The organism is Flavobacterium sp. GW823-FHT04A11, from assembly GCF_058796535.1.
This window is the reverse complement of the sequence record NZ_CM179503.1, coordinates 2479871-2537541: the sequence shown is the minus strand read 5'-3', so window position 1 is coordinate 2537541 and position 57671 is coordinate 2479871. Positions and strand designations below refer to the sequence as shown.

Annotated in this window: 51 protein-coding genes and 2 pseudogenes (2 of these 53 running past the window's edge); 38 read left to right on the top strand and 15 right to left on the bottom strand. The window is 32.5% G+C overall.

Annotated elements, in window-relative coordinates; all coding sequences use genetic code 11:
• The 10 genes from AC3QL1_RS10840 to uvrB form a co-directional block, all read left to right on the top strand.
• A protein-coding gene (locus AC3QL1_RS10840; protein ID WP_492497501.1) for an NADP-dependent isocitrate dehydrogenase crosses the window boundary here: on the top strand, nucleotides 1-196 show its end. Its footprint begins 2027 nt before the window's first position; 196 of the gene's 2223 nt are visible here — the last part of the coding sequence; its start codon lies beyond the left edge, outside the window; the stop codon is at nucleotides 194-196.
• Between the two features lie 134 nt (nucleotides 197-330).
• Nucleotides 331-2712, top strand: a complete 2382-nt coding sequence (locus tag AC3QL1_RS10835) for a TonB-dependent receptor (protein WP_492497499.1) — start codon at nucleotides 331-333, stop codon at nucleotides 2710-2712.
• A gap of 37 nt (nucleotides 2713-2749) precedes the next feature.
• On the top strand, nucleotides 2750-3571 hold the full coding sequence (locus AC3QL1_RS10830) for a DUF4249 domain-containing protein (RefSeq protein WP_492497498.1): 822 nt from the start codon (nucleotides 2750-2752) through the stop codon (nucleotides 3569-3571).
• 10 nt (nucleotides 3572-3581) lie between these two features.
• Nucleotides 3582-4061: a GyrI-like domain-containing protein gene (locus tag AC3QL1_RS10825; protein ID WP_492497496.1), complete on the top strand. Its 480-nt coding sequence runs from the start codon at nucleotides 3582-3584 to the stop codon at nucleotides 4059-4061.
• 9 nt (nucleotides 4062-4070) lie between these two features.
• The gene (locus AC3QL1_RS10820) at nucleotides 4071-4511 is read left to right on the top strand and encodes a DinB family protein (protein ID WP_492497494.1); all 441 of its coding nucleotides are present in this window, start codon (nucleotides 4071-4073) and stop codon (nucleotides 4509-4511) included.
• Nucleotides 4512-4636: 125 nt separating this feature from the next.
• The gene (locus AC3QL1_RS10815; RefSeq protein ID WP_492497492.1) at nucleotides 4637-5299 is read left to right on the top strand and encodes a thiamine diphosphokinase; all 663 of its coding nucleotides are present in this window, start codon (nucleotides 4637-4639) and stop codon (nucleotides 5297-5299) included.
• Nucleotides 5300-5429: 130 nt separating this feature from the next.
• Nucleotides 5430-6383, top strand: coding sequence for a 23S rRNA (adenine(1618)-N(6))-methyltransferase RlmF (rlmF, locus tag AC3QL1_RS10810; protein WP_492497491.1), 954 nt, complete (start codon nucleotides 5430-5432; stop codon nucleotides 6381-6383).
• A gap of 214 nt (nucleotides 6384-6597) precedes the next feature.
• Nucleotides 6598-6831 (top strand): hypothetical protein, encoded by a 234-nt coding sequence (locus tag AC3QL1_RS10805; RefSeq protein WP_492497489.1) that lies wholly within the window; start codon nucleotides 6598-6600, stop codon nucleotides 6829-6831.
• A gap of 89 nt (nucleotides 6832-6920) precedes the next feature.
• Nucleotides 6921-7859 carry an alpha/beta fold hydrolase gene (locus AC3QL1_RS10800; protein WP_492497488.1) on the top strand — a complete coding sequence of 313 codons (939 nt, stop codon included), beginning with the start codon at nucleotides 6921-6923 and terminating at the stop codon, nucleotides 7857-7859.
• A 127-nt stretch (nucleotides 7860-7986) separates the two neighbouring features.
• On the top strand, nucleotides 7987-9978 hold the full coding sequence (uvrB, locus tag AC3QL1_RS10795) for an excinuclease ABC subunit UvrB (protein WP_492497487.1): 1992 nt from the start codon (nucleotides 7987-7989) through the stop codon (nucleotides 9976-9978).
• Here uvrB and AC3QL1_RS10790 read toward each other — a convergent pair.
• Nucleotides 9975-10376 carry an excinuclease ABC subunit B gene (locus tag AC3QL1_RS10790; RefSeq protein ID WP_492497486.1) on the bottom strand — a complete coding sequence of 134 codons (402 nt, stop codon included), beginning with the start codon at nucleotides 10374-10376 and terminating at the stop codon, nucleotides 9975-9977. The two genes, uvrB and AC3QL1_RS10790, sit on opposite strands and share 4 nt — an antisense overlap.
• 56 nt (nucleotides 10377-10432) lie before the next feature.
• Here AC3QL1_RS10790 and AC3QL1_RS10785 point away from each other — a divergent pair, with 56 nt between their 5' ends.
• Genes AC3QL1_RS10785 through AC3QL1_RS10775 form a run of 3 tightly spaced genes read left to right on the top strand, consistent with a single transcriptional unit; the run spans nucleotide 10433 to nucleotide 12760 of the window.
• Entirely contained in the window at nucleotides 10433-11233 is an 801-nt protein-coding gene (locus AC3QL1_RS10785; protein WP_492497484.1) for an alpha/beta hydrolase, read from the top strand.
• A gap of 16 nt (nucleotides 11234-11249) precedes the next feature.
• Entirely contained in the window at nucleotides 11250-12260 is a 1011-nt protein-coding gene (locus AC3QL1_RS10780; protein ID WP_492497483.1) for a dipeptide epimerase, read from the top strand.
• A gap of 41 nt (nucleotides 12261-12301) precedes the next feature.
• Nucleotides 12302-12760 carry a DUF1456 family protein gene (locus tag AC3QL1_RS10775; protein WP_492497481.1) on the top strand — a complete coding sequence of 153 codons (459 nt, stop codon included), beginning with the start codon at nucleotides 12302-12304 and terminating at the stop codon, nucleotides 12758-12760.
• A 255-nt stretch (nucleotides 12761-13015) separates the two neighbouring features.
• On the opposite strand, the gene sucC is transcribed toward AC3QL1_RS10775, so the two are convergent.
• On the bottom strand, nucleotides 13016-14209 hold the full coding sequence (sucC, locus tag AC3QL1_RS10770; RefSeq protein ID WP_042566560.1) for an ADP-forming succinate--CoA ligase subunit beta: 1194 nt from the start codon (nucleotides 14207-14209) through the stop codon (nucleotides 13016-13018).
• A gap of 416 nt (nucleotides 14210-14625) precedes the next feature.
• On the opposite strand from sucC, the gene gltB reads away from it, so the two are divergent.
• The 18 genes from gltB to AC3QL1_RS10680 all read left to right on the top strand — a co-directional run bounded on the left by gltB (nucleotide 14626) and on the right by AC3QL1_RS10680 (nucleotide 34954).
• A complete protein-coding gene (gltB, locus tag AC3QL1_RS10765; RefSeq protein ID WP_492497479.1) occupies nucleotides 14626-19143 on the top strand; it encodes a glutamate synthase large subunit in 4518 nt (1505 codons plus the stop codon).
• A gap of 120 nt (nucleotides 19144-19263) precedes the next feature.
• Nucleotides 19264-20718 (top strand): glutamate synthase subunit beta, encoded by a 1455-nt coding sequence (locus AC3QL1_RS10760; protein ID WP_492497477.1) that lies wholly within the window; start codon nucleotides 19264-19266, stop codon nucleotides 20716-20718.
• Nucleotides 20719-21316: 598 nt separating this feature from the next.
• Nucleotides 21317-22540, top strand: coding sequence for a diaminopimelate decarboxylase (lysA, locus tag AC3QL1_RS10755; protein WP_492497475.1), 1224 nt, complete (start codon nucleotides 21317-21319; stop codon nucleotides 22538-22540).
• Between the two features lie 194 nt (nucleotides 22541-22734).
• Entirely contained in the window at nucleotides 22735-23211 is a 477-nt protein-coding gene (locus AC3QL1_RS10750) for a DUF6934 family protein (RefSeq protein WP_492497474.1), read from the top strand.
• A 542-nt stretch (nucleotides 23212-23753) separates the two neighbouring features.
• The gene (locus AC3QL1_RS10745; protein WP_492497472.1) at nucleotides 23754-24143 is read left to right on the top strand and encodes a helix-turn-helix domain-containing protein; all 390 of its coding nucleotides are present in this window, start codon (nucleotides 23754-23756) and stop codon (nucleotides 24141-24143) included.
• Nucleotides 24144-24300: 157 nt separating this feature from the next.
• Nucleotides 24301-24762 carry a hypothetical protein gene (locus AC3QL1_RS10740; protein WP_492497471.1) on the top strand — a complete coding sequence of 154 codons (462 nt, stop codon included), beginning with the start codon at nucleotides 24301-24303 and terminating at the stop codon, nucleotides 24760-24762.
• Between the two features lie 99 nt (nucleotides 24763-24861).
• Nucleotides 24862-26022: an acetyltransferase domain-containing protein gene (locus tag AC3QL1_RS10735; protein WP_492497470.1), complete on the top strand. Its 1161-nt coding sequence runs from the start codon at nucleotides 24862-24864 to the stop codon at nucleotides 26020-26022.
• A gap of 58 nt (nucleotides 26023-26080) precedes the next feature.
• Nucleotides 26081-26443 (top strand): hypothetical protein, encoded by a 363-nt coding sequence (locus tag AC3QL1_RS10730; RefSeq protein WP_492497468.1) that lies wholly within the window; start codon nucleotides 26081-26083, stop codon nucleotides 26441-26443.
• Between the two features lie 23 nt (nucleotides 26444-26466).
• Nucleotides 26467-27183 carry a M949_RS01915 family surface polysaccharide biosynthesis protein gene (locus tag AC3QL1_RS10725; RefSeq protein ID WP_492497467.1) on the top strand — a complete coding sequence of 239 codons (717 nt, stop codon included), beginning with the start codon at nucleotides 26467-26469 and terminating at the stop codon, nucleotides 27181-27183.
• A 53-nt stretch (nucleotides 27184-27236) separates the two neighbouring features.
• The gene (locus AC3QL1_RS10720; RefSeq protein WP_492497465.1) at nucleotides 27237-27626 is read left to right on the top strand and encodes a VOC family protein; all 390 of its coding nucleotides are present in this window, start codon (nucleotides 27237-27239) and stop codon (nucleotides 27624-27626) included.
• 253 nt (nucleotides 27627-27879) lie between these two features.
• On the top strand, nucleotides 27880-29067 hold the full coding sequence (locus AC3QL1_RS10715; protein ID WP_492497463.1) for a hypothetical protein: 1188 nt from the start codon (nucleotides 27880-27882) through the stop codon (nucleotides 29065-29067).
• 40 nt (nucleotides 29068-29107) lie between these two features.
• Nucleotides 29108-30208 (top strand): S41 family peptidase, encoded by a 1101-nt coding sequence (locus AC3QL1_RS10710; protein WP_492497462.1) that lies wholly within the window; start codon nucleotides 29108-29110, stop codon nucleotides 30206-30208.
• Nucleotides 30205-30642 (top strand): hypothetical protein, encoded by a 438-nt coding sequence (locus AC3QL1_RS10705; RefSeq protein ID WP_492497460.1) that lies wholly within the window; start codon nucleotides 30205-30207, stop codon nucleotides 30640-30642. The genes AC3QL1_RS10710 and AC3QL1_RS10705 overlap by 4 nt, the downstream gene beginning before the upstream one ends.
• Before the next feature lie 9 nt (nucleotides 30643-30651).
• A complete protein-coding gene (locus tag AC3QL1_RS10700; RefSeq protein ID WP_492497458.1) occupies nucleotides 30652-31170 on the top strand; it encodes a hypothetical protein in 519 nt (172 codons plus the stop codon).
• Between the two features lie 8 nt (nucleotides 31171-31178).
• The gene (locus tag AC3QL1_RS10695) at nucleotides 31179-31859 is read left to right on the top strand and encodes a GNAT family N-acetyltransferase (RefSeq protein WP_492497456.1); all 681 of its coding nucleotides are present in this window, start codon (nucleotides 31179-31181) and stop codon (nucleotides 31857-31859) included.
• Nucleotides 31860-31918: 59 nt separating this feature from the next.
• Entirely contained in the window at nucleotides 31919-32773 is an 855-nt protein-coding gene (locus AC3QL1_RS10690) for an alpha/beta hydrolase (RefSeq protein ID WP_492497454.1), read from the top strand.
• Between the two features lie 165 nt (nucleotides 32774-32938).
• Complete coding sequence (gene abc-f / locus AC3QL1_RS10685) at nucleotides 32939-34531, top strand: ribosomal protection-like ABC-F family protein (protein ID WP_492497452.1); 1593 nt, start codon at nucleotides 32939-32941, stop codon at nucleotides 34529-34531.
• Nucleotides 34532-34585: 54 nt separating this feature from the next.
• Nucleotides 34586-34954 (top strand): nuclear transport factor 2 family protein, encoded by a 369-nt coding sequence (locus AC3QL1_RS10680; protein WP_492497450.1) that lies wholly within the window; start codon nucleotides 34586-34588, stop codon nucleotides 34952-34954.
• Between the two features lie 188 nt (nucleotides 34955-35142).
• On the opposite strand, the pseudogene AC3QL1_RS10675 reads toward AC3QL1_RS10680, so the two are convergent.
• A pseudogene (locus AC3QL1_RS10675) lies at nucleotides 35143-35256 on the bottom strand (magnesium chelatase subunit ChlI family protein); the annotation flags it as partial.
• A 54-nt stretch (nucleotides 35257-35310) separates the two neighbouring features.
• Between AC3QL1_RS10675 and AC3QL1_RS10670 the strand changes: the two are divergent.
• On the top strand, nucleotides 35311-36813 hold the full coding sequence (locus AC3QL1_RS10670; RefSeq protein ID WP_492497448.1) for a recombinase family protein: 1503 nt from the start codon (nucleotides 35311-35313) through the stop codon (nucleotides 36811-36813).
• Nucleotides 36814-36911: 98 nt separating this feature from the next.
• On the opposite strand, the gene AC3QL1_RS10665 is transcribed toward AC3QL1_RS10670, so the two are convergent.
• The gene (locus AC3QL1_RS10665) at nucleotides 36912-37322 is read right to left on the bottom strand and encodes a hypothetical protein (protein WP_492497447.1); all 411 of its coding nucleotides are present in this window, start codon (nucleotides 37320-37322) and stop codon (nucleotides 36912-36914) included.
• 149 nt (nucleotides 37323-37471) lie between these two features.
• On the opposite strand from AC3QL1_RS10665, the gene AC3QL1_RS10660 reads away from it, so the two are divergent.
• On the top strand, nucleotides 37472-37708 hold the full coding sequence (locus AC3QL1_RS10660) for a helix-turn-helix domain-containing protein (protein ID WP_492497446.1): 237 nt from the start codon (nucleotides 37472-37474) through the stop codon (nucleotides 37706-37708).
• Between the two features lie 140 nt (nucleotides 37709-37848).
• Here AC3QL1_RS10660 and AC3QL1_RS10655 read toward each other — a convergent pair whose 3' ends face one another.
• Nucleotides 37849-38901: a PIN domain-containing protein gene (locus AC3QL1_RS10655; protein WP_492497444.1), complete on the bottom strand. Its 1053-nt coding sequence runs from the start codon at nucleotides 38899-38901 to the stop codon at nucleotides 37849-37851.
• Nucleotides 38902-39171: 270 nt separating this feature from the next.
• Between AC3QL1_RS10655 and AC3QL1_RS10650 the strand changes: the two genes are divergently transcribed.
• From AC3QL1_RS10650 to AC3QL1_RS10635, 4 genes are all read left to right on the top strand, one after another.
• Nucleotides 39172-40122 (top strand): SMEK domain-containing protein, encoded by a 951-nt coding sequence (locus AC3QL1_RS10650; protein ID WP_492497442.1) that lies wholly within the window; start codon nucleotides 39172-39174, stop codon nucleotides 40120-40122.
• Entirely contained in the window at nucleotides 40122-40352 is a 231-nt protein-coding gene (locus AC3QL1_RS10645; protein ID WP_492497440.1) for an ABC-three component system middle component 6, read from the top strand. Before AC3QL1_RS10650 ends, AC3QL1_RS10645 begins: the two co-directional genes overlap by 1 nt.
• Nucleotides 40349-42079 carry a DUF2326 domain-containing protein gene (locus AC3QL1_RS10640; protein ID WP_492497438.1) on the top strand — a complete coding sequence of 577 codons (1731 nt, stop codon included), beginning with the start codon at nucleotides 40349-40351 and terminating at the stop codon, nucleotides 42077-42079. The genes AC3QL1_RS10645 and AC3QL1_RS10640 overlap by 4 nt, the downstream gene beginning before the upstream one ends.
• Before the next feature lie 100 nt (nucleotides 42080-42179).
• The gene (locus AC3QL1_RS10635) at nucleotides 42180-42656 is read left to right on the top strand and encodes a hypothetical protein (protein WP_492497437.1); all 477 of its coding nucleotides are present in this window, start codon (nucleotides 42180-42182) and stop codon (nucleotides 42654-42656) included.
• Between the two features lie 315 nt (nucleotides 42657-42971).
• On the opposite strand, the gene AC3QL1_RS10630 is transcribed toward AC3QL1_RS10635, so the two are convergent.
• From AC3QL1_RS10630 to AC3QL1_RS10600, 7 genes and pseudogenes are all read right to left on the bottom strand, one after another.
• Nucleotides 42972-43769: a hypothetical protein gene (locus tag AC3QL1_RS10630; protein WP_492497435.1), complete on the bottom strand. Its 798-nt coding sequence runs from the start codon at nucleotides 43767-43769 to the stop codon at nucleotides 42972-42974.
• Between the two features lie 231 nt (nucleotides 43770-44000).
• Nucleotides 44001-45005, bottom strand: coding sequence for a hypothetical protein (locus tag AC3QL1_RS10625; RefSeq protein ID WP_492497433.1), 1005 nt, complete (start codon nucleotides 45003-45005; stop codon nucleotides 44001-44003).
• On the bottom strand, nucleotides 44986-46320 hold the full coding sequence (locus AC3QL1_RS10620; protein WP_492497431.1) for an ATP-binding protein: 1335 nt from the start codon (nucleotides 46318-46320) through the stop codon (nucleotides 44986-44988). The genes AC3QL1_RS10625 and AC3QL1_RS10620 overlap by 20 nt, the downstream gene beginning before the upstream one ends.
• 137 nt (nucleotides 46321-46457) lie before the next feature.
• Complete coding sequence (locus AC3QL1_RS10615) at nucleotides 46458-47777, bottom strand: hypothetical protein (protein WP_492497429.1); 1320 nt, start codon at nucleotides 47775-47777, stop codon at nucleotides 46458-46460.
• Between the two features lie 210 nt (nucleotides 47778-47987).
• The gene (locus tag AC3QL1_RS10610) at nucleotides 47988-48602 is read right to left on the bottom strand and encodes a recombinase family protein (RefSeq protein ID WP_492497427.1); all 615 of its coding nucleotides are present in this window, start codon (nucleotides 48600-48602) and stop codon (nucleotides 47988-47990) included.
• A 48-nt stretch (nucleotides 48603-48650) separates the two neighbouring features.
• Nucleotides 48651-50081 (bottom strand): annotated as a pseudogene (locus AC3QL1_RS10605) (YifB family Mg chelatase-like AAA ATPase); the annotation flags it as partial.
• 77 nt (nucleotides 50082-50158) lie between these two features.
• The gene (locus tag AC3QL1_RS10600) at nucleotides 50159-51130 is read right to left on the bottom strand and encodes a Gfo/Idh/MocA family protein (protein WP_492497425.1); all 972 of its coding nucleotides are present in this window, start codon (nucleotides 51128-51130) and stop codon (nucleotides 50159-50161) included.
• A gap of 315 nt (nucleotides 51131-51445) precedes the next feature.
• On the opposite strand from AC3QL1_RS10600, the gene AC3QL1_RS10595 reads away from it, so the two are divergent.
• Nucleotides 51446-52771, top strand: coding sequence for an ammonium transporter (locus AC3QL1_RS10595; RefSeq protein ID WP_492497423.1), 1326 nt, complete (start codon nucleotides 51446-51448; stop codon nucleotides 52769-52771).
• Nucleotides 52772-53038: 267 nt separating this feature from the next.
• On the opposite strand, the gene AC3QL1_RS10590 is transcribed toward AC3QL1_RS10595, so the two are convergent.
• The 3 genes from AC3QL1_RS10590 to AC3QL1_RS10580 form a co-directional block, all read right to left on the bottom strand.
• On the bottom strand, nucleotides 53039-55123 hold the full coding sequence (locus tag AC3QL1_RS10590) for a protein-disulfide reductase DsbD family protein (RefSeq protein ID WP_492497421.1): 2085 nt from the start codon (nucleotides 55121-55123) through the stop codon (nucleotides 53039-53041).
• Nucleotides 55124-56434 (bottom strand): tRNA lysidine(34) synthetase TilS, encoded by a 1311-nt coding sequence (tilS, locus tag AC3QL1_RS10585; protein WP_492497419.1) that lies wholly within the window; start codon nucleotides 56432-56434, stop codon nucleotides 55124-55126.
• A gap of 224 nt (nucleotides 56435-56658) precedes the next feature.
• Nucleotides 56659-57671: the 3' portion of an anthranilate synthase component I family protein gene (locus tag AC3QL1_RS10580; protein ID WP_492497417.1), read on the bottom strand. 274 nt of this gene lie beyond the right edge of the window; 1013 of the gene's 1287 nt are visible here — the last part of the coding sequence; its start codon lies beyond the right edge, outside the window — the gene reads right to left on this strand; it ends in the stop codon at nucleotides 56659-56661.

Genomic DNA, 57671 nt, shown 5'->3' with positions numbered 1-57671 from the left:
TGCTGAATTAAAAGCTATTTTCACTCCAATTGCTGCTCAATTTGAAGCTAATGAAGCTAAAATTGATGCTGAATTAATTGGTGCGCAAGGAAAACCTCAAACTCTTGGCGGTTACTACCAGCCAACTCCGGAGTTAGTAAGCAAAGCAATGCGCCCAAGTGCGACATTCAATGCCATTCTTGCTGAAATAAAATAATTTAAACAATTGTTTATACCTATTAAAAAAGACAACCCGAAACGGTTGTCTTTTTTTTCTTAACTAATGTTTAACAATAGTTCTGTAATAATATTTAGTAAGAATTGCTAACTATGTAAATCAAAATCAAGACAATGATTACAAAAAAAATTCTTTTATTTCTTATTATCATTTTATCTTCATTAACATCCTTTTCCCAAGAAAAATTTACTTTAAGCGGTACCATAACCGACTTTAAAAATAATGAAACCCTGATTGGTGTCAATATTTATATTCCCGCTTTAAAAATAGGAACTACAACAAATGAATATGGTTTTTATTCTCTTACCATTCCGAAAGGAGAGCATGAAATCGAAATCAGTTATGTTGGATATCAGACCATTCAACAAACCATTATCTTAAATCAAAATACCAAAAATAATTTTGCCATTAACGAAAGTGGCGAAGAACTTCAGGAAGTTGTCATTACGGATAATAAAAGCAAAAGCAACATCAAATCTCCGGAAATGAGTGCCAATAAACTTTCTATTGCTACCATAAAAAAAATGCCGGTCGTTTTAGGCGAAGTCGATGTTTTGAAATCAATTCTATTGCTTCCCGGAGTTACAAATGCCGGCGAAGGCGCATCAGGATTTAATGTTCGCGGCGGCGGCGCAGATCAGAATTTAATTCTTTTAGACGAAGCTACGATATTTAATTCCTCACACGTATTTGGTTTTTTCTCTGTTTTTAATCCCGATGCTATCAAAGATTTGAAATTATATAAAGGAGGAATTCCGGCACGTTATGGCGGCAGGGCTTCTTCTGTTTTGGATATTTATCAAAAAGACGGCAGCAGTAAAGATTTCCATGTAAATGGTGGAATCGGATTAATTTCAAGCCGCATTCTTGCAGAAGGTCCAATTGTAAAAGACAGAGGTTCGTTTTTAATTGGCGGCAGGGCTTCATACGCACATCTCTTTTTAAAACTATCCGAAAAAAACAAAGATAACTCCGCTTATTTTTATGATTTAAACACCAAATTGAGTTATAAATTAAACGATAATAACAGCTTGTATTTATCCGGTTATTTTGGTCGTGACGTTTTTAGTTTAAACAAAAACTTTTCAAATACCTATGGAAATTCGACTTTAAACCTTCGTTGGAATCATTTATTTAGTGATAAGCTGTTTTCTAATTTATCACTGATTTATAGTGATTATTATTATGGTCTGGATCTTGATTTTATTGGCTTTAAATGGGATTCAGGAATTAAAAATTATAACATCAAATATGATTTTAAAAATTACATTTCGGATAAGTTCAAATTGAATTATGGTTTAAACGGAATTTATTATGAATTTAATCCCGGAACGATCAAACCAAGTAATGATAAGTCAGGAATAAATCCGGATCAATTAGATAAAAAATATGCCTTTGAACCCGCCATTTATATTGATGCAGAAAATCAGCTTTCGAAAAAAATTACTGTTGCTTACGGATTACGTTATAGTTTATTTTACCGTTTAGGATCTTCAACTATTAATTTATATGAAAATAATAATCCTGTCATTTTCAATACTGATCTTCAGATTTACGAAAAAGCAACTCCAATTGGCACAGAATATTACGGCAAAAACAAATCCATAAAAAACTATAATAATATAGAACCGAGATTTTCGATTTCTTATCAGTTAAATGATGATCAGGCCATAAAAGCGAGTTATAACCGAATGGCACAATATCTTCAATTGATCTCAAATACCTCATCTCCTACTCCGCTGGATGTCTGGATGCCAAGCGATAATTATATCAAACCACAAATTGCAGATCAGGTCGCTGTGGGTTATTTCAGAAACATCAACAATGGAGCATATTCTATAGAAGTAGAAAGTTATTATAAAAAAATTCAAAACCGCCTGGATTATATTGATGGCGCGGATTTAATTGCCAACGATGCAATTGAACAGGTAATTTTAAACGGACGAATGAGATCTTATGGTTTAGAAATTTTATTTAAAAAGAACGAAGGCAAATTTAACGGATGGATTTCTTATACCTTATCAAAATCAGAACAACAAACCCCGGGAAGAACACCTGAAGAAATTGGTATTAACAACGGACAATGGTATAGTTCTGCTTACGATAAAACGCACAATTTAGCTGTTACATCGGCTTATAATTTAAACGAAAAATGGTCATTTGGAGCCAATTTCGCCTTACAATCCGGGCAGCCGGTTACGTATCCAAACGGACAATATGAATATCTGGGCATTACGGTTCCAAGTTATGGATTAAGGAATGAGAATCGTTTGCCTGCTTATCATCATTTGGATGTTTCAGCAACTTTAACACCTCGAAGCAACAAAGGCAGAAACTGGAAAGGCGAATGGGTTTTTAGCATTTACAACTTATACAATCGTCAAAATGCAGCTTCGATAAACTTTCGTCAAAATGTAGATACGGGTGAGAATGAAGCCGTAAAAACATCTATTTTCGGAATTGTGCCGGCTGTTAGTTATAATTTTAAATTTTAAAATCACTTTCTGTCAAAAGAAATTAAAAATACAGATCATGAAAAAAATAACTTTATTAATCTTGTTTTTTATATCGATTTTCTTCACAAGCTGCGAAGAAGTTGTGGATGTTGATTTAGATACAGCTCCGCCAAAATTAGTAATAGAAGCTTCTATCAATTGGGAAAAAGGAACCGCCGGAACAAAGCAAATTATAAGACTGAGTACGACAACGGGCTATTTTGAAAATGTAATTCCGAAAGTTTCCGGAGCAACCATCTTTATAAAAAATAGCGCAAATCAGCAATTTAATTTTATTGAAGTGCCAAAAACCGGACAGTATGTTTGTAATAATTTCAAACCGGTTATTAACGAACAATATACCTTAACCGTAATTTGCAACGGAAATACGTATACTGCTAGTGAAACCATGAAATCTGTAGCTCCGATAACCCGTGTAGAACAAAATAATGAAGGCGGAATTGCCGGAGATGAAGTCGAAGTAAGAGCTTATTATAATGATCCTGCAAATGAAGACAACTTTTATTTATTTAAATATGTGTATTCGAATAAAGTCACCTCAAACTACTATGTAAGTGAAGATAAATTTTATCAGGGCAATGAATTTTTTAGTGATTCTGATGATGAAGATTTAAAAGTTGGAGATGAAATCGAATTAACACATTACGGAATTTCAAAAGAATATTTCAATTATATGAGTATTTTAGTGAGTATCGCCGGAAGTAATGTTGGCGGTCCGTTTCAATCACCACCTGCAACCGTAAAAGGAAATATTATTAACACGACAGATAAAAACAATTATCCGTTAGGTTATTTTGCTTTAAGCGAAATCGAAACTCAAAAATATACTATTCAATAATTCCCTAAAAATGGTAAACAGAATTGAAACTTTAAAAGAGAAAAAGTTAATTGGACAATACATTAAGATGAATTTTATCGAAAATAAAACCTTTCAATTATGGAGCGGTTTTATGCCCCGAAAAAAGGAAATCAAAAACTCAATTAATTCTGATTTATATTCACTGGAAATATTTCCGGTTGGACATTTTGATAATTTTGATCCTAACAATTCCTTTCAGAAATGGGCGGCAATAGAAGTTTCAAACTTTGACGAAGTACCATCTGAAATGGAAACTTTAATTATTCCGAGTGGTTTATATGCTGTTTTTACACATAAAGGTCTTCAAAGTGAAGCGCACAAAACGTATCATTCCATTTTTGTAGAATGGCTTCCAAATTCAGAATACACTGTTGACGAAAGACCGCATTTTGCCGTTATGTCTGAAAAATATAAAAAAGAAGATCCAGATTCTGAAGAAGATATTTGGATTCCGATAAAAAATAAATAATAAAAAATCATGTTGATAGAAACCTTAAAATCATTATTTAACCGAGATCTGAACAAACTAAAAATCGAAATTGAGTCGTATCAAAACGAAAGTCAGATTTGGGCAATTGATAAAAATATTTCCAATTCGGCAGGAAATCTTTGCCTTCATTTAATTGGAAATATCAATACTTATATTGGTGCAGAACTTGGAAAAACGGGTTATATTCGCGACAGGCCTTTAGAATTTTCCTTAAAAAATATTCCAAGAGCAGAATTAATTACCAAAATTGAAGATACAATTATTGTTGTAAACAATACTCTGGATTCGTTAAATGAAGCTGATTTAGAAGCTATTTATCCGCAAATTGTATTCGAAAAAGAAATGACAACCGGATTTTTCCTGGTTCATCTTTCAACACATTTAGGATATCATCTGGGACAAATTAATTATCACAGAAGACTTATTTAATTTTAGATTTTAGAATTCAGATTTTAGATTTTAGATTGAAAATCACACACTCAAAAAAAATCTAAAATCTAAAATCCGAAATCTAAAATACTACCCGTACCTTTGCCACACATAAAAAATTCAGCATGTCATCACACCATATAGTTCGCGACGATCAGGAACCCGCTTTAATTATTGCCAACGGCGCCGCTTGTAATCCGGAATTATTAGGGCAATTGCTTGAATGGTCGCCGCTTGTTGTTGTGCTTGATTCTGCAATGGAAAGAGTTATCGAATTAGATATCAAAGTCGATGTACTTTTAGGAGATTTTGATCGTGGTTTTGATCCTGAAATTTATAAAACTTCACAATATCCTATCGAAATTGTATACGCACCGGATCAAAATAAAACCGATTTAGAAAAAGCTTTTGATTATTTGATCGAAAGAAAAATTCATGCCGTAAACGTCGTTTGGGCAACCGGAAGACGTGCCGATCATACCATTACAAATCTTACCAATATTGTTCGTTATCGCGATTTACTTAAAATTGTAATTCTGGACGATCACTCTAAAATATTTTTACTGCCTAATAAATTCGAAAAATGGTATACGGCTAAAACGCCAATTTCCCTGATTCCTATTGGTGTTGTAAATGGGATTAATTCTGTCAATTTAGAATATCCCCTGCAAAATGATACGCTAACGATTGGCTACAGAACCGGAAGCAGTAATGCCGTTGCACAAGACGGATTGGTTAGTATTACGTATATAGATGGCGATTTATTGTTAATGGAATGTATGGATTGATTTTCATACTAAACAACATTCTCTAAAAATCTCTTAATTAAGGCTGGATTTCTGAATTTAAAACAATTGGAATTTACAGAAGTCCTTTCCTCCAAAAGGAATGACTATCTTTGCACCCAAATTCAGAAAAATGAAAGCAACAGACAATTCCGAAAAAAGCAGTTTACATCCTCGAAATCTTCATCGTTCCCGATATGATTTTGAACTTCTTATTTCGAATTGTCCGGAACTGAAACAACATGTTGCAAAAAACATCCACGGAATTGAAACTATAGATTTTAGTAATCCTGTTTCGGTAAAAATTCTAAACAAGGCTTTATTACAAACCTATTACGATATTCAAAACTGGGATATTCCTAAAAATTATCTTTGCCCGCCAATTCCCGGAAGAGCAGATTATATTCATTATTTAGCCGATTTATTGGCTGAAACAAACAACGGAATTATTCCGGAAGGATCATCTGTTTTAGGTTTAGACATAGGTACAGGAGCGAATTGTATTTATCCAATTTTAGGAAATGCAATTTACGACTGGAGTTTTGTTGGAACTGACATTGATGAAAAAGCCATTGAAAATTGCAGTAAAATCATCGAAGCAAACCCAAAATTAATCGACGCGATTAGTTTACAGCAACAAACTGAATCCCGTTTTATTTTTAAAAATATAATTACACCCGAAGATCGTTTTACCTTCACTATTTGCAATCCGCCCTTTCATTCTTCTGCCGAAGATGCCAATCAAAGTACAGTTCGAAAAGTATCTAATTTAAATCCAAAGGAAAAGAAAAATACAAATCCTGTTTTAAACTTCGGCGGTCAAAATGCCGAATTATGGTGCACTGGCGGAGAAATTGGTTTTGTAACACAAATGATTTACGAAAGTGCTAAATATCCAATGCAATGTTTGTGGTTCACGACTTTAGTGTCAAAAAGAGATAATCTTTCAAGCCTTTATAAAACATTAAACAAAGTAAATGCAGCTTCAATAAAAACAATTGATATGGCGCAAGGTCAAAAAACAAGCCGCATTGTTGCCTGGACTTTTTTAAGTGAAGCCCAGCAGAAAGCATGGAAAATAGAATAAAATTCATACAAATTTAGTTCCTTAACTTTTATTCACTATTTTTGCATAAATAAATAGGTAATACCTGATTCAACGTGGCGGTGAAACATCTACCATAAATGTATTGTTAATACATCGTTTTCAGGGTCTATTTTTAAAAATTCCAAAGGGCTTTTTCAAGCCCTTTTTTTTATACCTTTTTTAATCTTGTTATTTCTTAATAAATTATAACGTTATGAATATTCCTGAACTTAAAAATATTTTGATTTCTGAAATAGCAAAAATTGATGATGAATCATTTTTATCAACATTAAAAACTATTCTGGATAGCCGAAAATCTACTCCAAAAAATTATGCTGAGCAATATAATAAAGAACTCAAAATCGCTGAACAGGAAATCCAAAATGGAAATTTTTATTCTCACAGCGAGGGTAAGGATAAAATTGCGACATACAAACATAGATTCTAAAACATTATAATTATGATATTTTAAATAAAAATTCTGATACATTAAAAACGTACTCAAATAGTACCTTTAGTGTACCTAATTTGATTATCATGCCAAAATTATACCTTAGAATAGCGGTAATACTTCTATTAACTAGTTGTGCTTCTACAAAAAAAGCAAAATACGACGACTATGTTTTCCATAATAAAAGCGAACAAAATGCTTATATAAAAGCTTACGACAAAGCCCTAAAACTTTGGGATGTTCCTTATACCGAAGAAAACATAAAAACCACTTTCGGAAAAGTTCACGTTATATTGGCCGGTCCAAAAAACGGTAAAGACTTAGTTTTACTACACGGAATGGACGCCAGCTCAACCATGTGGTATCCAAATATAAAAGCTTTAGCAAAAAATCATCGTATTTATGCGATCGATTTTATGATGGAACCGAGTAAATCAACCTTAACTGCAAGTCCTTTATCCAAAGAAGACATGGTAACTTGTTATAACGAAATTTTCAATTACTATAAATTAAAGAATTTTGATGTTGTAGCTGCTTCTCGTGGAGGCTGGATTGCCACATTATTAGCCACACAAAAGTCAAATTCGATAGATAAAATTGTTTTACTGAGTCCGGCGCAAACCTTTAAATTTATAGATAAAATGGGCAAAACAACATCTGCCTTAATGCTGAAACTTTTTCCAAGTGAAAAGAAATTCGGAAAAACATTGACCACCTTTTCAACGCATCCAGAAAAAATTAGTCCGGTTTATAAAAGACAGTTTTATTTGGCCAATAAATATGCAAAATCAAATTCGAGTATGCTTAAAATGACACCTTTTTCCAATGATGAACTAAGATCCATTTCAAATCCGATTTTAGTTTTAATTGGCGATCATGACGTTATAAACGGTGATGACAGTGTCGAACGTGCAAAGGAATACTTGCCACACAGCAAAACAAAAACAATAAAAGATGCGGGACATTTTTTAAGCATCGATCAATCGAAAATTGTAAATGATGCGATGGTTGATTTTTTAAATTAACGTTTATTTGCCACGAATTCACGAATATTTAATTAATAATATTCGTGAATTCGTGGCGACTTATTTATCTTTTTTATAGATTTCAAACTTCGTATCTTTACAAAACCAAATTTTTCATACGCCAAAAATGAAGTTTCAAGTTACCTCAGAATATAGTCCGAAAGGCGATCAGCCACAAGCCATACAAAAACTGGCACAAGGTATTGTCGATGGCGATAAATATCAAACTTTATTGGGAGTTACGGGTTCCGGTAAAACTTTTACCGTTGCCAATGTGATTCAGGAAGTGCAAAGACCGACTTTAGTTTTGGCTCATAACAAAACTCTCGCCGCACAATTATATTCGGAATTCAAACAGTTTTTCCCTAATAATGCCGTTGAGTATTTCGTTTCTTACTACGACTATTATCAGCCTGAAGCTTTTATGCCGGTAACCGGAGTTTTTATTGAGAAAGATTTATCTATCAACGAAGAGCTTGAAAAAATGCGTTTGAGCACCACTTCTTCCCTACTTTCAGGGCGTCGTGATATTTTGGTCGTTGCTTCGGTTTCTTGTTTGTACGGTATTGGAAATCCGGTTGAATTCAAGAAAAACGTGATTGAAATTTTTAGAGATCAGGTTATTTCAAGAACTAAATTGCTGCATAGTTTAGTACAAAGTTTATACGCCAGAACCGAGGCCGATTTTAATCCTGGAACTTTTAGAATTAAAGGAGATACTGTAGAAGTGTATCCAAGTTATGCGGATGACGCTTTTAGAATTCATTTTTTTGGAGATGAAATTGAAGAAATAGAATCCTTTGATGCCAAGACTTCACAAGTCATTGAAAAATTCAAAAGATTAACCATTTATCCTGCCAATATGTTTGTGACTTCTCCGGAAGTATTGCAGGGCGCTATTTGGGAAATTCAGCAGGATTTGGTCAAACAAGTTGATTATTTTAAAGAAATAGGAAAACATCTGGAAGCAAAACGTCTTGAAGAGCGAACTAATTTCGACTTAGAAATGATTCGGGAATTAGGTTATTGCTCCGGAATTGAAAATTATTCCCGTTATCTTGACGGACGACAAGCCGGAACAAGACCTTTCTGTTTACTGGATTATTTTCCAAACGATTATTTGATGGTTGTAGATGAAAGTCACGTAACCGTTTCACAGGTTCATGCTATGTATGGAGGAGATCGAAGCCGTAAGGAAAATTTGGTCGAATACGGTTTTCGTTTACCAGCCGCAATGGACAATCGACCTTTGAAATTTGAAGAGTTTGAAGCCTTGCAAAATCAGGTGATTTACGTTTCTGCAACGCCGGCTGATTATGAATTGCAAAAATCAGATGGAATTTATGTCGAACAAATTATTCGTCCAACAGGATTATTGGATCCGGTTATCGAAGTTCGACCAAGTTTGAATCAGATTGATGATTTAATTGAAGAAATTCAGGTTCGTTGTGAGTTAGACGAAAGAGTTTTGGTAACCACTTTAACCAAAAGAATGGCTGAGGAATTAGCAAAATATCTAACCAAAGTAAACATTCGCTGCCGTTATATACATTCGGAAGTTGATACTTTGGAGCGTATAGAAATTATGCAGGACTTGCGTAAAGGTATTTTTGATGTTTTAATTGGAGTTAACTTACTTCGTGAAGGTTTAGATTTACCCGAAGTTTCGCTTGTTGCTATTTTAGATGCTGATAAGGAAGGTTTCCTTCGTAATCACAAATCTTTGACGCAAACTATTGGTCGTGCAGCAAGAAATTTAAATGGAAAAGCGATTATGTATGCTGATAAAATTACAGGAAGTATGCAGAAAACAATCGACGAAACCAATTATCGCAGAACAAAACAGATCAATTTCAACGTTGAAAATAATCTTGTTCCACAAGCTTTAAACAAGAAAATTGATAGTGCGTTTACTAAAAATCCTTTGGTAGAATACGAATTAGGACACACTCTTTCTGTTGCCGCAGAACCGGAAACGGCTTATATGTCAAAAGCGGATTTGGAGAAAATGATTCGCGAAAAACGAAAATCAATGGAAAAAGCAGCGAAAGAACTCGACTTTTTACAAGCTGCAAAATTGCGTGATGATATTAAAAAATTACAGGAACAATTGCCTTAATTGTGTTGTTCCTGAAAAACTTTCAATAACTTTTTAGGATCAATCATTGCGTTTGGCGCTTTTTTCATTAAATCCAAAACACGTTTTGTAGCTCCCGGATTCAATCCCATTTTAATGGCAATTTGCTGTATGGCTGTAGCTTCTTTTTCATGTAAAACACCATCGCAATGCATAATCAAAGCCAGTCTGTAAAATTGCTGAATGCGCTGAAACTCTGATTTTATAATCTGTGGCAGGCATTCCTGATGAAACAAATCCTGAAAAAGTTTTTTATCAATATTTAATTCCTGCGCCACAAGCCATAAAAATTCCAACTCGCGTTTATGCAATTGGCCGTCGACTGTCGAAAAAGCAATCATTTCTAAAAGTAAACTTCTCTTTTCTTCTTCGGTATTCATCAATTTATTATTTTTAGCTAAAATATTGTTTTTAAATCTAAATAGCAAAAGAACTTATGTTGAGAGGATTTCTGTTTTTTATACTTTTATGGATAACCTCTAGCGGAAAGGCACAAGAAAGTACGGCTTCAAAAAATGTTTCGACTTTTTCTATCGAAGCACCTCAACTCAAAACCACCAAAAAAATCTGGATTTATTTACCTGAAAATTATTCGGCTACAGCCAAAAAATACAGCGTAATTTATATGCAGGATGCCCAAAACTTATTTGATGCCAAAACTTCTTTTGTTGGCGAATGGAATGTCGATGAAAAACTGGACAGCTTAAAAGCGCCCGTAATTGTTGTTGGAATCGAGCATGGAAATGACAAACGAATCGACGAATTAACGCCTTATAAAAATGAAAAATACGGCGGCGGAAATGCCGATAATTATGTTGATTTTATTGTAAATACATTAAAACCTTACATCGATAAAAATTACAGAACCAAAACAAAAGCAAAGAATACCATTATTATGGGAAGTTCTCTTGGAGGATTGGTTTCTTATTATGCCGCTATAAAATATCCTGACGTTTTTGGTAAAGCCGGAGTTTTTTCGCCTTCGTTTTGGTTTTCGAGTGAGATTTATACTTTCACAGAAAAATCTCCAAAAATCAAAACAAAAATTTACTTTCTCTGTGGCGATAAAGAAAGCGATGATATGGTAAACGATCTAACCAAAATGGAACGTTTATTAGATACAAAACGCTATTATTGCCTGCATCTTACCAAAACTAAAATTGTGAAAAACGGAGAACACAATGAGAAATTATGGCGTGATGGTTTTGCAAAGGCTGTATTATGGCTGGGTTATTAGTTAAAAACTTTCTTCTATGGAATTGATATTAAGAGCTTACGACCTGAAATTAAAACATACTTTTAGGATTTCAAGAAAGTCAATAGATTTTCAGCCTTCGCTTATTGTTGAGTTGAGAGATGGTGATTTTTCCGGTTTTGGAGAAGCAACTTCAAATCCGTATTATAATATTACGATTGATATTCTGCAAAATGATATTGAACAAATTCGGAGTCTTGTTGAAGATACAAACAACGAAACTCCCGATGAATTTTGGAACAAAATAAGTCCGTTTTTAAGCAATAATCCATTTGCTTTATGCGCCTTAGACAACGCCTATCATGATTTATATGCCCGTAAAAAAGGTAAAAAACTATATGAATTATGGAATTATGATATTTCACATAATCCATTAACGAACTATACAATTGGCATTGGAACTATTGAAAATATGATTGCAAAAATGGAAGAACTTCCGTGGCCAATTTATAAAATAAAACTCGGAACGCCTGAAGACATTGCAATTGTAACCGAATTACGAAAACATAGCGACGCCGTTTTCAGGGTTGATGCTAATTGTGCCTGGACAGTGGATGAAACATTGGAGAATGCAGAAATTCTAAAAAACTTAAATGTTGAATTTATTGAACAGCCTCTAAAAGCAAACGATTGGGAAGGTCAGCGTGAAGTTTTTAAAAACTCGGTTTTGCCGGTTATAGCCGATGAAAGTTGCATTACCGAAAGTGATGTTACTAAATGTCATAATCATTTTCACGGTGTGAATATCAAATTAATGAAATGTGGCGGAATTACACCCGGAAAAAGAATGATTGCTGAAGCCAAAAAACTAGGTTTAAAAACAATGGTAGGATGCATGACAGAATCTACTGTTGGAATTTCTGCAATTGCGCACTTACTGCCGGTTTTAGATTATGTAGATATGGACGGCGCTTTATTACTATCAGAAGATATCGTGAGCGGCGTTACCATCAAAAATGGAAAAACATTTTATCCTGAAAGAACAGGAACAGGCGTAATTTTGTTCTGACATATCTTTCTAAATAATGTACCTTTGTAAAAAATTAAACGATGACAAACAACGATATCCTAAAAAAACTTCGCGTGGCTTTGATGCTCCGTGATGACCAAATAGTTGAAATTTTAGAATTAGTAGATTTTAGAATTTCAAAATCAGAGTTGGGCGCTTTTTTCAGAGCTGAAGATCATGAGAATTACATGGAATGTGGTGATCAGGTTTTACGCAATTTCCTAAACGGATTGGTAATTCATTTAAGAGGTACAAAAGAAAATCCTAAAAACCCAAATGATGTTTTAGCAAAACACAGAGCCGAAATTCCGAAGAAAGAAACTTCTAAGGAAAGACCTGAATTTAAAGCAAGCGCTAAAGATGCTGAAAAAGGAAGAGGCGATAAAGCTCCTTCTAAAACTGGTCCTGCGGCTAAAAAACCTTTCAAGAAAAAACCTGCTGCACCTAAAATTCAGGTTGTAGAAAAGGTGGTTTATAAAAACGGTAAGAATAAGAAATAATTTAACCGCAAAGAGCGCTAAGATTTACGCAAAGCTCGCAAAGGTTTTTTAACCACAGAGAACTCCAAGATTTATATTTACATGACGGTTATAAACACAAAGTTCGCAAAGCTATATTGATAAAGCTTTGCGAACTTTTGCGTTTATATAAAATCCTATTATTAAAAACCTTGCGTACTTTGCGGTAAAAATAAATTCCAAAAAAAATCCCTCCGAATAATCGAAGGGATTTTATATAATTGATTTCTTAATTAATTAAGATAATGCAGCTTTAACTTGGTCTGCAGCTTCTTGAAACTGAACAGCAGATAAAATTGGCATACCTGAATTGTCAATTAATTCTTTTGCAATTTCAGCATTTGTTCCTTGCAAACGAACGATAATTGGCACTTTAATAGCATCACCCATATTTTTGTAAGCGTCAACAACTCCTTGCGCCACACGGTCACAACGAACGATTCCACCAAAAATATTGATTAAAATTGCTTTTACGTTTGGATCTTTTAAGATGATACGGAAAGCAGTTTCAACACGTTTTGCATCAGCAGTTCCACCAACGTCAAGGAAGTTAGCAGGCTCAAAACCAGCATATTTAATTAAATCCATAGTCGCCATTGCAAGACCTGCTCCGTTTACCATACATCCTACAGTACCGTCAAGATCTACATAGTTCAATCCTACTTCTTTAGCTTCAACTTCGATTGGATTCTCCTCACGGATATCGCGCATTTCAGCATATTTTGGTTGTCTGTATAAAGCATTATCATCGATATTTACTTTAGCATCTACAGCCATAATTTTGTTATCAGATGTTTTCAAAACCGGGTTGATTTCAAACATAGAAGCATCAGAACCAATGTAAGCATTGTATAATGCATCGATGAATTTCACCATTTCTTTGAAAGCATTTCCAGAAAGACCTAGGTTAAAAGCAATTCTTCTTGCCTGAAAACCTTGTAATCCAACAGATGGATCAACTTCTTCCGTAAAAATTAAGTGTGGCGTGTGCTCAGCAACTTCTTCAATATCCATTCCACCTTCTGTAGAATACATGATCATGTTACGACCTGTAGCTCTATTCAATAAAACAGAAACATAAAATTCTGAAGTTTCACTTTCACCAGGATAGTAAACATCTTCTGCTACTAAAACTTTGTTTACTTTTTTACCTTCTGCAGAAGTCTGAGGTGTAATCAATTGCATTCCGATGATTTGTCCTGCGATTTCTTCAACTTGTTGCAAGTTTTTAGCTAACTTAACTCCACCACCTTTTCCACGACCACCTGCGTGAATTTGTGCTTTTATTACATGCCATCCTGTTCCGGTTTCGGCAGTTAATTGTTTTGCAGCAGCTACAGCTTCAACTGCATTGTTAGCCACAATTCCGCGTTGAATGCGTACTCCGTAACTTGCTAAAATCTCTTTTCCTTGATATTCGTGTATGTTCATAATATAGAATTTGTCTGGTTCTGAATTTATTTCAGAATAAAAGTGCGACAAAAATAGCAAAATTCAACTTAATAGTAAAATGTTTTTCAATTAAAAAAAGCAGTCTTATATATATTATCCCGTTATTCTTTTTTAAAGAAAACAAACAGTTAAACAATTGTATGCAAATTGTTAACTAAAAAACACTATTTCGTTTGAAATTTAACAAAAACATCAGTGATTTCAATAGCTCGCAAAGGATTTTTACAGAAATAATTCAAAACATATTGTGATTTTATCATTTAGCAATGGTTTCTATAATATTATTATCATTTAAGAACTCTTTTTCTACTATTACAACAAAAATGTAAGTGAAAATAGATTTTTGATACATTATGTTTAACGAAATCTTTATTTTTGTAGAAAAAATATCAAGAATGAGAGTTAAAGAACAAGGGCTTTATTTGCCTGAATTTGAACACGACAATTGTGGTGCAGGATTTATTTGTAATTTGAATGGTATTAAATCTAATGACATCATTCACAAAGCATTGGACATCTTAATAAAATTGGAACATCGTGGTGCAGTTAGTTCTGATGGAAGAACTGGAGATGGAGCCGGAATTTTATTTGATATCCCACACGCTTTCTTTAAAAAAGTATGTGACTTTGAAATCCCTGAAACACGTGAGTATGCAGTAGGAATGGTTTTTTTACCAAAAAGCAAAAACCAGGTATCTTTTTGCATGAACACTTTCGAATCAACAGTTAAAGATCAGAATTTAAAGATCTTAGGCTGGAGAGATGTACCTGTTGAAGTAGAAAATTTAGGACAGATTGCCGCAGAAAAAGAACCAACAGTTAAACAGGTTTTTGTTAGCAAAAACGGTCAGGATTTAACTGAACAAGAATTTAATGCAAAACTTTTTGCAGCTAGAAAAATTGCCGAACATGCCATAAGAGGATCAAAAACCTCTGAAAGCCACATGTTTTATTTCTCTAGTTTATCGACAACTACCATAATATATAAAGGTCTATTGATGCCGGAAGACATCAGCCGTTATTATGTTGACTTAAAAGATCCCGATTTAGTGACTCGTCTGGCGCTTGTACACCAGCGTTTCTCTACAAATACTTTCCCTTCATGGGATTTAGCACAGCCATTTAGATACATGTGTCATAATGGTGAAATTAATACGCTTCGCGGAAACGTGAGCCGTATGCGTGCTCGTGAAGAATTAATGCAAAGCAAAGTTTTTGGTGATGATATCAAAAAACTATTCCCAATTATCCTAGAAGGAAAATCAGATTCTGCTTCTATGGATATGGTGGTGGAGCTTTTATTGATGACAGGCCGTTCATTGCCGGAAGCCATGATGATGGTTGTTCCTGAAGCGTGGGAAAAACACCAGACTATGTCTCCTGAAAAGAGAGCATTCTACGAGTTTAACGCTTGTATTATGGAACCTTGGGATGGTCCTGCTTCTATTCCGTTTACAGATGGTAACGTAATTGGTGCGTTATTAGACAGAAACGGATTGCGTCCTTCTCGTTATACTTTGACAAAAAGCGGTTTCGTAATTATGTCGTCAGAAATTGGTGTACTTGACATCGATCCTGAAGATGTAATTCAGCACGGTCGTTTAGAGCCTGGGAAAATGTTTCTGGTTGATATGAACGAAGGCCGTATTATCGAGGATGAGGAAGTTAAAAAAGCGATAGTTACAAAACGTCCGTACAAAGAATGGTTAGATGCTAATTTATTGCCTTTGGCTAAAGTTCCTTATACCAATAATCCAACTCCGGTTGAGAAACTTGATTTCTTAACCAGACAAAAATTATTTGGTTACACGATTGAAGATTTAAAAACAATCATCAACCCAATGGGAGGTCAGGGCGCTGAAGCCATCAGTTCTATGGGTAATGATACGCCTTTGGCCGTTTTATCAGACCAGCCTCAATTGTTGTACAACTATTTCAAACAATTATTTGCTCAGGTTACCAATCCGCCTTTGGATGGTATTCGTGAAGAAATTATTACCGATATCAGTTTAGCGGTTGGTGGAGATTTCAATATTTTTGAAATTGAATCTAAACAATGTAAAAAACTAAAAATCCAAAATCCGGTTATTTCTAATGAGGATTTAGATAAAATAAGAAACATTGATCACGCAGATTTTAAATCGGCTACTATTTCTACTTTATATAAAATAGAAAAAGGAGTTAACGGTTTAGAGCGTGCGCTTGAAAAATGTGTTCAGGCAACTTACAAAGCAGTTTCTGAGGGATGTAATATTATTATTCTTTCAGACAGAGGCGTTAGTGAACAATTAGCTCCAATCCCTATGTTATTGGCTTGTTCTTACATTCACCACTCTTTGAATATTTTACAGGTTCGTTCAAAATTCGGAATCATAATCGAATCTGCAGAACCTCGTGAGCCGCATCATTTTGCCTTATTGTTTGGATACGGCGCAAGTGCGATCAATCCATACATGGTAAATGAAATTATTCACGATCAGGTAGAACAAGGATTTATTACTGGTGTAAAAGCTGATTATGCTGTTGTAAACTACAATAAAGCGATTGCAAAAGGAATCGTTAAAATCATGAACAAAATTGGTATCTCTACTTTACATTCGTACAGAGCTGCTCAAATTTTCGAGATTTTAGGTTTAAACAAAACATTTACTTCTAAATATTTCCCTTACACACCTTCAAGAATCGAAGGAATTGGTTTGATGGAAGTGGAAAAAGAAGTGAAAAAACGTTTCCAGAAAGCATTTCCAAATTCTAAAATCGCCAACTTATTGCCTTTAGAAATTGGAGGTATTTACAGATGGAGACGCGGTGGAGAAAAACACATGTTTAATCCAACCACTATTGCAAAATTACAACAGGCCGTTCGTTTAAACAGTCCTGAAAGTTATAAAGAATACTCTAATATGGTTAATGAGCAAAGCGCTAACTTAATGACTATTAGAGGTATGTTTGAATTTAATAATTTAGATCCAATTTCTATTGATGAAGTAGAACCATGGACCGAAATTGTAAAAAAATTCAAAACGGGTGCCATGTCTTACGGATCTATCAGTAGAGAAGCACACGAGAATTTAGCCATTGCAATGAACAGAATTGGCGGAAAAAGTAACTCTGGAGAAGGTGGAGAAGATCCAAAACGTTTCCAGAAAGAAATTAACGGAGATTCTAGAAACTCTGCAATTAAACAGGTTGCGTCAGGACGTTTTGGTGTTTCGATCAACTATTTGACAAATGCTAAAGAAATTCAGATCAAAATGGCTCAGGGAGCAAAACCTGGTGAAGGTGGACAACTTCCGGGAGAAAAAGTAGTGCCATGGATTGCTGAAACGAGAAATTCTACGCCTTATGTAGGTTTGATTTCGCCTCCTCCACACCACGATATTTATTCTATTGAGGATTTATCTCAGTTGATTTTCGACTTAAAAAATGCCAATCGTGAAGCGCGTGTCAACGTAAAATTAGTTTCAGAAGTTGGAGTTGGTACCATCGCTGCCGGTGTTGCAAAAGCAAAAGCGGACGTTATCCTAATTTCTGGTTATGATGGAGGAACTGGTGCTGCACCATTAACCTCTTTACAACACACAGGTATTCCGTGGGAACTTGGTTTAGCCGAAGCGCAACAAACTTTGATCTTAAACGATTTAAGAAGCCGTGTAGTTCTAGAATGCGACGGACAATTAAAAACAGGTCGTGACGTAGCGATCGCTGCATTATTAGGAGCCGAAGAATTTGGTTTTGCAACTGCACCTCTTGTAGCTTCTGGTTGTATCATGATGAGAGCTTGTCACTTAAATACTTGTCCGGTTGGTATTGCAACTCAGGATCCAGAATTGAGAAAAAATTTCAAAGGAACTCCGGAACACGTCATCAACTTCATGTATTTTATTGCTGAAGAACTTAGAGAAATCATGGCGCAATTAGGTTTCAGAACCTTAAAGGAAATGGTGGGCCAGTCACAAAAATTAAATGTAAACAAAGCCATCAAACATTATAAAGCAAATGGTTTAGACTTGTCTACCATTCTATACAAACCGGAAAAAGCGAAAACAGAGCCAAATCACAATACAACTACACAAGATCACCAACTTGAAAATGTATTGGATTTTGACATCATCAAAGAAGCAATTCCGTCAATCTATAGAAAAGAAAAAACAAGAGTAACCTTTAAAATTAAAAATACAGACCGTTCTGTAGGTGCGATTTTGAGTAACGAAATCTCAAAAATATATGGCGCACAAGGTTTACCTGAAGACACTATTTTAGTTGATTTTGAAGGTTCTGCCGGACAAAGTTTTGGTGCTTTTGCAACAAACGGATTGTCGTTTAAAATTCACGGAAACTGTAATGATTATTTAGGAAAAGGTCTTTCGGGAGGAAAACTAATTGTAAAAGTACCTCCTACTGCAACTTTCAAACCTGAAGACAATATCATTATTGGTAACGTTGCCCTTTACGGAGCTATTACCGGAGAGGCTTATATTAATGGAATGGCCGGTGAGCGTTTTTGTGTGAGAAATTCCGGAGCAACAGCCGTTGTTGAAGGAATTGGAGATCACGGATGCGAGTACATGACCGGTGGTACAGTGGTTGTTTTAGGAAAAACAGGAAGAAACTTCGCAGCTGGTATGAGCGGTGGTGTGGCTTATGTTTATGATCCAAATCAAAAATTTGATTCAACAGTATGTAACATGGAAATGGTTGCATTTGATCCAATGGAAGAAGAGGACGTTATCAAACTAAGACGATTGATCAAAAATCATTCATTGTACACCAGCAGTCCATTAGCAAAAAGAATTTTAGCAGACTGGGAAAATGAGCAGAAACATTTCGTAAAAGTAATGCCAACTGATTACAAAAAAGCATTACAGCGAATTGCAGAAGAGAAAAAAATAGAAGAATTAATTGCGGGTTAAATGATTTTAGATTTTAGAGTTCAGATTTAGATTTAATTCACTTTACCTTTAAAAGGGTTGGAATTTGGAATTTAAAAATTGGAATTTAGAATTTATCATTTAAGTTTTAATCAAAATGTCATGGGTAAAATAGGCGGATTTAAAGAATATAGCAGAGCCGACGAAAGTAATTTAGCAGTAGCAGAACGTGTTTCTAACTACAACGAATTTACTATTCCGTTAACTGAAGAAAAGAAAAAAGAACAAGGATCAAGATGTATGGATTGTGGTATTCCTTTTTGCCACAGTGCTTGTCCGTTAGGGAATTTAATCCCTGACTTCAACGATATGGTACATCAGGAAGAATGGCAGAGTGCATTAAATATTTTGCAATCTACTAACAACTTTCCGGAATTTACAGGTCGCTTATGCCCTGCTCCATGTGAGAAATCATGTGTATTAGGAATCATTAAGGAACCTGTTGCAATCGAAAACATCGAGAAAAATATCATCGAAAGAGGTTTTGATGAAGGCTGGATCAAACCACAGCCACCATTAACCAGAACCGGAAAAACGGTTGCCGTTATTGGTTCAGGTCCTGCGGGTCTGGCAGCAGCACAACAATTAAACAGAGCAGGTCACACTGTAACTGTTTTTGAAAGAGACAATGCAATTGGAGGTTTATTACGTTACGGAATTCCGAATTTCAAATTGGAAAAAGGAATCATCGACAGACGTGTTTTAATCCTTGAAGCAGAAGGAATCACTTTTAAAACGAATGTAAATGTTGGTGTAAACTTTAGCATAGACGAATTAAATTCTTTCGATTCTATCGTATTATGCGGTGGAGCAACTGAAAGAAGAAGTTTGCCGACTAAAGGAATCGAAAGCAAAGGCGTTGTTCAGGCAATGGATTTCTTAACTCAACAAACTAAAGTTTTATACGGAGAATCAATTCCGGATCAGATTAAAGCAACCGGAAAAGACGTAATTGTAATTGGTGGTGGAGATACAGGATCGGATTGTATTGGAACTTCAAACAGACACGGAGCAAAATCGGTAACCAACTTTGAGATTTTACCAAAACCTCCGGTTGGAAGAAGCGAGTCAACTCCTTGGCCTTTCTGGCCTTTGCAGTTAAAAACTTCCTCTTCTCACGAAGAAGGCTGTGACAGAAACTGGTTAATCAACACTAAAGAATTCATATCTAATGATAAAGGCGAATTAACAGGATTAAAAACTGTTGAAGTGCAATGGAAAATGACTCCTGGACAAAGACCTGAATTAATCGAAAAAGAAGGTTCAGAGAAAATCTGGCCTTGCGACTTGGCTTTATTGGCTTTAGGATTTACAGGTCCGGAGAAAACTTTAAGCGAGCAATTAGGCCTTGAAGTGGATATGAGAAGCAACTATAAAGCAAAAAATTATCAAACGAATGTTCCTCATATTTTCACTGCCGGTGATATGCGAAGAGGACAATCATTGATCGTTTGGGCTATTTCAGAAGGTCGCGAAGCAGCAAGAGAAGTAGATTTATTTTTAATGGGATCTACAAACTTGCCAACCAAAGGAAACGGAGACTTACCGAGTTTGTAGACTAAGTTTCTAAGATACTAAGCCTCTATCCCGAGGTTTCGTGACTGAGTTTTCTTAGTATTTTAAGAACATCAAAAAACAAAGTCTTTATTCCGATAAACAACACTACTAATACAAGTCCCTGAAAATATTTCAGGGACTTTTTTTTGCCACAGATTTAAGATTCATTTTTTATTATAGCCCGAGGTTTCAACCTTGGGAACGCAATCTATGATCTCGCTTCGTTTCCCAAGGTTAAAACCTCGGGCTATTTGCCGTCTAAGATTATTTTTTTTGTTTGTCAAGATTAATACGATAGCGAGCAGGCGAGGCAATATGAATTTTACGAAATCCTCTGAGTTTATTTAATTTGTGAAAATTTGCGAAATTTGCGGTTAAAAACATGAAGCATTCATTTTATATAGCAAAATCTTAGTAACTTAGTATCTCAGCAACTTAGCACCTTTCTTTTTTACTAGGCACGCATTGTAGTTTTATAAAAATCCAATTTAAGCTGATTTTTGTTTAAAATTAAACAATTTGTTATAATTTGTTATTTTTCTACAAAAAATTTGCTGTTACTCAAAAGTGTAATAACTTTGCTCAAAATAGTTTAAAAATGCAAGCAAAAGATTTACTGCAGTTAGCAGACCAATTTGGAAGTCCATTATATGTTTATGATGCCGAAAAAATCCAATCTCAGTACAACAGATTAACTAAAGCTTTCTCTAAGGTAGAAAACTTAAGAGTTAATTACGCCATGAAGGCATTGTCAAATGTTGCGATTCTTCAGTTGTTAAAGAACATGGGGTCTGGTTTAGATACTGTATCAATTCAGGAAGTTTTATTGGGACTTCATGCTGGCTATGATCCTGACAAAATTTTCTTTACACCAAACGGCGTTTCTCTTGAAGAAATCGAAGAAGTTGCTGCAATGGGTGTACAAATCAATATTGACAACTTATCTATTCTGGAGCAATTCGGAACAAAATATCCACAAATTCCCGTATGTATTCGTATCAATCCGCACGTAATGGCGGGTGGAAATGCTAATATTTCTGTAGGACATATCGATAGTAAATTCGGAATCTCTGTTCACCAGATACCGCATATATTGCGAATTGTAGAGAATACAAAAATGAGCATCGTCGGAATTCACATGCACACAGGATCTGACATTTTGGATATCGAAGTTTTCTTGTATGCGGCTGAAATCTTGTTCGATACAGCAAAACATTTCAAAGATTTAGAATTCTTAGATTTCGGAAGCGGATTCAAAGTGCCTTACAAAAAAGACGATATCGAAACCGACATCGAAGAATTAGGTAAAAAATTATCAAAAAGATTCAATTCTTTCTGTGCAGAATATGGCAGAGATTTAACGTTGATTTTCGAACCGGGAAAATTTTTGGTGAGCGAAGCAGGTTTCTTCTTAGCAAAAGTAAACGTAGTAAAACAAACAACATCAACAGTTTTCGCCGGAGTCGATAGTGGTTTCAACCACTTAATCCGTCCAATGTTTTACGGTTCACAACATTATATCGAAAACATCTCTAACCCAAAAGGAAAAGAGCGTTTTTACTCAGTTGTAGGATACATTTGCGAAACAGATACTTTTGCCAACAACCGCCGAATTTCAGAAATTACCGAAGGCGATATTCTAGCTTTCAGAAACGCCGGAGCATATTGTTTCTCCATGTCTTCGAACTACAACTCAAGATACAAACCAGCCGAAGTTCTATGGAAAGACGGAAAAGGAATCCTGATTCGTCAACACGAAACTTTCGAAGATTTGCTTAAAAATCAAATTCCGTTGCCACAAGAAGTTGCTGCAACAGTTTAAAATAAAAAAAAAGAGAATATCTATTTAATCCCGTTTCTTAATTGAGGCGGGATTTTTTTATTGTATATTTTAGAATTCTGATTTTAGATTCTACGCGAATGTCAGGCTGAGCGGAGTCGAAGCTTTACCTAATTTTTATAATAATAAAATTAGTAAACTTTAAAATATTATATTTGTAAGAAATTATTTATTTAATGAATTATAATAAATATGACATTACAAAAGATGAATCATCTGCAATATTTAATTTTGTAAGCGTCGGAAATAAAGGCCGTTTTAGAAAAGCTGTTGCTTATACGCCCACTAAAAACCCTTCGATTTATAATCTGGGCTTCGGAGATTTAAAGTACGATCTTTTAACTAAAAAATATATTATAGATGATCAGATTACAAATGATAATGGAGATATGAGAATTGTTTTAGCTACTGTAGCCAAAACTATATATGAATTTACAAATGCGAATCCTAATATAGCGGTATTTTTGAGAGGTAGTGATAGTCGAAGGACAAATACATACAAGCGAGCCATAATGTTAAATCTAAAGGAATTATCAGAAACTTTTGATATATTTGGAACAAGAATAATTGATAATGAAATTGTAGATGAAATATTCAATTATAAAAAAGACTTTGATGGATTTCTAATTAAAAGAAAAAAATATGAAAAGTGAAAAAAAAATAGTGAAAGCTACCAGAGTTATTAATAAAGACTCAAAAGTCGTTGTAGACCCCTCACTTAATGAACTTAAAGACATTAAGCTTAAATCAGGTAAATTAGACGAAATAAATAAGATGAATTTTAGACTAAGTCTCTAAGTCAAAAAAATATATTGTATATCCCGTTCCAAAGGTGAACGGGATTTTTTTTGCTTTTTTATACAGTCGAATTTAATTCCAAAGTAACTACAATATTATCTTTTCGAGGAACGAAGAATCTCCGCAAATAGCCCTATAAAATTAAAATTTAAAATTTAATAATTTGGGCGTCTCCCTCCGGGTCGGGCTTTCGGCTATATCTTTTGCTCCGTTTCACTTCACAAAAGGATACCGCCTCTATCCCTGACGCAATCTGGTTTTCATGAGACAATTATCAGAACTATCAGAAAAATCATATATTTGTTTTCTACAACAACACCTAAATAGTATCTTATCAAAAAAACTATGTTTTTTACCAACATCTATTTTATAAAAGAATTTTAAATACCTTTGAATCATGAGCACAGAAGTAAAACCAAAACACATTGGCAGAAACATAAGTCGAATCAGAGAACTTCGAGGTATGAAACAAGAAGCACTTGCACAGGCAATTGGCACAAATCAACAAGCCATTTCCGGAATTGAAGGAAGTGAGGAAATTGATGATAAAAAACTTGTGGAAATTGCAAAAGCGCTTGGCGTGACTACAGAAGCAATTAAAAGTTTTTCTGAAGAAAATGTGTTTAACTATTTCAACACTTTTAATGAATCTGTTACAGGAAGCTTTATAACCAATAATTCTTGTAATTTCAATCCGCTTGATAAAGTCGTTGAACTTTACGAACGTTTGGTTCAGGCTGAAAAAGACAAAAATGAATATTTAGAAAAATTACTAAAAGGAAAATAATTCCTTAAAAATATAAATTTTACAAAAGCACAAATATCTCTTATTTGTGCTTTTTTTGATTCAAAATAAAATCTTTGTGCCAATTAAAAATCCACTTATTTTAATTCGTATTTTCGTCTGGTAAATATTTGCTACCAAAAACTTAAACCCAAAACCCATGAAAATTACGATTCCCCTATCGGCATTATTCCTGTTACTTACTACTATTTCATTCAGTCAGACGATTGCTGATTTAAAACTAAAACCAAAAGAAATTCCGAAAAGCTATACATTGAGCGATGGTAATATTTGTATTTCTCCTCAGGCTTGCAATTTTTATAATGATGTTGCCACTTACGCCAGTTTTGTTGGGGTTGTAAAAAGCAAAGCAATTCAAAGTTTTAAAAGTAAAGGAGATAGCGGTTCTATCATGTATTTTGAATTTGAACACAGATTTAAAGGCGATAGTTTTCTGCAAGGATTGTTGTGGGGGAAAATCAACGAACCAACAAAAGAACATCCTGAAGAATATCTTGCAACAGGAAAATTTCTAATCATCTGGAGTTTTCATCCGGACAGCCCGATCAAAGAAAAATCAGAAGCAAAAATTGATGCACTTTTACAAGAAGCAAAAATTTAAAAGCCATTAACTGAAATTAAGAGATAATTTCAGTTAATATTCCGTTGCAGAAAGAATATAATATCAAAACTATTCTAATCCATTTTTAAACTTCAAAAAATGAAAAGAGAAAATTCAATTGATATAGTCCGCGGAATCGTCATGATTATCATGGCATTAGACCACGTTCGTGACTTAATGCATATAGATTCTATCACGCAAAGTCCCACCGATTTAAGTACAACAACTCCTTTCTTGTTTTTTACGCGTTGGATTACACATTTGTGTGCACCAACATTTGTTTTTCTCGCAGGAACTTCTGTTTATCTTTCATTGAAAAGAAAAAACAATTTTACCGAAACAAGACAACATTTAATCAAAAGAGGATTTTGGTTGTTATTGCTCGAATTTACGGTGGTCAATTTTGGATTATTTTTTGATATTGGGTTTCACACGCTTTTATTTCAGGTGATAGCTGCAATAGGTTTCGGGTTTATCGTTTTAGGTTTATTCCTAAAAATCCCGGCAAAGCGATTAGGAATTATTGGTTTAATCATAATTTTTGGTCATAATCTTTTGGTTCTTATTCCGTTTGCGGAAGGCTCAATTGTAAAAGCCATTTTATCGCCTTTTTTTAGTCCTTTAGTAATTCCGTTTGGCGATCGCGCCTTTATTATGGGCTATCCTCCTATTCCGTGGCTCGGTATTATGTTAACGGGATTTGGTTTTGCGCGTTATTTTGAAATAGCTTATGAACAACGAAAAAAACTCTTTATAAAACTTGGTTTGCGTTCATTAGCATTATTTGGCATTCTTCGTTTTATAAATATTTACGGCGACCCCGTGCAGTGGACGGTTCAAAAAGATGCCACATTTACCTTTATTTCCTTTATGAATGTGACTAAATATCCGCCTTCGCTTTTGTATTGTTTGCCTACATTGGGCATTATGCTTTTGCTGCTTGCTTTTGCAGAACAGTTTAATAACGGTTTTAAAAAAGTGACTTCAGTTTACGGAAAAGTACCTTTGTTTTACTTTGTTCTTCATTTTTACCTGATTCATATTCTAACGCTTGCGATGCTGTTTTTACAAGGATTTAACTGGTCACAATTAGAATTTGCAACCGGATCTTTTGGAAGACCAAAAGGCGTAGAAAGCGGTTTGCCTCTTTGGACAATTTATATAATCTGGATCGCCGTAGTTGTTTCACTTTATAAACCCTGCATTTGGTTTGGAGCATATAAAGCGAAAAATAAACATTGGTGGCTGCGATATATTTAAAAGTCAATTAATCAAAAAACTATTTTCTTTTTAAATAACTTTACAGAAAAATATAAAAATGAAACCACAAGTTCGAATCCTGATTTACTCCATCTTATTCTTTTTATACCTTTCTTCAACTTCATTATTACTTTCGCTGGGCGAAATATTAAAGACAGATCCGTATATAACTTTAGGTTGTGGTTTTGCCGTTTTAAATCTTATATATGCTTTCTTCGCCTTAAAATGGACGGTTTTACTAAATATAATTTCTTCTGTTATAATTGCGTCTTTAGCGCTGTTTTTGGCGGTACAGCTTGCAAACACACATCTATTTGTTAAGTACGATCCGTATTTGGTTAAAACAGCCATATTTACAAATGCGGTTTTCTCTATTATTTTTTGGGAAATTGTTTATCAGGTGAAAAATAGAAAAGTATAGAAGTAAAAGCCAAAATATCCTCTATGAAAAACATTACAATTTTGTTATTATTCATTCTTTTTCTTTCCAGTTGTAAAGAAGACAAAAAAGAAGAAATAAAAGAATCTAAAAACACCGAATTAAATAAAACCAAAACCGAAAATTTTACTTTAACGGTAAACAAAATCGATTCTACACAATTTCCCAGTGCTATAAAATATGAAGGTTTTGTAAAAAATGCTGTTTGGTGGAAAGACAAATCAGGAGACAATATTGTAATCACAACTGAAACAGGATATCATATTAATAAAAAATTCAAACATGAATCTGATGATAGTTCTGATGCTGAATTGTTTGCGTATCATTACATCATTTCAGGAAATGAAGTAAAACAAACCTGGAAAGTGTATGATTTTATTTCAGATTGTCCGGTCGATATTGTCGCTTCCTTTGTTAAAAACACTTTCAACATCACCGATTTAAACAACAACGGAATTGCCGAAACGTGGTTAATGTACAAAACGGTTTGCCACGGCGATGTGAGTCCGTCTGAAATGAAAATTATCATGTACGAAGGAAACCAGAAATACGCCATGCGAGGAGAAAACAAAGTGCAGGTTGGAACGTATGATAATGGCGAAAAACAATTCTTAGGCGGTGAATTTAAATTTGATGAGAGTTTCAAAAAAGCGCCCAAAGTTTTTAAAGATTATGCCCAGAATTTGTGGGATAAAAACCTGATGGAAACCTGGGAAAATTAGGATTGTCTTCATAAAAATTCATAAATTTATAGGACACTTTTAAAATGAATCTTATGAATACTAAAAGAATATGGGCCAATTTAGGTGTCGAAGATCTGCAGAGAACAACCAAATTCTATAGCGAATTAGGCTTTAAACCAAACGGAACAAATACAGAATTGACTAGTTTTATGTTTGGAGATAACGATTTTATCATCCATTTTTTTGTCAAAGAAAGATTTAAATGGGCTGTAAATGATGAAGTTGCCGACTTAAAACAAGGAAACGAAATTATTTTTTCACTCTCTGCCGAAAGTACAGACGAAGTGCATCAATGGCTGCTGGCGGTTAAAAATGCCGGAGGAAGAATTTTCGCTGAACCGCAAAGTTTTGAAAAAGGATATTTCTTTGGATTTTCTGATCCGGATGGACATAAGTTTAATGTTTTGTATTGGCCGAAGTAAAAATGTCTTCTAAAAAATAAATTTCTCGCTTAGCCCCGATAGAGCCGGTATCCTCGTAATGCAATGGAGAGATAAAGGCAAAAGCGGGACGAATGGCTGTTGTGAAAACTGAAATTTCTGCTCCTGAAAAAATTAAATTCCAATCTCGAAGCCTCGGGATAAAATTCTAAATTCCCACTAAATGGAGAAAAAATAATCTGAAACAAATTCAAAAACAAATATATTTACAGCTTGAAATCAATTGATCTTTAGCATGAAAAAAATTACTTTACTCTTTTCAGTTTTATTTTTAGCACTTTCTGCTTGCGGCGTAAAAACGACGCAATCGTTGCTGAGCGATGGAAATTATGACGCCGCAATTGACCGCGCGGTCGACGCTTTGAAGACCAAAAAAGACTCGAAAGGAAAACAGGATTATGTGTATTTGCTTGAAGAGGCGTTTGCAAAGGCAAAAGATCGTGATTTACGCAATCTTGAAATGATGACAAAAGAGGCTAATCCTGCAAATGCTGAGAAAATCTATACTACTTATTTACAGTTGAATAACCGTCAGGAAAAAATCAGGCCTTTACTTCCATTGCCATTATTAAAACTAGGAAAAAATGCCAATTTTCCGTTTGATAATTATTCGGATCAGATTGTAAATAGCCGAAATGTGCTTTCTAAATATTTATATGACAATGCTTCGGCGCTTTTAAAATCAAAAAACAAAATGGATTTTAGACAGGCGTATGACAATTTATTCTATCTGGAAAGCATTAATCCGGGATATAAAAATGTCAAAAAACTGATGGATGACGCGCAGTTTAAAGGAACTGATTTTGTGGATATTTATGCTAAAAACGAAACAAATCTGGTGATTCCGAAACAGCTTCAGGAGGATTTACTGGATATTAAAACTTACGGATTAAACGATAAATGGACGGTTTATCATAGTGTGAGACAAAAAAACATTACGTATGATTACAGTTTAATTGTAAATTTTGTTCAGATTAATATTTCGCCTGAGCAAATTAAAGAGAAAGAATTCATCAAGGAAAAACAGGTTAAAGATGGTGTAAAAACACTTGTAGACAGCAGAGGACGTCCTGTAAAAGACAGTTTGGGAAAGGAAATAAAAGTGGATAATTACAGATTGCTTCGTGCAAATGTTTATGAATTCAGACAGTTTAAATCTTGTCAGGTAACGGCAAAAGTAGATTTTGTAGATTTGAGAACCAATCAATTGGCGCAGACTTTTCCGCTTACGAGTGAATTTGTATTTGAGAATATTTATTCGACTTATAAAGGTGACAGAAACGCTTGCGATGATAATTATATGAATTATTTTAATAAACGCGCCGTGCCTTTTCCGAATAATGAGCAAATGGTTTTTGATACGGGCGAAGATCTGAAAGCGCGTTTGAAGGATATTATTGTAAAGAATAAATTTAGGGGATAAAAAGTACCAAACACAATCGCATAATTAACCGGGAACCGATATGAAAAAAGCAATATTGATTTTAATTTTAGTTCTGTCAACGACATACATTTTCGGGCAAAATCCGGCTACGTATCCAAAAGATACGACGCTTTCTCTTCCCGAAAAAACTTTTGAAACTTTATGGCTGACTTTTGAAGATCATTATGCCTTTTTCAAACTGCGAAATATCGACTGGAAAAAAACATACGATCAATATCGCCCCACTATAAATAAAAATACAACTGATGACGAGCTTTTTGACACTTTCTCAAAAATGTTAGCGCCGTTTGAGGACAATCATATCAATGTTATTATTCCGTCGAAAAAACAGTTTAAGTCTACCAAACCATCCAATTATACAAAGGAATTTCCAACGGATAGTTTGAGAACTTTGTTTTGGTCAATGGTAGACGAAACGCTTGTGAAAAATGGTTTTGAAAAACCTAAATATGCGGGTCCAAAATTTCATAACAAAAATCTTTTTACCTATTCGACTTCAAAGAAATATGGTTATTTGAGATTTAACAGATGTTTCGTTTCTGATGATGCAGAAAGCAAACCAGATGCAGAAGTTGCCGGTAAAATATTGAATTCTATTTTTCAGAATTTCACCAATTCAAAAGTACTTATTGTTGACGTAAGAGATAATATTGGCGGAAATGATGAGTTTTCGTATGAAGTTGCCGGAAGATTTGCTGCAAAAAAAGCAATCGGAATGTATAAGAAAACGCGAAGTGGCGGTTATGAAGATTTTGGAGAATTAGAAACCTGGTATCTTGAACCAAAAGGAAATCCGAATTTTCTAAAACCGGTCATTTTGCTTACCAATGATAAAACCGTGAGCGCCAGTGATGTTTTTGCCTTAATCATGAACGAACTTCCTAAGGTTACGCTTGTTGGCGAAAATTCCCGCGGTATTTATTCGGATATGTACGGTTTTGAATTGCCGAATAAATGGCTGGTTTCATTATCACACCAAAGATATTATAACGCCGATATGGTTTGTTATGAAGGTACGGGAACGCCTGTAGATATTGTTGTCAAGAATACGAAGGAAGATTTGGTTAAGAAGTCTGATCCTGTATTGTTGAAAGCGTTAGATATTGCTAAGAAAAAATGAAAATCCCTAAAACATCAGAAGATGTAAAAAATGAAATACTTGAATCAGTTGACAAACTAGATAAAATTGGAGATCTTAGGATTCGTCAATTAATAAAGGTTTTAACTAAAGTCCATGATCAAATGATTATACAAGGTGTGATTGAAGTTTTTGAAAATGAAAAAAGAATTGAGAAGATTTATGAGGATCAAAAAAATGCCGGAATAATTCTCAAAGAACTAAATCCAAAGACAGAGATAAATGTCGAATTAATATTAAATCGAATACTAAAAAATTGGAATAAAAGTGTTGAAGAAATTCCTTTTTGGTTAAGAGATAATTATGGAATCGATAATTTAAAGAAAGCATTTTCGGCAATGGAAAGTGAAAATTTGACCGAATTGGAGTTAGACAAAATAAATACTATGAAATGGTGGTTAAAAATAGAATATTAAATAAAAGACATGCTTAAAAAAATACTGCCGTTTGACGAATTAGTATATCATTCTACATTGACGAAAGATGAACTTTTAGCACATTTACAAAATGAAATTGAAGCCGAAAAATCATTTGGTTTTAGATCTATTAATCATTCATATTCCAAACCTTATATTGGTAAAATTTATAATAATAGTTTTAAAATTCAAAGAGCTATAAGTTACCGAAATTCATTTTTACCCGTAATAAAAGGACAAATTAAAAATGATATCAATGGCTGTAAAATAAACGTTAAAATTAATCTGGATGATTTTGTACAAGTGTTTATGATAGTTTGGTTAGGTGGTGTTTCTATTGCTTGTATCGCTGCATTGTATAAAATAATATTCGATAATGATTTAGAGTCAGAAGCTCAGTTTTTTATTTTTATTCCGTTTTTTATGTTAGTAATTGGAATTGCGATGGTTTCTTTAGGCTTTAAAACTGAAAATAAAAAAAGTATAACTGATCTGGAAGAAATTTTAAAGGCGAAAATAGTAAGGTGATAAAATAAATGAAAACCACAGACGAAAATAAACTAGACAATCCTGTTTGGTATTCTTTATCAGAAACTCACAAGGAATTTGCTCTTGAATATGGAAATACTAAATTCTATAATCCTGATTATTGCCCGTTTGGAGGTTTTATCGGTTCTGAAAATATTACTGGTGCAATAGATCAGTATTCGGCTTTGACAGATAATTTTTTTATAGTTGGTGAAAAACCTGAAATCTCTGAAAACGTACAAATTGCAAAAGAATTAGTTTGTCTTCAGATGATTATTTACGATAAGATTCAGCTTTCAATTGATATTGAAATTGTCAAATTAAATGAAAGTCATAATGAAGAATTATGTGCTTTGGTGAATTTGGTTCAACCAGGATATTTTAAAAATAAAACTCCTTTGCTGGGAAATTATTTCGGAATATTTAAAGAAAATCAGTTAGTTGCGATTACTGGCGAACGCATGAAAATGTATGATTTTACAGAAGTCAGCGCTATTGTAACACATCCGGATCATACTGGAAAAGGTTATGCAAAACAATTAATTACGCATGTTGTAAATGCTATTTTTGACGAGAATAAAATTCCGTTTCTTCATGTTGTCGAAAATAATATTGGCGCTATTAAACTTTATGAAAAACTGGGCTTTGTGACTAGACGAAAAATGAGTTTGTGGAATATTACCAAATAATTTTATTTAGCCGTATTTTTATAGCCAGATAAAATTCAGTCGCCATCAATAAAAACAAAATGAACAAAATTTCAATTCTTTTCTTCTTTATTTTTTCAACCGTAATATTTGGACAAACTAAACCAACAGCCACAAAACCCTTTGTTTTGGGTGTTATTGAAGAATTGGATTCGAGAGAATTGGGCGAAAAAAGGATTTTGAATATTTATCTTCCGGAAGGTTATGATCCTGCGGCTGCTACAAAATATCCTGTAATTTATTTATTGGACGGATCTGCAGATGAAGACTTTATTCATATCGCGGGTTTGGTTCAGTTCAATAGTTTTGAATGGGTAAATCACCTTCCAAAATCAATTCTTGTTGGGATTGCTACAGTTAACAGAAAACGTGATTTTACATTTCCAACTACAATTTCACAAGACAAGAAAGCCTATCCGACAGCCGGGCAATCGGATAATTTTATTTCTTTTATCGAAAAGGAATTACAGCCTTTTATCGAAAAAAGATATAAAACGAATGAGTCGAGAACCATCATCGGACAATCTTTGGGCGGGTTATTAGAGACTGAAATTTTGTTTAAAAAACCGTCACTTTTCAATAAATATATTATCATAAGTCCGAGTTTATGGTGGGATAATGGCTGTTTGCTAAATGAGGATTTGTCATTGCTTAGTATTTTCAAACAGTCGATTGATATTTATATTGGTGTTGGAAAGGAAGGAGTTACACCAACTGAAATTCCAAGAGTTATGGAAGTGGATGCTAATTTATTGGCTGAAAAAATTAAGTCCGTAAAAAATGAAAATATAAAAGTCCATTTTGAATATCTGCCCCAGGAAAATCATGGTACTATATTACATCAGGCGGTTTCGAATGCTTTTAGAACTTTATATCCCAAACAAAATAATGAATAAGTCAGTTTCGTAAATCTTTATCTTTACTGTAAAAAAAAAATTTTTATATCTTTGCACTTCTAATTAAGCACACAATTCTATGTGAAATAAAATTTCTTTCAGACAATCAAGACGGTAAACTGCCCAACAGTTTGCTCATTTGTTTATTCTTTAAAGAAAGAAATTATGCTTATTTTACAAAACATTTCATATTTACATACGAATAGAGATTTGCTATTCGACAAAATCACTTTTACTGCCAATAAGCACGAAAAAATTGCTTTGATTGGCAATAACGGCGTTGGAAAATCCACCTTGCTAAAAATTATTTCTGGTAAATTACAACCATTTGAAGGTTTGGTTAAAGCAGATGCAAAACCGTATTATGTGCCTCAGATTTTTGGGCAATTCAATCATCTTACTATTGCCGAAGCTTTACAAATTGAGGATAAACTAAATGCACTCAGGGAAATTGTAGACGGCAATGTAACCGAAGAAAATCTGGAAATCCTGAACGACGACTGGACAATTGAAGATCGCTGCAAAGAAGCACTTCAATACTGGCAAGTAGAGGATTTAGATTTACAGCAAAAACTGGAAACCTTAAGCGGCGGACAAAAAACAAAAATTTTCCTTGCCGGAATTTCGATTCATGAGCCGGAACTTATTTTATTGGATGAACCGAGTAATCATCTTGATCTTACAGCGAGAAATTTATTGTATCATTTTATACAAAACACTTCGGCGACTTTACTAATTGTAAGCCACGACAGAAAATCATTGAATCTTTTAAATACGGTTTACGAATTGACAAAACACGGTATCACGGTTTACGGCGGTAATTATGATTTTTATTCGGAACAAAAACAAATTGAAAACGAGGCTCTAAATTATGATATAAATACCAAGGAAAAAGCGTTGCGAAAAGCCAGAGAAAAAGAACGCGAAACATTGGAACGTCAGCAAAAACTAGATGCACGCGGAAAAAAGAAGCAGGAAAAAGCCGGCGTTTCGAGAATTATGATGAACACGCTTCGCAATAATGCCGAAAACAGTACCTCAAAAACAAAGAGTATTCATGCTGAAAAAATTGGCGGTATTTCGCAGGAATTGCAGGATTTACGTTCTGGTTTGCCCGAAATTGATAAAATGAAATTTGGTTTTGACAATGCCAAACTTCATAAAGGAAAAATACTTTTTACGGCCGCTTCTATTAATTATGGGTACAATAATGAACTGCTGTGGAAAGAGAATTTAAGTTTTCAAATTTTAAGCGGTGATCGTATTACCTTAAAAGGACAAAACGGCTCCGGAAAAACAACTTTAATCAAAATTATTACCGGAAAATTAAAACCGCAAAAAGGAGAGGTTTATAAAGCCGAGTCGAAAATAGTTTATATCGATCAGGATTATTCTTTAATCAATAATCAATTGACGATTTATGAACAAGCTGAAAAATTCAATAGTTCCGGTTTACAGGAACATGATATTCGAATGCGACTGAATCGTTTTTTGTTTTCGCAAAATGATCTGGAAAAATCGTGCAGCTCTTTGAGTGGCGGCGAAAAAATGCGTTTGATGCTTTGTTGTTTAACGATTAGCAATCAATCGCCGGACATGATTATTCTGGATGAACCAACGAATAATCTGGATATTCAGAATATTGAAATTCTAACCACTGCCATTAATGAATACCAAGGAACTTTGATTGTGGTTTCGCATGACGAATATTTTTTGGAACAAATTGATATTCAGAAGATCATTAATCTAAATGATTAAATTTATTTTTAAATTTGTTTTTCAATCTAAAAACCAACCTAAAGCTATCTAATCATGACACAAAATAAAGAAACCGTAAACGAATATATGGCCGCTTTTAGAGTAAGCGATCACAAAAGAATTCTGGATTGTCTTACCGAAGATATCATTTGGGAAATGCCCGGAATTTATCAGCATGTGGGCAAAAAAGCTTTTGATAAGGAAATTGAAAATGAAAATTTTGTTGGAAGCCCAATTATTCACATTATAAAACTAGTGGAAGAAAACGACATTGTTATTGCTGAAGGAACTGTTCAGGGAAGTATGAAAAACGGCGGTATGCTGGATGCTGTTTTTTGTGATGTTTTTGAAATGGAAAACGGTAAAATCAAGAAACTGACTTCGTATTTAATGTCTAAAAATGCAAGTTTAAAATTTGAGTGATATTTAACCGCGAGGCACGCAAAGGTTTTGAGCAAAGTTCGCAAGAAAAAAATCATTTTTGAACAAGATTTCAAATGTCAGACTGAGCGTAGTCGAAGTCCACGCAAAGTGATTTAGAGCACGGGACTTCGACTCCGCTCAGTCTGACAATTTTTAGGAAAAATCTAAATTCTAAAATCTAAAATCAATTATCCCAGCCATCCATCACGATCCAGACTTCGATATTGAATCGCCTCTGCAATATGAGACGGAATAATTTGTGGCGCAGCATCCAAATCAGCGATTGTTCTGGCTACTTTTAACTTATTATTTCAATTATAGCAGTTTTAAATTTATCTTTGTAAAAAAATAAAAACATGGAACAAGCTGTTATATATGTAAGAGTAAGTACTAAAGATCAAAATACTGATCGCCAGATTTTAGATCTAAAAAAATATTCTAAAGAACTTGGATTAAAAATTGTCCAAATATTTTCAGATAGCATAAGTGGATACAAAAAAGGTTTTGACGATAGAGAAAACTTTAACTTAATGATTGATTACATAAACAAAAACAAAATCAATCATGTTCTTGTATCGGAATTAAGTAGAATAAGTCGGCAATATATACAAACCGTAAATTTTATTGACAATTGTAGTAATAAGAAAATAAACATCCATATTCATAAAGAAAAATTATCAACGCTTAATAAAGATGGAACTGTAAATTATTTGGTTCAAATGATGGTCGGATTATTGTCTTCAATAGCAACACAGGAATCTGAGACATTAGGCTATCGTATAAAATCAGGAAGACAATCAGAAGTTCTAAAGGGAAAATCTTATCATGGTATGCTTTATGCATACGACAAAAAAGATGGTTACCCAGTAATAAATGAAGAAAAAGCCGTAGTGGTCAGAAAAATGTATGATATGCTATTACAAGGCTTAGGCTGTCGAAAAATTGCAAATTACTTAAATGAAAACTATAAAGATCAAAGAAAATGGTCTAGTGCATCTGTTCATTCCATAGTTACCAATCCATTTTACAAAGGTCAGAGAAGATATCTTGATTTAATTATTCCTGCTCCTCCAATTGTAAGTGAAGATGTATTTGATCGCGCTCAAACTTTCATTAAAGAGAGGTTTAGATTTGTGTCAGAAGCTAAATATATCAACCCGTTCGCATCATTTATCTTTTGCAAATGCAAAGCAACATTTATCCAAACAATTAATGACAAAAGCAGAACCGATTTATATAAATGTAGTTCGTCGTGTGGAGTAAAAAGTGTAAACAGAGCCTACTTAATATCAGAAATTAAAGATTGGCTCGAACACACTGCAAAATTATCTAAAGACAAACAAGAACGAGCCAAATTTAACACTCAAATTAAAGCAAACATTGCAACTATTGAAATAAACAAAGCTCGTATTTCACAACTTCAAAAAATGTCACGAAAAAATTATGATTTATTTACCTCTGAACAAATAGAAGAAAGTCAATTTGATGAAGCACTATCAAGATATAATAGTGAAATATTGAAATTGAATGAAAATAATTCAAAACTTACCGAAGCCAATAATTCTATACACGTAGCTTTAGAAAATGAAATTTTTCACTACAGCGATAATTTGGAAGTTTTCAAAAGCCAGATTTTACCAATAATGGAGAGCATTATAATAGATGAAAAATACTGCACTGTCAATTTAAAGGGCTTCTCAATGTTTTATTTTAAGATTTATCGCGGACATGAACTTCAACTTTATAGAAATCATTTGAAAAAATTTGGAAATACAGTTCCCTTTAAACCTCGTCTAACTTTCGAAGGAATCGACGATAACCTTCAAGAATTAATTGATAATCACTTAGACCCATATTAAAAGGAATACTAAAGTAATAAATCTATTATGTATAGACCTTAGGACAAATAAAAAGGACACTTAAAAATGTCCTTATCGTCTTTACAATTCCTTATTTTTCATACCTTATCAAATAGTTTTTTTACTTGCTTCTGAGTTAAATAATACCCCATTGCATATACTCCATTTTTCTCAACGCCAAATTTTACCGATTTCGTTCCCATTAATTTAGTGAACCTAAATATAATCTTGGCGTTATCCTTTGTCGTCATTATCAAGTTTTCATCTTCACTAAATTCTTCTTTAGAAAATTTATCAGATAAGGCTTGATACAGTTCTTCATATTCTGAATTAGTTAAGTTAAAAAAAACTGGTACTTTAATTTGCTGGTATTTAGAATCGTCAAATTGGAAAATAGAAATATTTTCAAACCTATCGCAACTAATCAAAATCGCCCCGAAAGAACCAACTTTGGTTTGTTTTAATGGTTTAGAAACTTCGCTTATTTGTGAAAATGTAGGTGTTGACATTAAACACATCATTAAAAAAGTAAATAGTTTTTTCATCTTCTTAATTATAAATATTTAGTATTAAATTATTTATTTAAACAATAATCAGCATCTCATTGTTGACATATATGTTTACTTCGACAGCGAAAATAACAATTAATATTGACTTTATGTCAATAGATCTATCAAAAACGAAAAAAGAATTTGGGCTCAATATTAAAAAGATAAGGGAGTCGAAAGGATTAACACAGTTAGACCTTGCTACAGCTATGAATAATATAGATTCAGCCTCTTTTATTGATAAGACAACTATTTCTCGAATCGAAAATGCACGAACAAATGTTACACTCAGCACAATCATTAAGCTGTCTTTAGCACTAGAAGTAGATGTGAAAAGTTTTTTTTGATTTTGTTAAAATCCTAAATTATTTAATGATACATTATCCTAATATTTAAGTGATTTTAATCGCGTTTTTCCGCATCATTTTACATTTTACACATGAACTCAATATAAAAGAAAAAAGAAGCTTAAAAAGGCTTTAATTGATCAGTATTCATAATCAATATTGAAGGAAATGTCTTTACCTTCATTGATACTTTCTACCACAAAATCTTCAAAGTAATCATCTTCGTCAAATATCTCTGTAAAAGCAATCATCGAAGAGCTAAATTCCTTTTCCACTGTTTCAGTAGTTTTTCGAGCAAAATGATGAGATCTATCATCACTATCGTAGTACATATACTCTTCATCATCTGTGAGTATATTCACTTTTACATTCACTTTTGTCTCAACCTCAATAACAACGGTTTCATTTTTAATTTCAATTATTTTATAATCTAATTCTCCTACATTAATTTCAATGATATCTACATTATATATTTCCTTCCACCTAACAATATCATCATATAAACTTTCGTCATATAGATATTCTTCATACCAATTAAAAAACTGTTGTTTCAACTCTTTTGTGTTTGAATTGAAAAGTGTATGGGTAATTTCTTTCTTCACAGTTTCCATATCAGAATACACTCGCTCTAAATATCCTTTATAATTATCATTTATTTCGACATTATCAAATTTAGAATTTAAGAGATCTTTATCTGTAGAAAATACAATTGCTTTGATTTCATTTGAAGCACAATAATCTTTAATCAATTCTAATGTGAAAGCATCTGGAAACTCACATTTTTTATCTCCGTTTCCAAAAGGAGCTTCTGACTTAAAATATTTATCAAATACTAATTGTATATCTATTGACGCATATGGTATGATTTTAATTATTTCATTCTCAATTAAAGCATCAAGCTTTAAATTAAAATTACCTACGACTTCTTGAGTATTAATTTTCTCAAAAAGGGCTAGCAAATTATTATCATTTTGCAAAACCCAATTATCAAAATCCTTTACAAATTTATTATGGTTTGAAATACCATTAGTAGCAAATTTCGCAAAATTAGCTTTTAGCTCATTATAAGTGATTTCAGTAATATACAATTGAATCTTCTTCTTTTCGCTAAGATTTAATAAAGAATTTATCTTTTTTCCATGAAGAAAATTTTCTTTGATAAATATGTTTGTATCTAAAATTACATGATCCATAATAAAATTTAATCAATTATAAAATGCATTATCTCAATAAGTTTATAAAACTAAATTAAGTCTTTTTATAATACATATGGATTAAAATCTTATCATATTTATTAACTCATCTATTCTAAAATAAACCACCAATTCTTATTTACATTTGACCAAGACACTTACCCACATTAATATACTAGCATTTAAAACATTATAAAAATTAATTTTCTTTTATCTTAATCTTTGGGTATCATTCCTTAAATTTGGATCAGATATCTGAATTTAAAAAGAGTGAATAGAAGAACTACAGCTATAAATAAAATCACTGAGCACCTTTCGTTGCTTACTAATTTAGTAAAAATAAGAAGCAGTGTAAATTTACAAGACATAAATATCCATGCAGAACAGTTTTTTAAAATTCTCTTAAATAAGATTTATGATTATTCTTTAATTAATATTAATATTGAAAAGAGAAATGCCGCTGTTATTGATTTAGGTGATCGTTTAAATAAATTCGCAATTCAAGTTACGTCTAATGACTCTTTAGAGAAAATAAAATCAACTGTCAAGGCATTCGATGAGAAAAAACTATTTGAAGAATATGACAGTCTTAAAATATTAATAATTAAAAACAAAACACAAAGGGACGGCGAAATACAGACTGATAATTTTATTTTTAATAAAAAAACAGATGTCATTGACATTGATGATTTAACAAACTATATTGTCTCTGGAATAGATGAACTAGAAAAGTTAGAAGACATACAGAATTTCCTAGAAACAGAACTCTTTGAAAAGTATAGATTAAATAATAAGCCGAATGAAGTTGCAACATTTTTAAAATTAATTAGTTTTATTAGTGATGAGAACAATTGTGTTGAATTCGAAAATGAGTCTGAGCCTGATCCATCATTTAAGATTGAAAATAGATTCCAAGAATATGCTCCTTATCTAAAAAATTTATATGCTGAGTTAGCAATAGAATATATGCATGCTCTATCAATTACGGAAAATGGATTGGAGATATCTTCTGTAAGAATCAGACGAATAGGAAAATACTTAAAAGAAATAAGCAGAAAACATTTACAAAGTAGCAATAATAATCCAGAGGAAGCATTAAACAATCTATGTGACTACTTTAAGAGTTTCTTTTTAGCAGAACAAATAAGTTTTGATGAATTAGCAATAAAATTTTATCTTATACATCAATTAATACAATGTAATGTTTTTCCCAACGACTAATGAGCTTAATATCAAAAGATGAAAATATACGACACTCAATTGTTTATATTGGGTACTTAATATTGAAAGACCTTAGTAAGAGTGAAAAAGGGAGGAGTACAATATACGATATAGCCTCTTCCCTAAGCAAGCAAGAAGTTTTTAGCGGGGAGCAACTTAATTATTCCTTAATGTTTTTATTTGCACTTGATATAATTGATTTTGAACAGCCATATATTTATATAAAATGATCAGAATAAAAAAACTTTATACTTTTCCAGAAGTTACAATACCGATAGTTTTTAAAGAGGGATTAAACTTTATTCTTGGAGAAAAAGATGGCTCTTCAGACAAAACAAATGGTGTTGGTAAATCTATGTCAATTGAATTTATGAATTTTTGCTTATTGAGGAAAAAAGAAGGTAGCAGGGTGCTTAAAATACCAAGAAATATTCTACCTCCAACTACTCAAATTTGTTTAGATCTTGACATTCATAAGAATAAAGTAACAATAATCAGAACAACAAATTCTCCTGATCAGCCCACCATAATAACTAACGGGAACAGTGTAGAGTTTAGCAATATTGATAATGCTTTATATTATTTAAACGATTTATTTTATACAAGTGAATCAAATATTAATTTAAATCCATCTTTTAGAGAACTAATTAATCCATTAATCAGAGATGAAAGATCTGAATTTAAAGATATTGTAAGCTATTTCGACACTAAATTTAAAGTACCACAAGATCACACGCCAACATTATACCTTTTAAATTTTGATATTGCCGCTTACAGATTGGCAAAAGAAACAATTAAAGAAATTGAAAAAATAACAATTCTTATTAGGGACATAAAAAAAGGATTAACAAATAACAATCTAAAATCATTAAGCGACGTTAGAGCTGAGGTAAATTCTTTAGAGGGAGAACTTAAAAAACTAGAAGAGGAACTAGAAGAATTAAAAACCCATGAATCCTTTAATACTATTGAAGACGAATTAATAAATATTGAAATAACCTTAGAAGACTTACGCCATAAACAATCATTTTTAAAACTTAGTATACAAAAAATAAAGTCAATGCCTAAGGCTGATAAAATTGATGAAAGTGATGTATTATTCGTATATGAACAATTTAAACATGGATTAGGTAATCAATTAGCTAAATCATTTGATGAAGTGAATTCATTCAAAGAAAAAATAGAAAATTTTCAAAATTTCATCTTTAACGAGAAACTTAAGAAACTGTTGTCGGAACATAAAGAAGTTACAAGTAAGATAAAGTCTCTCGATGACAACAGAGCATCAATACTAAGCATATTTGATACTAAAGGCGTATTTAAAGATTTAAAACAAAGTTTAGCAATATATCATAAAAAAAGTGAAGAATCAATCAATACAAGATCAGAACTGAAACGATACGATGCAAATTTAAAGGAAAAAAATAGTCTTCAATTAAAAAAAACACAACTGGTTTCAAAATTAGACGGAGAAATAGCTAAAAATGAAGACAAGGTTTTAAGCTTTAATTCTTCAATTTCTGACATTCATGAATATATAATGGGCAATAGGGGATGCTCATTTGATATCGTTACGAAGAATACGGAAACTTATAAAGACGTTATTGTTTTTAATATGACTATCGATTATGGAGGCAGTCATAGTATAGAAAGAATGAAAGTTTTTATTTATGATTTAGCATTATTACTAAACGGATTTACATCTGCAAAACATCCAAATTTTTTAGTTCATGATAATATATTTGATGTAGATCAAGATACATTGATTAAGAGTTTAAACTTTTTATATTCACTTGAAAATTCTGAGTCCTTTCAATACATCTTAACTTTAAGCAGTGACAAAGTTGATGATATCCAATCTTTACAAAGCTTAAATTTTGACATTCATGATTATGCTAGCGAAACTTTCACTAAATCAAGGAGATTTATTATTGGAGAAAAATACAATGAAAAGTAATATCTGTTATATTTAGACTTAATAATCAAAAACATTAAAAAGAAAAGATTAAGAGCTAAATATTATCTTATATTTACTTTATAACTAAAATACACAACCAATGTCACAAATAGATTATCTTAATGAATTAAAAAAAAGCGCAGAAGCATTCCCAATATTACACAATGAAAGCACTGCCCGCCGAAGAGAATGGATTAATATTATTCCTCGTATTGCGGATGCTCTTCAGCAAATTGTTAACCAGCTTTCAGAAAATGATTTTTTTAAATCAAATATTTACTTAGTAAATGAAGACGAAGGCAATTACAATTATCTATCAAGTGTATATGTTAAAAGTGGCAGAACTATAGTTGATAGTAATACCTCTGAAGACGGTTTTCAGGTGCATTTTCAGCCGACAATAAATGGAAGATTAAATTGTCATGCTTATGGTTTTAATATTTCAGGACACACTTCACCACAATATTTTGAAATAGATATTGTCGATCCAGAAAAAGTAAATGCTGTAGAAATTAATCGATTATTTTTAGATGCATTTCAAAAAGTTAGAGAAACATCCTTTTACTTCAAAAAATAAAAACAGAACCACAGTTAAAAGCTGTGGTTTTTTTTTATTCGTCTCCATCCATTATGCTAGACTTATAATTTAGGGAACAAAAAAGTGTAAATTATAAATCTCTATTCTACTAATTCAAAAATTAATATTTCATTTTTAAGGTATACTTTAAAAGTTTACATAAAAATTAAAATACGAACTATAAAATCCCTTACTATGTCTATAGTTTATATCTAAACTTTTAGTTACCCTAAAGTTTTATATTTACACTAGCAATAAACATGACTAATATGTACCAAAAAATATTGTAGTAAGACTTTATTTTATAAATAAGTTTTAATCATTAAAAAGTTTTTCTAATTCCATAATGTGGATTTTTTTTATTATCTCCCCTTTTGATACCTTATCTCGATTTAGAGTGTCAGTGACATTAATAAAAATATATTTGTCATTAAAATATAAAATTTCATTTTTTGAATTAGGATATTTTTCTTTTAAAATACATTTTACATTTTCAATATTATCCAAACTATTTGTAAATAAAAATGTATTATGAATTCTGTTACAAAAATGATATAATATAAGGATATAAAAGAACATTAGTAAAACGTTAAAAAATTTAAAATCTTCTTTTTTATTTAAGCTTGCTAAGTTATAGCAGTTAGATAAACTAAGGGTACATAATAAACACACTAACAAAGCCACTAAGCCGTCAGTATAAATACCGTCATTAATAATTAACTTATAAAAATATGTAAAATAAACAGCTCCTAAAATATATGTTACAATAAAGGTTGACAACCATTTCTTTAGGTCTTTTTTTCTTTTTTGTTCGATTTCAGCATCTGTTATTGGTGTTGTATTATCAACCTTATTAGTTTTTGCGGGAAAAATGCAATCTAAAAACAAATGAAACATCCCAATTGAAAATGCCAATAATAAGAACATTAGAATTAGTATTCCATCAGGAACAAGTTGCGAAATTGAGAAAAATCTAACATAAGCTATTGAAATATTCATTAGTTCAATTAATTGCCAAATACCCCCAAAAAATGCAGGCACTAAAATCATAATACCTATATTATCTTTTATAAAACTTATTGTTTTTCTTGCATTAAACCCTGTTTGAATCATAAATAATTTTTTAATATTAATAACACAACTTCCCAACACTCCTTATAAAAGGTTTTAATGATACCTTTGTTTTTAAAATTTAAAATCTTTTACTCGTATAATTAAATAGGAGATTGATCTATAGGCTACTAATACCAGCTATTGTTCAAAAATTAGCCTAAAACACTAAATAATTAAAAATCAACAACTTAAAACAATTCACTGTTTTAGATTATTGATTTTTAAATAATATCAATTTATTTTATCTAGATATTCCTTATAATTTCCATTAAAGTAATATTTCTTTAAAAAATGAAAACCTTCGTACTTTCTATTTTCTAACTCTTCTTTAAAAAACTTTAATAATTCTTCATTATCTGGGATATTTTTTTTCATTCTATTATGCATTGAAACATCAGCATTTAGACGAGTCATACTCGTAGTAAATACCGAATTAGAAGAAAATCGCTTATTAAGTTTCATCATCTTGATATAGTTATCTATTCCTATATTCACCTCCTTAGATGAAACTACAATTTTATTAGAATGTATATCGAATTTTACGCTTTCGCCAATCTGTCTTCTGAAAGGTGCTACCATGGGAGAAAAAGCGCTTATTCCTTTCCCATCTTCACCCAAATTACAAGCATTACAGCATGAAGTTAGGTTATTCGCATTCAACGACAAATATGGAAATAAATTTCTTGGCAAAAAATGTTCTATAATACTATTACTTTTTATGATAATAGTATCAATATCACATAAGCTACAAATCGTTCTATCATCATTTTCGGTTTTGAAGTTATCATGAAAGTTAACTCTGTTATACTTAAATCCTGCTTGGATATAATCCCAACAATCTTTATTATCAAAACACTTTTCGTACAAAATCTTAGAAAATATCTTATATAATTCATCTGGAACGGGCATTGGTTTTATTGAATAATTTCCAATATTAATGCAACCATTTTGAATTTTAAATTGCTTTTTTTGGATAATTAATTCTTTCAGCGTACTTGATTTTAAAAGCTCTAGAATTAATTTATAACATTCTATTTCATCATGTTTCTTTTTGAATATAACCAGAGGAAAATTAGGCTTTAAAATATCAGTAACAGCTTTTTCAAAATCTACAAAATTGTTTATTGTAAATGAATCGTACTTTAGTTTAATTATAAAATCAAATAAAGGAAGAGATATTTCGCTATAAAATTTATCTAAATATTCCTTATTTGTGCTATTGCTTAACTTCCACATCTCCTTTTAATTTTTGAATTTTTTGAAATGCTAAATACTTATATATTGAATTTCCTAAACCATCATATATTTCTTGAATAATTGGTAAATCAGTTGCTGAATTAATTTTTTCAATTACATCTACCTCACTAGAATTTAGTGCGAATTTTTCACCAAACATCTCTATAAAAAGCTCCTCAATAGTTAATTGGAAAGTGCTTGTTTGAATATTATTTTGAACACCATTTTTTAAAAACAAAATTTGGTTTTGATTTAATGAATTAATCAAGTAAGGATTATGAGTTATGAATATAATGTGAGCATTATATTCCTTCAGGGCTGAATCAAATAGCGAAATTAATTGTCTGTTCCATGAAAAATCTAAATGCATCTCAGGCTCTTCTATAACTACTAAAGAATCATTCTCTATTTCCGATAAAATTGATAAAATTCTATATATAAGCATCTTTTCTCCTGTACTCATGTTGGAAAAATTAATCACTTTCCCATTTCGAAGAAATTCAAGATCGTTGAGATATCCCTCATTTGCTTCACTAAGCTCGACGAGCTCATGATAATTTGACTTATCTACATCTTCCCATTCATTTTCCCCATCATAATAACGTTCAACTCTATTGTTAAAAACAAATCCTAATCCTTCAATAGTATCTTTAAATACAAGATTTTCCGAATCAAACATTAGCTTTAAAAATCTAGATATACCACGAGTTATTGATGGTAATCCGAAATGATTATTTCCATATAATTTTGAAATATCAAAAACCCTTAGATTTTTTTCTCCCGAATAACTTCTTGGTCTATTACTTGGATATTCCCCATGAATTGAAAATGTTGAAAGCACAATTGATGTAGGCAAATATGATCGTATATGAGTGAAAATGGTCTCATTATTTTCATTAAATAACTTCCCATGAATTTCCTTAAATCTAGCCTCTTTATTACTTAAACGTGGAATTATCTGGGAATTTTCAAATTCATCTTTTAAAAAAATAAAATAATTAGAATCTTCTGATCTAAGAACTATTTCTTTAATTGTATGAGAATATCTTATCTCATAAATAATTTCAATATCATATTCGGTTTTGAAATGGTATCTATCAATATTGTGGAAAAAATTACTCAGCATACTCATTAATAGAGTTTTTCCTGAGCCATTACTACCAGTAATTACATTAAACTTTTGATTAATATTATTTATATAAGAATCACTATTTAAATTAAAATTAAAGACCTCATCTTTTTTAAATATCAAATAATCTTTATTTATTTTTATTTGTTTTATTCTCATTTTTTTAGTTATTATTTCTTTAATCAAATCTATGTTTTTACAATCAATTCCAAAGTAATTTTCGCACTAGAATATAAATTTATACAGAAAAAGAAAAAATTAAGATTACCATAATACCCTTTAGTTTGGAGCTTCATTATCTGAGAACTTAACGTTCTTAACTTTTAGCTCCCTATATTAGTATAAATCCCCATTTCAGACACAACCTCATTCATAGTATATTTAACGACGCTTTGTCTACTATATTTAACCACAAGAGCATCGAAAATATATAGAACATAAATCCCTTTTTCATTTAATCTCCTAATACATTCTGTCATTATTTTTACTTCTAGATCAAACATTTTTTGACTGGTAATTTTATAAGTATTTTTTTTCTTATCAGATATAATATTGGTTAGCATTCTAGGTTCATTCATTTCATAATATGCATACAACAAACTTTGTCTCATATGTTGAGGTTTTTTATTAAAAAAACTTAAATGTTCTTCCTTTACAATACTAAGTTCCAGATCTAGTTTATCCTTTATAGATTCATGGGTAATAAATTCAGTAACTCCTCCATATAATTTTACTGCTAAATTAGGATGTAAACATTTGAAATCAATATCAACAGTTTCTTCACCATCAATTTTAATTAAGTTTCTAATAAATCTAGGCATCATATTTATCGAATCGTACACTCTGCCTCCCGACCTTACGCCAGATATTGTAGGGTACTTAAATCCATTATCTGTTAAATATTTAAATAATTTTAAACTGTCTTCAAAAAAAGTCCGTTTTTGATTTATAAGATCGGTTTTTTTTCTGCCGTTTAAAATAGTTAACTTTTTACCTTTACCGTTTACATACTTCATTCTTACTAACATTTTGGCTTCGCTTAGTATTTCATTTTCTGTAGGAAGGGTCAACTTTGGATATATATTCAAAAGATTAGCAATTATTAAATTATTTTTTGATGCTAAAATTTTGTTACTATAAATTTCAAACCTTCTTTTTTTATGATAAAAATTTGAAATTTCATAGTGCTCAACTTTACAATTTACAAATAAGCTTGAAAGCCTATATTGTTTTGATTTTGTACCAGCCTCATAAGTTTGAGTATTCCTTTCATTCAATCTAACTTCTATTAAAGGACTTAATGAGAATATTGGTTGAAGCAAAAATTCAATAACTCTCTTATAAGTGCCATCTGATCCAGGAATCTGCTCTCTTAAAATCTTACTTGACAAAGACTTCCATCCTTCGTTATCATCTATGAATTGAGCGTATACAAGGTTTGCTAAGAAAACTAGACAATATTCAGTGGCTAAACTCTTATCAGAGTTAATTTCAAGTAATTTTTTTTCATTTTTTTTTGCCTTTATTAATTTAACAGCATGCTTTGGGACTATTATTATATTATTATCTGCTAACAATTTCTGAGAATCATAAAACTCTTTATAATCATGAAAAAATTTACTACTTGAATTATTAACTATCATATATATGTATAAATTTATAAAAATATATATTTATATATATTATTAATCATTATGTGTCCTTAAATATTTCAAATCATTACTTGTTATTAGCATCTTATAAGATAAGATGCTAATAACAAGTTTTTTTCTCTATATTTATTATTATTTTTTTGTAAAATTCAAGTTTTTTAAATCTCAAATTACTTGAAATTATAAATATCATGATGATTTTTAACTAATCAATTGTTTTTGATGTTGAATTTTATCATTAACTTTTTTTACAGTAACGAACGCTTTTCCAGTCAATTTTGAAATTTTACTTAAACTTAATCCGTCTCTCAAAAGTGATACTATATCTTTATGTCTCTTGAAGTAGTCACCATCCGACATAGTCGCACCAATTTTTCGCCCCGTGTAGATATTTCCTTTTGCTTTCGCAATCTTAATTCCCTGTTTTTGTCTCTCTTTAATAGATTCAAGTTCCAAAGATGCAACAGAACTAAGTAAATCAATAATCATCTTTGCAATCGCATTTAAAGTACCATCTTCATTTAGCATATTCATATGAATATTTTCAAGATAAACTTGAACATTATTTGATACAAACCAATTGAGTTGATTTTGCATACTAGTTACATTACGCCCTAATCTATCAATAGAGTGGATTGTTATATGATTTATTTTTCCTTTTTTTATATCATCTATAAGCTTCTTGCCAGCTGGTCTTTCATTAAAAGGTATCAGACCCGATACCTTATCTTCATATATCTTAAATTCATCACTTTCTACTAATTGTCTTTGCAAATTTTGATCCTTGGTTGAAATTCTAATATACTTCGCTTTCATAATTTTTTAATTTTAATTCAAAGATAACCGCAATAATTGAAAAAAAAATATATTCAAGATTCTGTCATAAGCACGTGCAGAAAGGTTTAGCCTTTCCATCGCTGTTTTTAACAACAGTTTCGATTGTTCGTCGAGAGCACAAAATTCCCTGATTTGTTTGGTATTCATTTGTGCGTTATAATGAATGTTGGGCAATTCTTCAAAACGTAGGGTTTGCAATTCTCTTGCAGCAGTTACACGTTTTCTGATTTCTACGCTGCTTTCTGCTTTTCTGTCGTCTGATAATTTTTCGAAAGGAACGGGTGTTACTTCAATATGAATGTCGATTCGGTCTAAAAGTGGTCCGGATATTTTGCTCATATAACGCTGCATTTCGTGTGGCGAAGAAGTATTGGGCATACTGGGATCATTAAAAAATCCACTCGGACTTGGGTTCATGCTCGCCACTAACATAAACGATGACGGATACGTGACCGTAAATTTTGCTCTCGAAATTGTTACTTCACGATCTTCCAGCGGCTGACGCATTACTTCGAGAACATCACGCTTAAATTCCGGCAATTCATCCAAAAATAAAACACCATTATGCGCCATCGATATTTCACCAGGCTGCGGATAACTCCCTCCTCCTACCAAAGCCACATTTGAAATGGTATGGTGCGGACCGCGAAATGGACGTTGATTCATTAATCCCACTTCTTTTAATTTTCCCGCAACGCTATGAATTTTAGTTGTTTCAAGCGCTTCACGCAAAGTCATTGGCGGTAAAATGCTCGGTAATCTTTTGGCCAGCATTGTTTTTCCGGCTCCCGGAGGTCCAATTAAAATAATATTATGACCACCGGAAGCCGCAATCTCCATACATCGTTTTATACTTTCTTGTCCGCGGACATCAGAAAAATCAAATTCAGGAAAATCGAGTGTTTTATAAAATTCTGTTCTTGTATCAATTATTGTGGGTTCGAGAGTTCCCTTTCCTCTAAAAAAATCAATTACTTCCTGTAGATTTTCAACTCCATAAACATCTAAACCGGCTACAATTGCCGCTTCTTTTACATTTTGCTTCGGTAGAAAAAATCCTTTAAATCCTTCTTCCTTCGCTTTAATCGCAATTGGCAATGCTCCGGTTATCGATTGTAAACTTCCGTCTAATGAAAGTTCTCCCATTATAATATATTGCTCAACGTCTGGCGCTTTTATCTGATCTGAACCTACTAAAATTCCGATTGCGAGCGGTAAATCATAAGCAGAACCTTCTTTTCGCAAGTCGGCGGGTGCCATATTGATTGTTATTTTTTTTCCCGGTAAGCTTAATCCGTTATTTTTAAGAGCGGCAGCAATTCTGAAACTGCTTTCTTTTATGGCGTTATCGGGCAGGCCAACTAAATGATACCCAATCCCTTTGTCCATGTGCACTTCAACTGTAATTGTGGTGGCTTCTACTCCAAAAACGGCACTTCCGTAAACTTTAATCAGCATAATATTTTGTTCATTAAATATTTTTAAAACTAATCAAAAATATTTAAATACAAGTTTTTTATTACAAAATATAAATATTAAAATTCTAAACCGATTTGATTTTTTACTTCCTCCACAATTTTGCTCAAATCGAGACTATTTTGATGCGACCAGAATTTACTTTCTATTTGATTGTTTCTGATGCAGTTATGACATTCTATTGCTTCATGTGAATATCCTTTTCCCAGATTTGGTAAGCTAAAAACGGATTCTTTTTCTTCTTTAACAACAGAATAAGCATTTGCCATAAACCACGGCGCATCAAGTTCTATTCGTCCTTTTGTACCGCCAATAACGGCTTTCATATCAGATTCTGACGCTATTGAAGCATGTAAAACAGCATGCGCATTATCATAATTCAAAATCATGGACGTCTGTAAATCGATTTCATTTTTATGAAAAATTGATTTTGCTATTATTTCTTTTGGAATCCCTAACATTATATAAGAGAGAAATAAGGGATACACTCCAATATCAAACAATGCTCCTCCACCATTACTTTTATTAAACAATCTGCTTCCTTCTGTTTCATTTCCAATAAAAGCAAAATCGGCTTTTATGTAATTTACAGCTCCAATTTCTCCATTTTTTACTTTGGATAAAACATCCTGAAGTGATGGAATGAAACGCGTCCAGAAAGCTTCCATAAAAAATCTTTTATACTTTTTCGAAGCTTCAGTCATTCTAACGGCATCATTATAGGAAAGCGCAATTGGTTTTTCACATAAAACATGTTTTCCATTTTCTAATGCTTTAATCGATAATTCAGCATGAGAATTGTGTGGAGTTGCGATATATATAATGTCTACATTTTTATCTGCAAAAAGAGCATCATAAGAATCATACGCTTTTGAGCAATTGTATTTTTTCGAAAACGCATTTGCATTGTCACTATTTCGGGATGCAACGGCAACTAATTCAGCATCTTCAAGCAATTGTAAATCTGCAGCAAACTGATTTGCAATGTTTCCCAAGCCTATAATTCCCCATTTTATTTTTTGAATTTCCATTCTTAAATTTTAATTATAAAAAATGTTAAAAAGATCAAATATACATCATCAACGGAAAAAATTAGACGATTTTCGACAATAATGAATGTAATTTAATCCTAAAAAAACAATAAAAAAACACGAAAAACAGCCATATTATCAATTCAGGCAAAAAAAATGTTGCCAAATTGTAAATTTTAAGTCCATTTTAACAAATACATTCAAATCTAAGGGGGTTAAAATGAAAAATTAACAAAAATTAAACAATGGACTCTATTTTTTATAGGGGTGTTGAATGATTTTATATTTTTATCAAAAATTTAAAACTAAATAACTATGCGAAAAATTATTTTAAGCGTGATTCTTATCACGATTTTGTTACTATCTATTTTTTCTATCTCATTTGTTACTGAATCAAAAACATTAGGTGCTCATGTTGTAGAATTAAAACTTGATACAGGTGATACCGCATGGATGGTTGTTGCGACTGCTTTTGTATTATTAATGACTCCGGGATTAGGATTTTTCTATGGCGGAATGGTAGGCAAGAAAAACGTAATTAGCACTATGCTTCAAAGTTTTATGGCAATGGTAATTGTTACAGTACTTTGGGTAGTAATTGGATTTGGGTTATGTTTTGGACCATCAATTGGTGGATTCATTGGAGATCCTTCATCAAATATATTTTTTCAGGGAGTAAGCGCAAACACCGCCTGGGAATTAGCGCCAACAATTCCAATGATATTATTTGCTTTATTTCAGGCTAAATTTGCAATTATTACTCCTGCATTAATAACCGGAGCTTTTGCAGAACGTGTACGTTTCTGGGCTTATTTATTATTCATGGTTTTATTTATCATATTCATTTACGCTCCATTATGTCACATGACTTGGCATCCTGACGGAATGTTCTTCAAATGGGGAGTTCTTGACTTTGCCGGTGGTACAGTTGTACACATGAGTGCTGGTTGGGCTGCTTTGGCCGGAGCAATATTCTTAGGAAAACGTAAAGTTCAAAAAGTAAACCCTGCGAGAATTACATACGTATTATTAGGTACAGGTTTATTATGGTTTGGATGGTTTGGATTCAATGCAGGTTCTGCTGTTGGAGCCGGAAGTCTTGCTGCTCAGGCTTTAGGAACTACTACAATCGCTGCCGCATCTGCTGCTATGGCATGGGTTTTCCTTGATAAAATATTAGGTCACAAATTATCTGCTATGGGTGCTTGTATTGGTGCTGTAGTTGGTTTAGTTGCCATTACGCCTGCTGCAGGTTTTGTGAGCATTCCTCACGCTCTAGCAATTGGTATTATCGCCGCTGTAATTAGTAATCTTGTGGTTAGTAAATTCCCTAAAGGAAAAATCGACGATGCTCTTGACGTTTTTGCTTGTCACGGTGTTGGAGGTATGGTAGGAATGTTGTTAACTGGTGTATTTGCTTCAAAAAGTGTAAATGCAGTTGTTGGTGACAATCAAGGTTTAATCTTTGGTGATGCTACTTTATTCTTAACACAATTAAAAGCTTTAGTACTTGTTTCAATCTTTGCTTTTGTGGGTTCTTATATTTTATTCTTTATTGTAAATAAAATCACTCCACTAAGAGTTACTGAAGAAAAAGAAGAATTAGGATTAGATATCTCTCAACACGGAGAATACTTATAATAATCAAAACAAAAATTAAAACCAAAAAACAATTAACTAAAAAAAGCACTCTGAATTTTCAGAGTGCTTTTTGATTATTTTAGAGTTTAGATTTCAGAATATAGAGAGTATAGGCTTTATATTATAGAGCGTGATATTTAATCAATAGTCTACATCTATATCTTGTTTCTATTCTCTTGCCTCTTTATTCTATTCTCTATATTCTATTCTCTATATTCTATTCTCTATATTCTATTCTCTTGCTTCTTGCTTCTTCCCTCTTCCTTCTCACTTAAAATTCGAAATCCCTGTTTTCAGCCAGGTCAAATATTCTTCAGTACTAACATAACTTATTGTTGGTTTAGAATCGTTTAGGTTTTTCCCTTCCAAATCAGTTATTACATATAAAGGCTGTGTGTTTGTTTTGTATTTTGAGATCATAAAATCTGTCCATTTATCACCTACTGTTATGATTTTATCTCCCGAAGCGGTTACAAATTGTTCTTCTTTTGGCAATTCGCGTTTGTCATCAACATAAAGAGAAATCAGTACAACATCGTTTTTTAAGATTGGCAAAATTCTTTCGTCAGACCAAACATTGTTTTCCATTTTTCGGCAATTCACGCAGGCATAACCGGTAAAATCAAGCATAATTGGTTTATTGATTGATTTTGCAAAAGCCAAACCATCTTCGTAATCGTGAAAAACCATAATTCCGTGTGGTCCTAATTCAGCACCTTCAGGTAAACCTTTTTCAGAAACAACACCGTTCCCACTTCCTGAACCTCCAAATCCTAATGGACTTTCACTATAGGTCTGTGGTGGCGGAAAAGCACTTATCAACTTTAAAGGCGCTCCCCAAAGTCCCGGAATTATGTAAATTGTAAAAGTCAATACAATCAATCCAAAAGATAATCTTCCTACTGAAATATGATTGGTCGGACTATCGTGTGGCAATGTAATTTTTCCGAAAAGATAAAAAGCCAGAGTTCCAAAAATTGCAATCCAGATCGCTAAGAAAACTTCTCTTTCTAATAAATGCAATTGCAGAACCAAATCGGCATTTGATAAAAATTTGAATGCCAAAGCCAATTCTAAAAATCCTAAAACAACTTTTACGGTGTTCAGCCATCCGCCGGATTTTGGCAATGTATTTAACCAGCCCGGAAACATCGCAAACAACATAAATGGCAATGCCATAGCAGATGAAAATCCTAACATTCCGATTACTGGTGCAATTCCACCGTTTGAAGCCGCTTCTACCAATAAAGTTCCGACAATTGGTCCTGTACAAGAGAACGATACAATTGCCAAAGCCAAAGCCATAAACAATATACCGATAATTCCGCCTCTGTCTGCTTGCTGATCTGCTTTATTTGCCCATGAATTTGGCAGCATAATTTCGAAAGCTCCCAAAAATGAAACTGCAAAAACAATCAGTAAAATAAAGAATATCAAATTAAACCAAACATCTGTAGACAATGCATTTAAGGCATCCGCACCAAATACTTTGGTTACAATTAATCCTAATATTACATAAATGGAAATAATGGAAAGTCCGTAAATAATAGCGTTTCTAATTCCTTTTGCCCTGCTTTTACTTTGTTTGGTAAAGAAACTCACCGTCATTGGAATCATTGGGAAAACACAAGGCGTTAACAATGCTGCAAATCCTGAAATAAAAGCAATAAAAAAGATCGACCACAAACTTCTTGATGGTGCCGGTGCAGGAATATCTTCTTTTGAAACTTCAGCAACTGCAGTTTTTGCAGGTTCAGTTTTAGCTTTTGCAACCAAAGTTGATAAAGTATCTACAACCAAAGCCGGAACTTTCGTTTCATCTAATTTTGTTTCAGAAATAGTTGGAACAGCGTCCATTTTAAATGTTGAAGGAACGCTGATTGAGAATTTTTTATTCGAATTGATACAAACCTCTTTACAAACCTGAAAATCAAAAACAACATCAACTGTTTTTAAGTTTGGGTTTATTATCTTGATTTCCTGTTCAATATGCGCTTTTCCTTCAAAGAAAGTTTCATTTACTCCAAAGACATCATTAAAAGCCGTTCTGGTTTTTCCTTCTTTGGCTTTGCCAATTAATTCGTAATTTCCTTTTTGATTTTTAAAGGCAATTTCCAGTGCAAGCGGTCCGCCATCGGGAGTAAACTGCGAATACATGTGCCAGTCTTTTTCGATTGTTCCGTCAAAAATTAAAACCGCATTACTGCCTTTTTTTTCAATTTTAGAAGTCCATTTTACAGGTTCTAAAATTTGAGCATTGCCCTTTGCAAAAGCAAAAAACAGTAAAATTATGATGATTTTATTCCAGACACTTTTCGACATTATCGTTTGAGGGTATTGATTAAAGTTCATTTATTGTAATTCTATTTTTAGTATTTTATTAGTAGGCTCTTCAATTTTAAAACGTTCATCCTGCCTGATTCCAACAACCCAAACAATTTGATTATCAGAACACAAAAGCCACGTTTTTTCTTTTTCAATAAGCGACAATTTTTCATCTTTAAAAAGTTTACTCACTTTTTTCGACTTGCCGTTCATGCCAAAAGGCTGAAAAACATCTCCTTCATTCCATTTACGCAAAACCAACGGAAATTGGATTTTTTCAGCGTCCACAAAGATAGCTTTATTTGAATCTAATGTTATGTGACTAACATTACAAAGCTTTAATTTTAAGGGAAAATTAACTTCTGTATCGTTTTCATTAATTTCAAATTCTTCCTTTTCTGACATTTCAGAAATTGGATTTAAAATTAAAATATCACGGTTTTTCAACAAACGAAATTCAGCTGCAAAAACCTGTTTGCCTGATTGTCCGTCAACTAAATCGTAAATATCATTCCAGGCAACAAAACCAAATTCATTCAGCCATTGGTACAAATACGATTTATAATTGGGCAGTTTTTTAAGCTGATTTAAATCAAAATGAATATCCTCGCCGGCTTCTTTTGCCACTTGCTGGTAAATCATAATCGAAGCATCTTCAACCATTTCGTGCGATTCCTGCAAATACGATTGCGTTTTCTGAAAAGCATTCAAAAAGTTTGGATTGATTTCTTTTAAAATCGGAACCAAATCATGACGAATTTTATTTCTCAGATATTTATTGGAGGCATTACTGCTGTCTTCCCTCCATTCGATGTTATTTTCCTCGGCATATTTCAAAATTTCTTCTCTCGAAAAAGGCAAAAGCGGACGAATAATCCGGTCATTTTGCTCCGGAATTCCAGTCAAACCGTCTAATCCCGTTCCACGCGTTAAATTGATAATAAACGTTTCCAGATTATCATCGGCGTGATGTGCGGTGAAAATATAATCGAAGTTTTTGGTTTCCAGAAGTTCATAAAACCAGCTGTAACGCAATTCGCGTGCTGCAACCTGAGTCGATAATTTATAGTCTTTTGCGAAGGCTTCTGTGTCAAATTGTGTAGTAAAAACAGGAATAGTATTCTGATCACAATAGTTTTGAATAAAATCCTGATCGCCAAAACTTTCTAGTCCGCGCAATTGAAAATTACAATGCAAAACGGCAATTTCGTACGGCAATTGCTGAAACAAATGCAGTAAAACCATACTGTCTAAACCTCCGCTTACAGCCAGAAATAGTTTTTTATCTTCCAGAAATGGAAACCTTGAAGCGATGTGATTTTGAAATTTTAAAAGCATCGTATAAAAGTAAAAATTAAATTCGATCTATTTTTTAAATGAAATGTTAAGCGTTAATTTTTTTTTACTGCTATTTTTTTGCCACTAATTACACAAATTTTCACGAATTATTTTTTCTCGCAGATTTTGCAGATTGAGCAGATTTCTTAATCATTTAATCTGTGGTCATTTTAAAATTTTGCATTGGCATCAAATAAAAATTAGTGAAATTCGTGGCAAACTTTTTACCGCAAAACTTCGTGCATTGCCTTAGCCTTCAATAAACATTCTTCATATTCTTTTTCAGGAATGGATTGTGACGTAATCGCACTTCCTACCGAAAACGAAACGTATTGATTTTCCTGATTATACAAAATGCTTCTTATCACCACATTAAAATCAAAATCGCCTTCCGGAGTAAAATATCCTACTGCACCGCTGTATAAACCACGTTTGGTTTCTTCCAGATTTTCGATGATTTTCATTACCGAAATCTTTGGCGCGCCCGTCATACTTCCCATTGGAAAAGTGGTTTTTAAAACATCGATTGGCGAATATTGTGGATCTAATTTTGAAGTTACAGTCGAAATCATTTGATGTACCTGCAAAAACGAATAAATCTTGCAAAGTTCTACCACTTCAACTGAGCCTTTTTGTGCTGTATGCGACAAGTCATTCCGAACCAAATCGGTAATCATGATATTTTCAGCGCGTTCTTTTGCGTCTGATTCCAGGAATTGCTTTGATTTTTCGTCTTCTTTTGGATCTGAAAATCGTTTTGAAGTTCCTTTTATTGGTTGGGAAATCAAAGTTTCTCCTGTTTTTTTCAGATAACGTTCAGGCGATGCGGAAAGCAAATATTGTTTATGATTTTTGAAGAAAACAGAGAATGGTGCCTGCGAAATTTCATTTAGTTTCTCAAATTTCTCAAGGGGATTTATAATAGCGTTTTCTGCATAAAATTCCATACAGAAATTAGCTTCATACATATCACCTGCGTGAATGTGTTCCAGCATTTTTGTTGCTTTTTCGATGTAAGATTCCTTAGAGATTCTTTGCTCCACTTCGACTCCGCTCAGTGTGACAAACGACTCGTAATTACTTTCAACAATTTCATCAAAATCCTCTTCAACCTCATCATCGCAAAGCAATAAATATTGAATTTCGAGTTCATTTTCTTTCAGTATAAATATTTTTTTTGGCTGAAAGAAAAACAAATCCGGAAAGTCCAAACCATCAAAATTGAATGATTTTAAAT

What these genes read in the sequence shown, in the direction of transcription:
- AC3QL1_RS10835 (WP_492497499.1), top strand. Translation starts at nt 331, where the DNA reads ATGATTACAAAAAAAATTCTTTTATTTCTTATTATCATTTTATCTTCA.
- AC3QL1_RS10830 (WP_492497498.1), top strand. Translation starts at nt 2,750, where the DNA reads ATGAAAAAAATAACTTTATTAATCTTGTTTTTTATATCGATTTTCTTC.
- AC3QL1_RS10825 (WP_492497496.1), top strand. Translation starts at nt 3,582, where the DNA reads ATGGTAAACAGAATTGAAACTTTAAAAGAGAAAAAGTTAATTGGACAA.
- AC3QL1_RS10820 (WP_492497494.1), top strand. Translation starts at nt 4,071, where the DNA reads ATGTTGATAGAAACCTTAAAATCATTATTTAACCGAGATCTGAACAAA.
- AC3QL1_RS10815 (WP_492497492.1), top strand. Translation starts at nt 4,637, where the DNA reads ATGTCATCACACCATATAGTTCGCGACGATCAGGAACCCGCTTTAATT.
- rlmF (WP_492497491.1), top strand. Translation starts at nt 5,430, where the DNA reads ATGAAAGCAACAGACAATTCCGAAAAAAGCAGTTTACATCCTCGAAAT.
- AC3QL1_RS10805 (WP_492497489.1), top strand. Translation starts at nt 6,598, where the DNA reads ATGAATATTCCTGAACTTAAAAATATTTTGATTTCTGAAATAGCAAAA.
- AC3QL1_RS10800 (WP_492497488.1), top strand. Translation starts at nt 6,921, where the DNA reads ATGCCAAAATTATACCTTAGAATAGCGGTAATACTTCTATTAACTAGT.
- uvrB (WP_492497487.1), top strand. Translation starts at nt 7,987, where the DNA reads ATGAAGTTTCAAGTTACCTCAGAATATAGTCCGAAAGGCGATCAGCCA.
- AC3QL1_RS10790 (WP_492497486.1), bottom strand. Translation starts at nt 10,376, where the DNA reads ATGAATACCGAAGAAGAAAAGAGAAGTTTACTTTTAGAAATGATTGCT.
- AC3QL1_RS10785 (WP_492497484.1), top strand. Translation starts at nt 10,433, where the DNA reads ATGTTGAGAGGATTTCTGTTTTTTATACTTTTATGGATAACCTCTAGC.
- AC3QL1_RS10780 (WP_492497483.1), top strand. Translation starts at nt 11,250, where the DNA reads ATGGAATTGATATTAAGAGCTTACGACCTGAAATTAAAACATACTTTT.
- AC3QL1_RS10775 (WP_492497481.1), top strand. Translation starts at nt 12,302, where the DNA reads ATGACAAACAACGATATCCTAAAAAAACTTCGCGTGGCTTTGATGCTC.
- sucC (WP_042566560.1), bottom strand. Translation starts at nt 14,209, where the DNA reads ATGAACATACACGAATATCAAGGAAAAGAGATTTTAGCAAGTTACGGA.
- gltB (WP_492497479.1), top strand. Translation starts at nt 14,626, where the DNA reads ATGAGAGTTAAAGAACAAGGGCTTTATTTGCCTGAATTTGAACACGAC.
- AC3QL1_RS10760 (WP_492497477.1), top strand. Translation starts at nt 19,264, where the DNA reads ATGGGTAAAATAGGCGGATTTAAAGAATATAGCAGAGCCGACGAAAGT.
- lysA (WP_492497475.1), top strand. Translation starts at nt 21,317, where the DNA reads ATGCAAGCAAAAGATTTACTGCAGTTAGCAGACCAATTTGGAAGTCCA.
- AC3QL1_RS10750 (WP_492497474.1), top strand. Translation starts at nt 22,735, where the DNA reads ATGAATTATAATAAATATGACATTACAAAAGATGAATCATCTGCAATA.
- AC3QL1_RS10745 (WP_492497472.1), top strand. Translation starts at nt 23,754, where the DNA reads ATGAGCACAGAAGTAAAACCAAAACACATTGGCAGAAACATAAGTCGA.
- AC3QL1_RS10740 (WP_492497471.1), top strand. Translation starts at nt 24,301, where the DNA reads ATGAAAATTACGATTCCCCTATCGGCATTATTCCTGTTACTTACTACT.
- AC3QL1_RS10735 (WP_492497470.1), top strand. Translation starts at nt 24,862, where the DNA reads ATGAAAAGAGAAAATTCAATTGATATAGTCCGCGGAATCGTCATGATT.
- AC3QL1_RS10730 (WP_492497468.1), top strand. Translation starts at nt 26,081, where the DNA reads ATGAAACCACAAGTTCGAATCCTGATTTACTCCATCTTATTCTTTTTA.
- AC3QL1_RS10725 (WP_492497467.1), top strand. Translation starts at nt 26,467, where the DNA reads ATGAAAAACATTACAATTTTGTTATTATTCATTCTTTTTCTTTCCAGT.
- AC3QL1_RS10720 (WP_492497465.1), top strand. Translation starts at nt 27,237, where the DNA reads ATGAATACTAAAAGAATATGGGCCAATTTAGGTGTCGAAGATCTGCAG.
- AC3QL1_RS10715 (WP_492497463.1), top strand. Translation starts at nt 27,880, where the DNA reads ATGAAAAAAATTACTTTACTCTTTTCAGTTTTATTTTTAGCACTTTCT.
- AC3QL1_RS10710 (WP_492497462.1), top strand. Translation starts at nt 29,108, where the DNA reads ATGAAAAAAGCAATATTGATTTTAATTTTAGTTCTGTCAACGACATAC.
- AC3QL1_RS10705 (WP_492497460.1), top strand. Translation starts at nt 30,205, where the DNA reads ATGAAAATCCCTAAAACATCAGAAGATGTAAAAAATGAAATACTTGAA.
- AC3QL1_RS10700 (WP_492497458.1), top strand. Translation starts at nt 30,652, where the DNA reads ATGCTTAAAAAAATACTGCCGTTTGACGAATTAGTATATCATTCTACA.
- AC3QL1_RS10695 (WP_492497456.1), top strand. Translation starts at nt 31,179, where the DNA reads ATGAAAACCACAGACGAAAATAAACTAGACAATCCTGTTTGGTATTCT.
- AC3QL1_RS10690 (WP_492497454.1), top strand. Translation starts at nt 31,919, where the DNA reads ATGAACAAAATTTCAATTCTTTTCTTCTTTATTTTTTCAACCGTAATA.
- abc-f (WP_492497452.1), top strand. Translation starts at nt 32,939, where the DNA reads ATGCTTATTTTACAAAACATTTCATATTTACATACGAATAGAGATTTG.
- AC3QL1_RS10680 (WP_492497450.1), top strand. Translation starts at nt 34,586, where the DNA reads ATGACACAAAATAAAGAAACCGTAAACGAATATATGGCCGCTTTTAGA.
- AC3QL1_RS10670 (WP_492497448.1), top strand. Translation starts at nt 35,311, where the DNA reads ATGGAACAAGCTGTTATATATGTAAGAGTAAGTACTAAAGATCAAAAT.
- AC3QL1_RS10665 (WP_492497447.1), bottom strand. Translation starts at nt 37,322, where the DNA reads ATGTCAACACCTACATTTTCACAAATAAGCGAAGTTTCTAAACCATTA.
- AC3QL1_RS10660 (WP_492497446.1), top strand. Translation starts at nt 37,472, where the DNA reads ATGTCAATAGATCTATCAAAAACGAAAAAAGAATTTGGGCTCAATATT.
- AC3QL1_RS10655 (WP_492497444.1), bottom strand. Translation starts at nt 38,901, where the DNA reads ATGGATCATGTAATTTTAGATACAAACATATTTATCAAAGAAAATTTT.
- AC3QL1_RS10645 (WP_492497440.1), top strand. Translation starts at nt 40,122, where the DNA reads ATGAGCTTAATATCAAAAGATGAAAATATACGACACTCAATTGTTTAT.
- AC3QL1_RS10640 (WP_492497438.1), top strand. Translation starts at nt 40,349, where the DNA reads ATGATCAGAATAAAAAAACTTTATACTTTTCCAGAAGTTACAATACCG.
- AC3QL1_RS10635 (WP_492497437.1), top strand. Translation starts at nt 42,180, where the DNA reads ATGTCACAAATAGATTATCTTAATGAATTAAAAAAAAGCGCAGAAGCA.
- AC3QL1_RS10630 (WP_492497435.1), bottom strand. Translation starts at nt 43,769, where the DNA reads ATGATTCAAACAGGGTTTAATGCAAGAAAAACAATAAGTTTTATAAAA.
- AC3QL1_RS10625 (WP_492497433.1), bottom strand. Translation starts at nt 45,005, where the DNA reads ATGTGGAAGTTAAGCAATAGCACAAATAAGGAATATTTAGATAAATTT.
- AC3QL1_RS10615 (WP_492497429.1), bottom strand. Translation starts at nt 47,777, where the DNA reads ATGATAGTTAATAATTCAAGTAGTAAATTTTTTCATGATTATAAAGAG.
- AC3QL1_RS10610 (WP_492497427.1), bottom strand. Translation starts at nt 48,602, where the DNA reads ATGAAAGCGAAGTATATTAGAATTTCAACCAAGGATCAAAATTTGCAA.
- AC3QL1_RS10600 (WP_492497425.1), bottom strand. Translation starts at nt 51,130, where the DNA reads ATGGAAATTCAAAAAATAAAATGGGGAATTATAGGCTTGGGAAACATT.
- AC3QL1_RS10595 (WP_492497423.1), top strand. Translation starts at nt 51,446, where the DNA reads ATGCGAAAAATTATTTTAAGCGTGATTCTTATCACGATTTTGTTACTA.
- AC3QL1_RS10590 (WP_492497421.1), bottom strand. Translation starts at nt 55,123, where the DNA reads ATGAACTTTAATCAATACCCTCAAACGATAATGTCGAAAAGTGTCTGG.
- tilS (WP_492497419.1), bottom strand. Translation starts at nt 56,434, where the DNA reads ATGCTTTTAAAATTTCAAAATCACATCGCTTCAAGGTTTCCATTTCTG.